The 53,898-nt window shown below is 38.2% G+C and carries 52 protein-coding genes (1 of these 52 running past the window's edge); 23 read left to right on the forward strand and 29 right to left on the reverse strand.

What is annotated here, in order from left to right; all coding sequences use genetic code 11:
* Nucleotides 1–61, forward strand: the end of a protein-coding gene (locus U859_RS0103750; RefSeq protein WP_025142094.1) for a DUF4251 domain-containing protein. It extends 470 nt beyond the left edge of the window; the window shows 61 of its 531 coding nt (coding positions 471–531); the start codon falls outside the window, past its left edge; its stop codon occupies nt 59–61.
* A gap of 112 nt (nt 62–173) precedes the next feature.
* Here the strand turns inward: U859_RS0103750 and U859_RS0103755 are convergent, their stop codons facing one another.
* The 14 genes from U859_RS0103755 to U859_RS0103825 all read right to left on the reverse strand — a co-directional run bounded on the left by U859_RS0103755 (nt 174) and on the right by U859_RS0103825 (nt 15,577).
* Nucleotides 174–1,256, reverse strand: a complete 1,083-nt coding sequence (locus tag U859_RS0103755; protein ID WP_025142095.1) for a glutaminyl-peptide cyclotransferase — start codon at nt 1,254–1,256, stop codon at nt 174–176.
* Entirely contained in the window at nt 1,234–1,599 is a 366-nt protein-coding gene (locus U859_RS0103760) for a YraN family protein (protein WP_025142096.1), read from the reverse strand. Before U859_RS0103760 ends, U859_RS0103755 begins: the two co-directional genes overlap by 23 nt.
* A gap of 92 nt (nt 1,600–1,691) precedes the next feature.
* Complete coding sequence (gene dnaG / locus U859_RS0103765; protein WP_025142097.1) at nt 1,692–3,674, reverse strand: DNA primase; 1,983 nt, start codon at nt 3,672–3,674, stop codon at nt 1,692–1,694.
* A 645-nt stretch (nt 3,675–4,319) separates the two neighbouring features.
* The gene (locus U859_RS0103770; RefSeq protein ID WP_025142098.1) at nt 4,320–4,619 is read right to left on the reverse strand and encodes a GIY-YIG nuclease family protein; all 300 of its coding nucleotides are present in this window, start codon (nt 4,617–4,619) and stop codon (nt 4,320–4,322) included.
* Between the two features lie 512 nt (nt 4,620–5,131).
* Nucleotides 5,132–5,791, reverse strand: a complete 660-nt coding sequence (locus tag U859_RS0103780) for an SGNH/GDSL hydrolase family protein (protein WP_025142099.1) — start codon at nt 5,789–5,791, stop codon at nt 5,132–5,134.
* Between the two features lie 17 nt (nt 5,792–5,808).
* Nucleotides 5,809–7,377, reverse strand: a complete 1,569-nt coding sequence (locus U859_RS0103785; RefSeq protein WP_025142100.1) for a serine hydrolase — start codon at nt 7,375–7,377, stop codon at nt 5,809–5,811.
* 59 nt (nt 7,378–7,436) lie between these two features.
* Nucleotides 7,437–8,378, reverse strand: coding sequence for a hypothetical protein (locus tag U859_RS0103790; RefSeq protein ID WP_025142101.1), 942 nt, complete (start codon nt 8,376–8,378; stop codon nt 7,437–7,439).
* A gap of 103 nt (nt 8,379–8,481) precedes the next feature.
* Nucleotides 8,482–9,666, reverse strand: coding sequence for a M20 family metallopeptidase (locus tag U859_RS0103795; RefSeq protein WP_025142102.1), 1,185 nt, complete (start codon nt 9,664–9,666; stop codon nt 8,482–8,484).
* Entirely contained in the window at nt 9,653–10,096 is a 444-nt protein-coding gene (locus U859_RS0103800) for an SPOR domain-containing protein (protein WP_025142103.1), read from the reverse strand. Before U859_RS0103800 ends, U859_RS0103795 begins: the two co-directional genes overlap by 14 nt.
* 131 nt (nt 10,097–10,227) lie before the next feature.
* Nucleotides 10,228–10,620 carry a type II toxin-antitoxin system VapC family toxin gene (locus U859_RS0103805; protein ID WP_025142104.1) on the reverse strand — a complete coding sequence of 131 codons (393 nt, stop codon included), beginning with the start codon at nt 10,618–10,620 and terminating at the stop codon, nt 10,228–10,230.
* Nucleotides 10,611–10,823 carry a hypothetical protein gene (locus tag U859_RS0103810; RefSeq protein ID WP_025142105.1) on the reverse strand — a complete coding sequence of 71 codons (213 nt, stop codon included), beginning with the start codon at nt 10,821–10,823 and terminating at the stop codon, nt 10,611–10,613. Before U859_RS0103810 ends, U859_RS0103805 begins: the two co-directional genes overlap by 10 nt.
* 227 nt (nt 10,824–11,050) lie before the next feature.
* On the reverse strand, nt 11,051–11,428 hold the full coding sequence (locus tag U859_RS0103815; protein ID WP_025142106.1) for a PEGA domain-containing protein: 378 nt from the start codon (nt 11,426–11,428) through the stop codon (nt 11,051–11,053).
* 280 nt (nt 11,429–11,708) lie between these two features.
* Complete coding sequence (locus tag U859_RS0103820) at nt 11,709–15,185, reverse strand: preprotein translocase subunit SecA (protein ID WP_025142107.1); 3,477 nt, start codon at nt 15,183–15,185, stop codon at nt 11,709–11,711.
* Between the two features lie 140 nt (nt 15,186–15,325).
* A complete protein-coding gene (locus U859_RS0103825) occupies nt 15,326–15,577 on the reverse strand; it encodes a hypothetical protein (protein WP_162799848.1) in 252 nt (83 codons plus the stop codon).
* A gap of 441 nt (nt 15,578–16,018) precedes the next feature.
* Here U859_RS0103825 and U859_RS0103830 point away from each other — a divergent pair, with 441 nt between their 5' ends.
* The 3 genes from U859_RS0103830 to U859_RS0103840 all read left to right on the forward strand — a co-directional run bounded on the left by U859_RS0103830 (nt 16,019) and on the right by U859_RS0103840 (nt 18,023).
* Nucleotides 16,019–16,750 carry an intradiol ring-cleavage dioxygenase gene (locus U859_RS0103830; protein WP_025142109.1) on the forward strand — a complete coding sequence of 244 codons (732 nt, stop codon included), beginning with the start codon at nt 16,019–16,021 and terminating at the stop codon, nt 16,748–16,750.
* A 70-nt stretch (nt 16,751–16,820) separates the two neighbouring features.
* Entirely contained in the window at nt 16,821–17,327 is a 507-nt protein-coding gene (locus U859_RS0103835; protein WP_025142110.1) for a hypothetical protein, read from the forward strand.
* A gap of 3 nt (nt 17,328–17,330) precedes the next feature.
* Nucleotides 17,331–18,023 (forward strand): hypothetical protein, encoded by a 693-nt coding sequence (locus U859_RS0103840; RefSeq protein ID WP_025142111.1) that lies wholly within the window; start codon nt 17,331–17,333, stop codon nt 18,021–18,023.
* A gap of 153 nt (nt 18,024–18,176) precedes the next feature.
* Here U859_RS0103840 and U859_RS0103845 read toward each other — a convergent pair whose 3' ends face one another.
* Together U859_RS0103845 and rsgA are read right to left on the reverse strand one after the other, a co-directional pair.
* Nucleotides 18,177–19,130 (reverse strand): Smr/MutS family protein, encoded by a 954-nt coding sequence (locus tag U859_RS0103845; protein ID WP_025142112.1) that lies wholly within the window; start codon nt 19,128–19,130, stop codon nt 18,177–18,179.
* Between the two features lie 96 nt (nt 19,131–19,226).
* Nucleotides 19,227–20,147 carry a ribosome small subunit-dependent GTPase A gene (gene rsgA / locus U859_RS0103850; RefSeq protein WP_025142113.1) on the reverse strand — a complete coding sequence of 307 codons (921 nt, stop codon included), beginning with the start codon at nt 20,145–20,147 and terminating at the stop codon, nt 19,227–19,229.
* Between the two features lie 185 nt (nt 20,148–20,332).
* On the opposite strand from rsgA, the gene fumC reads away from it, so the two are divergent.
* The 6 genes from fumC (at nt 20,333) to U859_RS0103890 (ending at nt 25,129) form a co-directional block, all read left to right on the forward strand.
* Nucleotides 20,333–21,730, forward strand: a complete 1,398-nt coding sequence (gene fumC / locus U859_RS0103860) for a class II fumarate hydratase (protein ID WP_025142114.1) — start codon at nt 20,333–20,335, stop codon at nt 21,728–21,730.
* 150 nt (nt 21,731–21,880) lie between these two features.
* Complete coding sequence (locus tag U859_RS0103870) at nt 21,881–22,231, forward strand: hypothetical protein (RefSeq protein WP_162799849.1); 351 nt, start codon at nt 21,881–21,883, stop codon at nt 22,229–22,231.
* Between the two features lie 7 nt (nt 22,232–22,238).
* The gene (locus tag U859_RS0103875) at nt 22,239–22,754 is read left to right on the forward strand and encodes a hypothetical protein (protein WP_025142116.1); all 516 of its coding nucleotides are present in this window, start codon (nt 22,239–22,241) and stop codon (nt 22,752–22,754) included.
* A gap of 1 nt (nt 22,755) precedes the next feature.
* Nucleotides 22,756–23,562, forward strand: a complete 807-nt coding sequence (locus tag U859_RS0103880) for a S1/P1 nuclease (protein ID WP_025142117.1) — start codon at nt 22,756–22,758, stop codon at nt 23,560–23,562.
* Nucleotides 23,563–23,888: 326 nt separating this feature from the next.
* A complete protein-coding gene (locus tag U859_RS0103885; protein ID WP_025142118.1) occupies nt 23,889–24,323 on the forward strand; it encodes a low molecular weight protein-tyrosine-phosphatase in 435 nt (144 codons plus the stop codon).
* Between the two features lie 38 nt (nt 24,324–24,361).
* A complete protein-coding gene (locus U859_RS0103890; protein WP_025142119.1) occupies nt 24,362–25,129 on the forward strand; it encodes a ThuA domain-containing protein in 768 nt (255 codons plus the stop codon).
* A 54-nt stretch (nt 25,130–25,183) separates the two neighbouring features.
* On the opposite strand, the gene U859_RS0103895 is transcribed toward U859_RS0103890, so the two are convergent.
* Complete coding sequence (locus tag U859_RS0103895) at nt 25,184–25,852, reverse strand: hypothetical protein (RefSeq protein WP_025142120.1); 669 nt, start codon at nt 25,850–25,852, stop codon at nt 25,184–25,186.
* Between the two features lie 158 nt (nt 25,853–26,010).
* Here U859_RS0103895 and U859_RS0103900 point away from each other — a divergent pair, with 158 nt between their 5' ends.
* Entirely contained in the window at nt 26,011–27,468 is a 1,458-nt protein-coding gene (locus tag U859_RS0103900; protein WP_240183005.1) for an alpha-L-fucosidase, read from the forward strand.
* A gap of 5 nt (nt 27,469–27,473) precedes the next feature.
* On the opposite strand, the gene U859_RS0103905 is transcribed toward U859_RS0103900, so the two are convergent.
* From U859_RS0103905 to U859_RS0103915, 3 genes are all read right to left on the reverse strand, one after another.
* Nucleotides 27,474–29,000 carry a rhomboid family intramembrane serine protease gene (locus tag U859_RS0103905; RefSeq protein WP_025142122.1) on the reverse strand — a complete coding sequence of 509 codons (1,527 nt, stop codon included), beginning with the start codon at nt 28,998–29,000 and terminating at the stop codon, nt 27,474–27,476.
* A gap of 6 nt (nt 29,001–29,006) precedes the next feature.
* Complete coding sequence (locus U859_RS0103910; RefSeq protein WP_025142123.1) at nt 29,007–29,756, reverse strand: class I SAM-dependent methyltransferase; 750 nt, start codon at nt 29,754–29,756, stop codon at nt 29,007–29,009.
* A 297-nt stretch (nt 29,757–30,053) separates the two neighbouring features.
* The gene (locus U859_RS0103915; RefSeq protein WP_025142124.1) at nt 30,054–33,251 is read right to left on the reverse strand and encodes a S41 family peptidase; all 3,198 of its coding nucleotides are present in this window, start codon (nt 33,249–33,251) and stop codon (nt 30,054–30,056) included.
* A 74-nt stretch (nt 33,252–33,325) separates the two neighbouring features.
* Between U859_RS0103915 and U859_RS0103920 the strand changes: the two genes are divergently transcribed.
* The 4 genes from U859_RS0103920 (at nt 33,326) to U859_RS0103935 (ending at nt 37,374) form a co-directional block, all read left to right on the forward strand.
* Nucleotides 33,326–34,606 carry a glycosyltransferase family 4 protein gene (locus U859_RS0103920; RefSeq protein WP_029985433.1) on the forward strand — a complete coding sequence of 427 codons (1,281 nt, stop codon included), beginning with the start codon at nt 33,326–33,328 and terminating at the stop codon, nt 34,604–34,606.
* 122 nt (nt 34,607–34,728) lie between these two features.
* Nucleotides 34,729–35,820 carry a YhcG family protein gene (locus U859_RS0103925; RefSeq protein WP_025142126.1) on the forward strand — a complete coding sequence of 364 codons (1,092 nt, stop codon included), beginning with the start codon at nt 34,729–34,731 and terminating at the stop codon, nt 35,818–35,820.
* 3 nt (nt 35,821–35,823) lie between these two features.
* Nucleotides 35,824–36,570, forward strand: a complete 747-nt coding sequence (locus U859_RS0103930; protein ID WP_025142127.1) for a glycosyltransferase family 2 protein — start codon at nt 35,824–35,826, stop codon at nt 36,568–36,570.
* Nucleotides 36,571–36,813: 243 nt separating this feature from the next.
* On the forward strand, nt 36,814–37,374 hold the full coding sequence (locus U859_RS0103935) for a type 1 glutamine amidotransferase domain-containing protein (RefSeq protein ID WP_025142128.1): 561 nt from the start codon (nt 36,814–36,816) through the stop codon (nt 37,372–37,374).
* A 183-nt stretch (nt 37,375–37,557) separates the two neighbouring features.
* Here the strand turns inward: U859_RS0103935 and U859_RS0103940 are convergent, their stop codons facing one another.
* The 7 genes from U859_RS0103940 to typA all read right to left on the reverse strand — a co-directional run bounded on the left by U859_RS0103940 (nt 37,558) and on the right by typA (nt 45,465).
* Entirely contained in the window at nt 37,558–38,601 is a 1,044-nt protein-coding gene (locus tag U859_RS0103940) for a hypothetical protein (protein WP_025142129.1), read from the reverse strand.
* Between the two features lie 192 nt (nt 38,602–38,793).
* A complete protein-coding gene (locus tag U859_RS0103945; RefSeq protein ID WP_025142130.1) occupies nt 38,794–39,987 on the reverse strand; it encodes a serine hydrolase domain-containing protein in 1,194 nt (397 codons plus the stop codon).
* Nucleotides 39,988–40,026: 39 nt separating this feature from the next.
* Entirely contained in the window at nt 40,027–40,941 is a 915-nt protein-coding gene (locus U859_RS0103950; protein WP_025142131.1) for a lysophospholipid acyltransferase family protein, read from the reverse strand.
* A 91-nt stretch (nt 40,942–41,032) separates the two neighbouring features.
* Complete coding sequence (locus U859_RS0103955; protein ID WP_025142132.1) at nt 41,033–41,959, reverse strand: lysophospholipid acyltransferase family protein; 927 nt, start codon at nt 41,957–41,959, stop codon at nt 41,033–41,035.
* Nucleotides 41,960–42,115: 156 nt separating this feature from the next.
* Nucleotides 42,116–42,694, reverse strand: a complete 579-nt coding sequence (locus U859_RS0103960) for an NAD(P)H-dependent oxidoreductase (RefSeq protein ID WP_025142133.1) — start codon at nt 42,692–42,694, stop codon at nt 42,116–42,118.
* A 62-nt stretch (nt 42,695–42,756) separates the two neighbouring features.
* Nucleotides 42,757–43,317, reverse strand: a complete 561-nt coding sequence (locus U859_RS0103965; RefSeq protein ID WP_025142134.1) for a Crp/Fnr family transcriptional regulator — start codon at nt 43,315–43,317, stop codon at nt 42,757–42,759.
* A gap of 342 nt (nt 43,318–43,659) precedes the next feature.
* On the reverse strand, nt 43,660–45,465 hold the full coding sequence (gene typA / locus U859_RS0103970) for a translational GTPase TypA (RefSeq protein WP_025142135.1): 1,806 nt from the start codon (nt 45,463–45,465) through the stop codon (nt 43,660–43,662).
* A 205-nt stretch (nt 45,466–45,670) separates the two neighbouring features.
* Here typA and U859_RS0103975 point away from each other — a divergent pair, with 205 nt between their 5' ends.
* Complete coding sequence (locus tag U859_RS0103975; protein WP_025142136.1) at nt 45,671–46,030, forward strand: DUF4180 domain-containing protein; 360 nt, start codon at nt 45,671–45,673, stop codon at nt 46,028–46,030.
* A gap of 108 nt (nt 46,031–46,138) precedes the next feature.
* Here U859_RS0103975 and U859_RS0103980 read toward each other — a convergent pair whose 3' ends face one another.
* Complete coding sequence (locus U859_RS0103980; protein ID WP_025142137.1) at nt 46,139–46,591, reverse strand: VOC family protein; 453 nt, start codon at nt 46,589–46,591, stop codon at nt 46,139–46,141.
* Nucleotides 46,592–46,731: 140 nt separating this feature from the next.
* On the opposite strand from U859_RS0103980, the gene U859_RS0103985 reads away from it, so the two are divergent.
* Nucleotides 46,732–47,409: a TIGR02117 family protein gene (locus U859_RS0103985; RefSeq protein WP_025142138.1), complete on the forward strand. Its 678-nt coding sequence runs from the start codon at nt 46,732–46,734 to the stop codon at nt 47,407–47,409.
* 119 nt (nt 47,410–47,528) lie between these two features.
* Here U859_RS0103985 and U859_RS0103990 read toward each other — a convergent pair whose 3' ends face one another.
* Nucleotides 47,529–48,341, reverse strand: coding sequence for an alpha/beta hydrolase (locus U859_RS0103990; protein ID WP_025142139.1), 813 nt, complete (start codon nt 48,339–48,341; stop codon nt 47,529–47,531).
* Between the two features lie 180 nt (nt 48,342–48,521).
* On the opposite strand from U859_RS0103990, the gene U859_RS0103995 reads away from it, so the two are divergent.
* The 6 genes from U859_RS0103995 (at nt 48,522) to U859_RS0104015 (ending at nt 53,659) form a co-directional block, all read left to right on the forward strand.
* The gene (locus tag U859_RS0103995) at nt 48,522–49,229 is read left to right on the forward strand and encodes an esterase family protein (protein ID WP_025142140.1); all 708 of its coding nucleotides are present in this window, start codon (nt 48,522–48,524) and stop codon (nt 49,227–49,229) included.
* A 104-nt stretch (nt 49,230–49,333) separates the two neighbouring features.
* Nucleotides 49,334–50,386: a RimK family alpha-L-glutamate ligase gene (locus U859_RS0104000; RefSeq protein WP_025142141.1), complete on the forward strand. Its 1,053-nt coding sequence runs from the start codon at nt 49,334–49,336 to the stop codon at nt 50,384–50,386.
* Nucleotides 50,387–50,415: 29 nt separating this feature from the next.
* The gene (locus tag U859_RS0104005) at nt 50,416–51,516 is read left to right on the forward strand and encodes a carboxylate-amine ligase (RefSeq protein ID WP_025142142.1); all 1,101 of its coding nucleotides are present in this window, start codon (nt 50,416–50,418) and stop codon (nt 51,514–51,516) included.
* Between the two features lie 7 nt (nt 51,517–51,523).
* On the forward strand, nt 51,524–52,378 hold the full coding sequence (locus tag U859_RS0104010; RefSeq protein WP_025142143.1) for a type 1 glutamine amidotransferase: 855 nt from the start codon (nt 51,524–51,526) through the stop codon (nt 52,376–52,378).
* 448 nt (nt 52,379–52,826) lie between these two features.
* On the forward strand, nt 52,827–52,889 hold the full coding sequence (locus U859_RS32615) for a hypothetical protein (protein WP_410477219.1): 63 nt from the start codon (nt 52,827–52,829) through the stop codon (nt 52,887–52,889).
* Nucleotides 52,874–53,659 carry a hypothetical protein gene (locus U859_RS0104015; RefSeq protein ID WP_410477218.1) on the forward strand — a complete coding sequence of 262 codons (786 nt, stop codon included), beginning with the start codon at nt 52,874–52,876 and terminating at the stop codon, nt 53,657–53,659. Before U859_RS32615 ends, U859_RS0104015 begins: the two co-directional genes overlap by 16 nt.
* Nucleotides 53,660–53,898: the final 239 nt, after the last annotated feature.

Genomic DNA, 53,898 nt, shown 5'->3' on the forward strand with positions numbered 1-53,898 from the left:
CGTAAATAAACAGCCGATAATTTTTAACGGTTATTTAAATGAACCGAAGAAAAAGGATTAGAATAGGAGAAATCGTCATTGCGAGAAGGCTTTTCAGCCGACGAAGCAATCTTTACACCAAGGAACGCAAGCATGAAAGATTGCTTCGTCGTTTCTCCTAGCAATGACGATCTTTATTTCTTAATTAGCTCAATCTGGAAAATATTTGGCCATTTTTTACCGGCTACAAAAAGCCTTTTGGTTGCTTTATCGTAAGCTATTCCGTTTAATACATTATTGGCTTTAGCATCTTCTGTTTTAAAATAATCAGCAGGTAATAAGCCCGACAAATCGATCTTACCTTCTACAGCTCCCGTTTCCGCATTAATAATCAGGATATTATTGGTAGTATATACGTTTGAATAGATTTTACCATCAATTACTTCAAGTTCGTTTAGGTTCTGAATGGCACCTTTATCATCAAACACATCAATAGATCCAATTTTCTGATAGGTATCTTTATTCAGGAAAAAGATGGTATTCGATCCATCCGTATTCAGTACCTTTTGCCCGTCAAAGGCCAGTCCCCAGCCTTCTCTGCCTGTTGTATACGAAAACTCTGATAGTTTTTTGAAGGTAGCTTTATCATATACAAAACCTACTTTTTCGCGGTAAGTTAACTGGATGATTTTGTTTCCGATAACGGTAATGCCTTCGCCAAAATATTGTTTATCAAGATCTGCCTTCTGCAAAATCTTACCACTTGCCGGATCTACCTTGCGTAAACTTGAGTGACCATAATCGCCTGCACTTTCGTAGAAAAAACCATCATGGTACTCTAAACCTTCCACATACGAAGCGGTATCGTGAGGCAAGGTTTTAATCACTTTATAGGTATATTCAGTTGGTGCCTGGGCTGCAAGAACATTAATATTAGAGGTTAAATCCTCTGATTTTCCTTCGCCAAATATTTTTGCTGTTAACAGGTGATTCCCCAATTTCAGTCCCTCAGTTTTGAGTTTAATGGCTGAGGTATCAGTTTTTGAAAATACTTTAACGGTATCAATCAAATAAATAACTGAATCTACTTTTTGCTCGTTCCCAAACTGTACTTTAACATCAAATTCTTTTCCTGATGGTACATTAAGACCAATCATAGGGGAAAGAAAACTACGATAGGTTGTAGTTGTACTATCTTTACAAGCGCTTACAAATGCAAGTGCGACTCCGATAAATATGAAATTTTTAATGGGGTTAATCTTCAGGCCAAAACGCATCTTCAATATGGTTTAAATTATAATTTTTATTTGTTGTAAATGTAATTGCAATAATATCAAAACGGATATCATTTTGATGATTCATGATGTCAATATAAGCATTAGCAGCTAATTCCATTTGTACTTCTTTGGCTTTATGCACAAAATCTTCTGGTTCGCCAAAGGCGACAGAACTCCTGGATTTAACTTCTACAAAAACCATGATGCCACTTTTATATACAATTAAATCAACCTCTGCCTTGCCGTGCGTCCAGTTTTCATCCAAAACTTCATAGCCCTGATCTTCGAGATATTTTTTGGCGATACTCTCGCCTTCTTTCCCTAAATCGTTATGAAGCGCCATATCTAATTATTGAATAATTGAGTTTTGAATGAGTGAACGGGTATTCAAATATATTATATTCGGTTAATCATTCCATCCTCCTCATTCAATTATTATTTAACGATAACAGAACCCAGGAACTTCGAAATCTCTCTTTCTACCCCTTTAATTACACCGTAACGCTGCATTAAAATCATCTGGTTATCCTCGTTCTTTTCTTCTTTAATCTCTTTTAACAAGTTCAGCAATATTTTTTCGACTTTACGTTTCTTCAGGTGAAAAATGCCGCCTAAAATTGTGGCTTTTAAATTCATCGATTCATCTTTAACGTAAATCAAGTGTTTGTTTAGCCAATTTTCACTTAAAGCATACTCTGAGGTGGAAAGCGTAATGGCCAGATCAGCAATTACTCTATCCTCGTGTTTAACAAAATGGTTCGACGTTGGTAAACGACCGTTATCGATTTCCGATTTATAATAATCGATAATCCGTTTACATAACGGATCATCAAATTCTACATCGGCAAGGTTTTGCATAATAAAGGGACCAATGTACATATCATCAATCTTGTCCCAGTTTACAAATTCATGTCCGTAAGCCAATAATAAACGAATGATCTCCTTCTCCTGAAACTCTTCTTCTTCTACCGGTTCGGGTTCGTAACCCCCAGGACCAGCGTTATCATCCCACAAATCATCGGGCGGTCCCAATGGCTCTGGCGCGCCGGAAGAATAAGGTTTAGGACTTGATGATGGATTTGTACGTTGGTGGTTATCAAAGTTTTTCTTAACCTTTGCCGAACGCATTTTATTCAGCTCACCCAATAAAATATGCTCATCAATTTCGAGCAAACTGCTACATTCCCGGATAAAAACAGAAGCTTTAATCTGATCGGGAATTTTAGCAATACTTTCTACAATATCGCGGATAATGCCTGCTCGTTTGATGGGATCGTTGCCAGCATCTTTAAGCAGTACATTGGCTTTGTATAAGATAAAATCTTTCCTGTTCTGCTCGAGGTAAGTTTTAAAGGCACCGGCACCAACGTGGTGCATATACGAATCAGGATCGTGACCATCTGGAAAGGAAACAATTTTTACGTTCAAACCTTCTTCCAGAATCATATCCAAACCACGGAGCGAAGCTTTGATACCGGCAGCATCACCATCAAATAAAATGGTAATGTTCTGGGTAAAACGTCCAATTAGTTTAATCTGCTCTACGGTTAATGAAGTTCCTGAAGAGGCAACTACGTTTTCTATGCCAGCCTGGTGCACCGAAAGTACATCGGCATAACCTTCGGCTAAATAACAGTTATCTAAATCACGTATGGCCTTTTTGGCATGAAATAAACCATAAAGCACGTTCGATTTATGATAAATTTCACTTTCCGGCGAGTTTACGTATTTAGGAACATTTTTATCGGTTTTTAGCGTTCTGCCACCAAAACCGATAATCCTGCCTGTAAAGTTATGGATCGGAAACATTACACGGCCACGGAAACGGTCGTAAATTTTGCCGTTATCATTTTTGATGGATAAGCCGGTAGCTTCTAAAAACTCTAATTTATGACCTCCGTTGGTAGCACTTTGAGTCAGGGCGTCCCAAACATCAGGTGAATAACCTACCTCAAACTTTTTCAGGATATCTTCCCTAAAGCCACGTTCTTTAAAATAACTTAGGCCAATGCCCCTGCCCTCGTCGGTATTCCAAAGCTGTTTTACAAAAAATGCGGATGCGTATTGCGAAACCACATAAAGGCTTTCTTTGGCGCTTTGTGCTTCGGCATCCTGCGGACTGAGTTCGGTTTCTTCAACCTCTATATTGTATTTATTGGCTAAAAACTTAAGCGCTTCCGGATATGAATATTTTTCATGATCCATAATAAAGCGTACCGAATCGCCCCCTTTGCCACAACCAAAGCATTTGTAAATACCTTTTGTTACGGATACATGGAAGGATGGTGTTTTTTCGCCGTGGAAAGGGCAATTACCAATTAAACTGGTTCCACGTTTTTTTAAGTGCACAAAATCTCCAACTACCTCCTCAATACGGGCGGTATCCATTATCTTATCTATTGTTTCGCGGTTTATCATACTTATTATTGTCCGTCATTGCGAGAAAGGCTTTTCAGCCGACGAAGCAATCTTTTTTGTTATTTTTATTTTTAACTGTTAATGTCGAGCAGGAAAGATTGCTTCACTCCATCACGCAATGCCTGGCTTCAGTTCGCAATGACGTCGCAAAGATCGTCATTGCGAGAAGGCTTTTTCAGCCGACGAAGCAATCTTTTTGCTATTTTATTTTAATTTGTTGCTACCTGTAGGAAAGATTGCTTCAGTTCGCAATAATGATTTGTAATTGTAATCAAACAAATCACTTTTAAGCAAAGATTTCTACACTTCCTTCCTTTGTCTCGACTTCTAAGAGTCGTCATTGCGAGAAGGAACGACGAAGCAATCTTTTTTGTTATTAATTTATCTTTTAACTATTGTTACCTGTAAGAAAGATTGCTTCACTCCATCGCGCAATCCCTTGCTTCAGTTCGCAATGACGCTGCAAAATCGTCATTGCGAGGAGGCTTTTTTAGCCGACGAAGCAATCTTTTTTGCTATTTTATTTTAATCTGTTGTTACCTGCAGGAAAAATTGCTTCACTCCATCGCGCAATCCCTTGCTTCAGTTCGCAATGACGATATTTTTAATCGCAATGACGAGATATTAAATTGACGTACCTGATATTTACAAATCTTTCACTATCTCCCATAAATCCTTCCATTCAGGATTCATGGATTGTATCAATTTTATCTTTTTTTTCCGGCTTCCGCCTTTAATTCTCTTTTCTTCTACAATTGCTTCCTCAATTGAATCATAAGAACAAAAATAAACAAGTTTATCTGTATTATATTTAGCCGAAAAAGATTTGGAATATTCTTTGTCTTTATGTTCTTTTACCCTAAACATGATATCCGAAGTAACTCCAGTATACAAAGTGGTGTGGGTAAAATTAGTAATGATGTAAACTGTTCCGCCGCGTTCCATTATTGTATTTAAATTTACCGCTAAACAGGAAAGATTGCTTCACTCCATCGCACATTCCCTTTCTTCAGTTCGCAATGACGCTGCAAAATCGTCATTGCGAGAAGGCTTTTTCAGCCGACGAAGCAATCTTTTTTGTTATTTTTATTTTTAAACTGTTAATGTCGAGCAGGAAAGATTGCTTCACTCCATCGCACATTCCTTTTCTTCAGTTCGCAATGACGTCGCAAAGATCGTCATTGCGAGGAGGCTTTTTCAGCTGACGAAGCAATCTTTTTTGCTATTATATACTTTTCAATCAGCTATCTCCTTTCAGGAAAGATTGCTTTACTCCATCGCACATTCCCCTTCTTCAGTTCGCAATGACGTCGCAAAGATCGTCATTGCGAGAAGGCTTTTTCAGCCGACGAAGCAATCTTTTTTGCTATTTTATTTTAATCTGTTGTTACCTGCAGGAAAAATTGCTTCACTCCATCACGCAATCCCCTTCTTCAGTTCGCAATGACGAATATAATCTATTTGACCAAAGGCAATAACTGATCGGCCACCAATTTATTACCGGTTTCGTTCAGGTGTACCCTATCAACGGTTAAAATGCCTTTTTCTTTGTCTTCCGGATTATTTTTCGCCTCATATTCAGCAAAAATCTTTCTTAAATCGCATACGGGAAGGTTATTTTTTGCAGCCAATGTTCTGATACCTTCTGCATATTTATTCAGATCGGCATCCAGCTCATTAGTACCATCTTTTTTCTCACCAACAACCGACGGCGTAACCAATACCACTTTGCTGCCAACACCTTGAATTTTATTGATCAAAGCCTGATAAAACTTTAAATATTTATCGTAATCTGTTCCGGTATGAGAAGATTGTTTATGCCAAACATCGTTAATGCCTACATAAATTACCACCAAATCGGGTTTTTTGTTCAAAACATCATCCTCTAAACGCAGGTATAGATCGTAAACCTTGTTACCGCCAATACCAGCACCGATTACATCGTATTTGGTAGAATCGAGTGATTTTTTGATCAGGGTTACGTAGCCGTTTTTAGAAACACCCTGCTGGGTAATCGAATCGCCGAAAAAGATAATCCGTTTTGGTTTAAATGTCATTGATGTTAATGCAATTAAGCAAAAGCTTAGTAAAATACTTGTTTTTAATAGGGTTTTCATCGCTTATAATGGTTAGGTTATTTTTTGTCAGTCTTTTTAAAATCCAGGTCCTGAAAATCGAAACTGAAATCGGTTAATGGAGAAATGGCTTCTATTTTAAAACCATCGGCCAGGGCATTGTTATCTAAACTGAAATTAACATAGGCATCAGCATCCAAACTTCTGTCGTACCATTTTACAATAAAGGTATTTCCTTTATAATAAGTCATATCGCCTCTCAGTTTTGGTGCATTTTTGGCTTGAAAATGCATTTTACCGTTTACTTCACTAATGGTTACTTCGCCAAACCACGAATCGCGGAAAGTACCATAGTAATTTTTAGCATCAGGTTTCGAAGTCGATAATTTTTGTTGAGCAGCAATATCGCTCCAAACTTTGGCGACCATCTCATCAGCCTGTTTTTCATTTCTTAACCTGTTATCGTTGTAGGTTTTAATCCTATCCTGACCTTTGATTCCTAAATAACCATCTTTGATCGAATTGGTAATGGCATTAAATGCTGCACCCGATTGCTGATTGGTTAACACAATGATACCGAGTTTCAGTTCAGGAAGAATGGTTACCTGCGTTACAATACCTGATAAACCACCGGTGTGTGTCGCCTGGAAATTACCATTAACATTACTCAAAAACCAGCCTAAACCATAACTGCTAAAAGCCGCGGGATTACCGCCTGCAATAATGGTTTGCGGGGTCCAGAGTTCTCTTGTCACTGCAGGGCTGAATAACTTTTTATCAAGGGCTTCTCCATATTTACCGCCATTGATCATGGCCATTACCCATTTGCTCATATCGGTAACGTTAGAGTAAATCCCTCCTGCTGCATTGGCGATTTCGCCAAAGCTTAAGCCTACAGGAAGCAGTTTACCTTCGTAAGGTGCGTGCCCATCAATTACATTCGATTTATCTTTTAAACGGTACCATGAAGCAGCCGTTTTTGTCATCCCCAATGGTTTAATAATCCTGCTCTCAATAAAATCTTCATAAGTAGTTCCTGAAACTCTTGCCACCACTTCTCCGGCAACAATGTACATCAGGTTATCATAATCATATTTGGTACGGAAAGAGGAAACCGGTTTTAAAAAGCGGAGGTTATGGATCAGCTGTTTTTTATCTACTGTTGACGAATCGGGCCAGATCATTAAATCGCCTGCGCCCAAGCCTAAACCACTGCGGTGAGTGAGCAGATCGCGGATGGTAAACTCGCTGGTTACATAGGCATCGTACATTTTAAACTCGGGGATTACATCGGTTACTTTGGTATCCCAGGTAATTTTCTTTTCATCAACCAGTATACCTAATGATGCTGCCGTGAAAGCCTTTGTATTTGAAGCCACACCAAAAAGGGTATTTTCATCAACCTTTTTATTGGTTTTGATGGAACTTACGCCGTAACCTTTTAAATGAATAACCTTACCATCTTTGATTACAGAAACGGCAATACCAGGAACATTGAAGGTGCTTAATGTTTTTTCCACCACGCTATCGATCTGTTTTGAAGAAAGTACCTGTGCATGCACATGGATACCCAAAAACAGCAATAAAGCGGTGGATATTTTGAATTTTAAAGAAGAAAAGAGTTGCATATTTATGGGTTTAAATAATCGTTTAAAGATAATAAATCTTTTAGGCGATAACCGAATCCTTATTTGCTCTTTTCGAGTTTGTAATCTTTATGTACAATTAAAAAACTTGCACGTTCTTCTTTTTTGAAAGGATAATCCCAGTTGCCCTGGTAGGTAATTTTAGTTGGTAATTTATCTTCGCCAAAATAGCCCATTTCGATATTCATCTGTACATCAAAATCGAAAAGCATATTGCTGTATTTCATATCTACATATCGACCGAGAATATTAAAATTACGTTTATCAAAAATGGTCACCAATTCTTTAATCATGATGCCATCTTTGGTCCAGCTGCTTAAATCGGGCTTAACTGAAACCTTGAAACGATATACGGGAATGGAATCCAAGTAAGTACCGCTGGTAAATCCATAATCGTAATACTGGCGCATATTGGCCGAAAATATTTCGGTTTTACTGCCAATAAATGGAACTTTTACAGGTCGGCCAGGATTGAATATTAATGTTTTTAACTTGTCTTTATAACTCTCGTTTGTTCCGCCTTTTCCATCAGCTTTAGGTGCATTGGGCACAAAATCGGTACTATAGGCATTCATAAAAATGTAATCGAACATTTCTACAGTGTACAACTGATATTTGCCGTTCTTTTTATAAATTTTACCGGTATCCTGTTTTACCAGGTATTCCATTTTATAAGGCCCGTTATTGTTGTGACGGATTTTACGGTATATTTTCCCATCAACTTTATTCTTTTTATCGTAACTGTAAATCCTGTTTTCGGCAATGAAAGTATAACGTTTCATATCCCTGAACGACTGATAAAAAGAAGTATCGTACATTACCTTTCTGATAAAGGTTTCTACATTCAACTTTTCAGCTTTGATATTTACTGTAGAATCGAGTGTGATGGTTTTAATTGTATCAGGATTGAAACGTTTGATTTCCTGGGCAAAACCTTTATAAAAGAGCGGGATTAATAGTAAAAACAGAAATATTTTTTTCATGGAAGATAGATAAGTAAAGTGTAAGATGGAAAATGAATAATGTAAGATACATGTGGAGAAAACTTAACCCATCATCCACCTTACATATTTACATTTTACCTCTCTAGTTCCCTAGTTGTTTTAAAGCGATGTAAGCCATCAATCCTGTTGAAATTTTCAAGGCATCTTCATCAACATCAAATCGTGGGGTATGTACGGAATATTGTGTGTCTTTAGCTGCATTTCCAGTACCTAAACGATAAAAACATGCATCTGTTATTTGCGAGTAGAAAGAAAAATCTTCAGCTGCCATCCAGATATCCAAATCGAGTACATTTTCTTTACCTAAAAAATCTTCAGCAAAAGCCCTTGCATTTGCAGTTAATTTTTCTTCATTGATCAAAAATGGATATCCCCTGTGAATATCGAAATCGCAGCTTCCACCCATGCTTTCAGCAATACCTTCAGCCATTTTTTTCATGCGTTTGTGTGCTTCATCTCTCCATTCTTCATCCAGAGTTCTGAAAGTACCTTCAATTTTTACTTCATTCGGAATAATGTTGGTTGCACCGTTGGCAATTACTTTACCAAAAGACAATACTGATGGAATACGTGGATCGGCATTGCGGCTCACTACCTGTTGCAAAGCTATAATGATATGTGAAGCGATTACAACCGGATCGATGTTTTGGTGTGGTTGTGCACCATGACCGCCTTTTCCGGTTACAGTAACATAAAGTTCGTCAGTCGAAGCCATGTAAATCCCTGAACGGAAACCCACTTTACCGGCATCAATTAATGGCATTACATGCTGACCAACAATATGATGTGGTTTTGGATTTTCGAGTACACCTTCTTTAATCATGATGCTTGCTCCACCTGGTAAAAGTTCTTCAGCAGGCTGAAAAATCAATTTAATGGTTCCTCCGAAATCATCTTTCATTTGATTTAGGATATAAGCTGTCCCCAAAAGTGAAGAAGTGTGCACATCATGTCCGCAGGCATGCATTACTCCATGATTTTTAGAACGGTAAGGTTTATCATTTGCTTCATGAATAGGTAAAGCATCCATATCGGCACGTAAGGCAATAACTTTATCAGAAGGCAGGTTTCCCTTAATCAACCCCACTACGCCTGTATTGGCACAATCGGTATATTCGATTCCCCATTTTTTTAATTTATCCTTGATGAACAATGAGGTTTCGAATTCTTTGAAAGATAATTCGGGATTGGCATGGATATGTTGACGATAGCCTACTACATCGTTAAAAATGTGAGCGGCCAGTTCCTGTACTTTATTTTTGATCATTGGTTGTTGTGGTATCTAAAGTTGGTGCATTTATTTTTTCCCTAAAAATAAACAGTGTAGGGAAAGATGATCTGAGTTCGTTAATGAGGCGTTGTGCCTCTAAGCGGCTCCTAAAATCGCCTACCCGAACATAATAATTAGGTTCTTTATAAGTGAGGTATGTGTTTAATTGAGGATAAAGTCCTTTAAAACGGGCCTGCTCATTAAAAACTTCCCGCCGGTCTGATCCATAAAAAATCTGCACGCGGTAACCATAGGCAGAAACTATTGGTTTGCCAGGCTTAACCTCGCCAGAAGTTTTATAAACTTCGAGCCGCTTGGCAATTAAACTATCGATTAAGGGATCTTTTATAACCGTTACTTCTCCTTTTTGCGCAAAAGCAGTTATGGTAAGAAATAAGCAAAATATAAAAGTTATTGTAGTTTTCATGAGCAAAATAATTGGCATTTGGCTAGCAGACCTACCTGCTCACTTCTTCTTAACAACAAGAATGCCGAAATCGTTGCAAAAATCGGCATTCTTTATGGGTTAAGCAAATCGTTATTATTTGGGAGAAAATTTTAAAGGGTATAGGGATTAGAAGCCTTTAGTTGCGGTATCTTTTCAAAGTCTTTAGCATTTCTTGTGATGAGTGTAAGTTCATTCACGATAGCTGTTGCAGCAATTATTGCATCCGGTAATTTTAGGTTATAATATTTGCGTACCTCTACAGTTTGATTCTTAATTTCCTGGCTTAGTTCATACACATAAGAATCTTTAATAAAGTCTCTTAATATGAGTAAATCGTTTTCAGTAGCAGTTTTCCAGCAAAGGAGTTCAATTTCCGTGATCGCAGAAATTGCAGGCTGGTTAGTTGATATAATATTGTCAATAAACTTTTCAGCTGTTGGTGTAAATTGCCTTTGAAGGAAATAGATTACAGTGTTGGTATCCCAAAGATAATTTATTCCCACTCGTTTCGTATATTATTTAATTGTTCATCAACTTCCGAAATCGACTGTTTTTGCATCGAGCCCTTATATTTTGAGATCAGATCGTTACCATAGATATCCTGAGTGTTAGAATCTCTTCTCAAGCGAATAACTTTAAGCAATTCTAAATCTTTTAAAAGATCTAATGCTCTATCATTTAAAATATCTACTGTTACAGTTCTCATACTCAAAAATACTAAAAATATAAATGATATCAATAAATGAACGCTGTAATCCTTTACCTCCCATTTCTGTCAACTCATAAAATTGATTAGGTAAATTAATTTATAGATTTCTCCACTACGGTCGAAATGACGACTTTTCTATCAAATATTATTAATTAAGGAAATCTAAAAAGCCAGATTACTTTCGAAACCTGGCTTTTTGAATTATTTCCATTAAGAGAATTAAATTAATTCGCTTTCTTTTGCTCTAAGGTAAACTCGTAAACTTTTGGGTCGTATTTCATCATTGCACCTGTTGCAATATCAACAATAAAACCAGGAATGAATAATAGATTTACCACAGATACAGCATTAAAGGTAGTTTGAGGCTGGAATGTTTTGGTTTCGTAACCATCAAGTTTTAATGTGATCGTTTGTCCGGTAAATCCTTTTTTTAAGGGAACAGCCATAGGTGTTACACCGGCTTTAACACCATCTACTTCGATAGCAGCGGCTGGAGGATTGGAATTGATTTGAACGGTTTGTTTTGTACCCGTAAAAATGGTGGCGCAGCTCGAGAGCAGCAATGTCGCTGAAACAGCGGCAATGTTAAAAATTCTTTTCATTTGTGTGTGTTTGTGTGTGTTCTTACTCTTATGGCTTTTCGGTTACGCCCCGTTTTTTATGGTTTCTGGACTCCATTTTTCATTTTTATTGATCATCAAGAAACTGCCTACCAGTTTCGAATTGATCTAGTTGGATATTAAACAGTATATACTGCCGGCACTATTGAGATTGTAAAATCTAAGTCAATAAATATAGGAGTTAATTTGAAAATTAAAAATTTAGTTATAAAAAAGCCCCGACATTTTTTTGTCGGGGCCTGGTATGCAATATATTTTCTAATTATAAATTAGCACCGTGGCAGTTTTTGTATTTTTTACCGCTACCACATGGGCAAGGTTCGTTTCTGCCAACTGTTGCTTCTTTACGGATCGGCTGTTGTGGAACGGCTTCACGGGTATCACCAAACTCAATGCCTGGTTCTTCTCTGCCAAACTCCTGTTTAGTAGTTTGCAACTTCGGCTGTTTTACCGGAGCTGGTGCTTCCCTCACCTGATCTGGTTCTTGCTGCACCGGGATACCACCTTTATATAAGAAACTTACTACTTCTTTATTTACCGCATTAAGCATGTTTTTAAATAAGTTAAAGGCCTCCATTTTATAAATTACCAATGGATCTTTCTGCTCATAAACTGCATTTTGTACCGATTGCTTCAAATCGTCCATTTCGCGTAAATGCTCTTTCCAGCTATCATCGATCAAAGCTAAAACAATGGTTTTTTCGAATGAACGAACCACTTCTTTTCCTTTATTATCAATTGCTTTCTTTAAATCAACGGCTACCTGGATACCACGGATACCATCGGTAAAAGGCACTACAATCTGCTCAATATGCTCTCCGCGCTCCTCGTAAACCTGGGTTAAAACAGGTAATGATTGCTGAATAATAGCTTCTGATTTACGTGCGTAAAATGCTTCAGCCTCTTCAAACAACCTTTCGGTTAACTGAGGGATGCTGGTTGAGGTGAATTCTTTTTCGGTAATGGCCGTATCTAAAGAGAAGTTTTTGATCACCTCTAGTTTAAAGCCATCGAAATTTCCTTCTTGTTTATATTCGCTTACAATATCTTCGGCAACATCGAAAACCATATTGTTCATATCCACATCTAAACGTTCTCCAAATAAAGCGTTTTTACGTTTAGCGTAAATTACCGTACGTTGTGAGTTCATCACATCATCATACTCCAATAAACGTTTACGGATACCAAAGTTGTTTTCTTCTACTTTTTTCTGTGCACGCTCGATTGATTTGGTAATCATAGAGTGTTGAATCACTTCACCATCTTCGATTCCCATACGTACCATGATACCAGAGATACGCTCTGAACCAAATAAACGCATTAAGTTATCTTCTAATGAAACGAAGAACTGAGACGAACCCGGATCGCCCTGACGACCTGCACGACCACGTAACTGCCTGTCAACACGACGGGACTCGTGACGCTCGGTACCTACAATGGCTAAACCACCAGCTTCTTTAACACCTGCACCCAATTTAATATCGGTACCACGACCAGCCATGTTGGTTGCAATGGTTACGGTTCCGGCCTGACCAGCTTCGGCAACGATATCGGCCTCTTTCTGGTGCATTTTAGCGTTCAATACGTTGTGTTTGATACCACGGAGTTTAAGCATACGGCTTAATAATTCCGAAATCTCTACAGAGGTGGTACCCACCAATACCGGACGACCAGCTTTTGGCTCCAATTGTCCTGTTTGAGGGTTAACCGCAGGGATTAAAGCACCTTTAGCATCTAATTTAGGTACGGCCCTGCCAATTTGATCGTATTTAACAACCGGCTTACCATCTTTTTGCTTAACCTTTCCTTCTTTATCCAATTCATATTCTGTTTCGTAATGAGAATATGGGAAAACAAGAAATTGTATTTCTGAAGCAACAGCATTATATTTCTCACGAACGGTACGGTAAACGTAATCCTGCTCATCATTTCTGGAGATATTTCTGTTGGTTGGAATTTCTACCACATCTAATTTATAGATCGACCAAAACTCGCCGGCTTCTGTTGTTGCAGTACCCGTCATACCACAAAGCTTGTGGTACATACGGAAGTAATTTTGCAGGGTTACTGTTGCATAAGTCTGCGTAGCATCCTCAACCTTTACATTTTCTTTTGCTTCAATTGCCTGGTGTAAACCATCAGAGTAACGGCGGCCATCCATAATACGACCGGTTTGCTCATCAACAATTTTGATTTTTCCCTCGTCGATGATGTACTCTACATCAATTTCGAATAAGGTATAAGCTTTTAACAATTGGTTTACCGAGTGGATACGTTCTGCCTTAACAGAATAATCGCGCATTAAAGCGTCTTTCTGAACAACTTTTTCTTCTAAAGGCAGGTCAGATTTTTCTAATTCGGCAACTTCAGTACCTACATCAGGCAATACAAAGAAATGTGGATCTTCGCCCGATTGGGTAATCAGTTCGATACCTTTTTCGGTTAACTCAACCTGGTTGTTTTTCTCATCGATATAGAAATACAATTCAGAATCTACCTTTGGCATATTCTTAGATTGATCTGCCATATAGTGGTTTTCGGTTTTTAATAACAAACCACGAACGCCACTTTCACTTAAAAATTTAATTAAAGCTTTATTTTTTGGCAAACCACGGTAAGCACGTAATAGTGCTAAACCACCTTCGCCTTCTTCAGTTCCGCTATTACCAGCATTGATTAATTTTTTAGCCTCGTTTAATGCCTGGGTTACATAAGCTTTTTGTGCATTAACCAAACGCTCAATACGTGGTTTTAATTCATAAAACTCATGCTCATCGCCGCGTGGAATCGGACCAGAAATAATTAAAGGGGTACGGGCATCATCAATCAAAACTGAATCGACCTCATCCACCATCGCAAAGTGCAGCTTGCGCTGTACCAGTTGGTCTGGCGTTTGCGACATATTGTCACGCAGGTAATCAAAACCAAACTCGTTATTGGTTCCGTAAGTAATATCTGCGGCATAAGCTTTTCTTCTTTCTTCAGAGTTTGGCTCATGTTTATCAATACAATCAACACTTAAGCCGTGGAACTCGAATAAAGGACCATTCCACTCACTATCACGACGGGCCAGGTAATCATTCACCGTTACAATGTGCACACCTTGTCCGGCCAATGCATTTAAATAAGCCGGTAAGGTACTCACCAGCGTTTTACCCTCACCAGTAGCCATCTCAGCAATTTTACCGCTGTGTAATACAATACCACCAATTAACTGTACATCATAATGTACCATGTTCCAGGCAACTTCCGTTCCGGCAGCATCCCATTTATTGGCCCACTGTGCTTTATCACCAATAATTTTTACGTTATTTCTGCGCGCTGCGTAATCTCTATCAAACTGGGTTGCAGTAACCTCTAAATAATCGTTTTCGCTTAAACGGCGTGAAGTTTCTTTAATTACAGCAAATGCCTCCGGAAGGATTTCCAAAAGTACTTTTTCTAATTCTGCATCACGGTCTTTACCTAAGGCATCAACCTGATCGTAAATGGCTGTTTTTTCGTGAAGATCTAAACTTTCACTTTCCGCGTCAGCTTTTAAAGCTGCAATTTTTCCATCAATCTCAGTTAAGAAAGCAGAAATCTTCTCCTTAAATTCTATAGTTTTACCACGTAACTCATCATTGCTTAACGCAGACAGCTTACTGTAGTGTTCGTTAATTTTAACAACCAATGGCTGAATAGCCTTTATATCTCTTTCTGATTTACTTCCGAAAACCTTCGCTAAAAATCCTAACATTATAATATTTTAAATCGTATTTATTATTAAAAAAATGGAGTATTACAACAACTAAGCCATTGTCTTTATTAAGTCAGTTTGGCAGTTGCTGGTATAAATGGGGCACAAAACCTTATAAAAGGTTTTTTAAGAAAAGAGAATTAAGGACTGTTGTTCTTAGGTTTTTTCCTGATTGTTAAATCAGAAATTACTTGATTGATACTTACATATTTTGCAACTTTTAATTGGGATTGAGTTCCAATTAAAGCCAGCCTGGTGTATGATAACAGATAAGGATTTCGGTCTTCATTAAGTTGGACCGAGGCTTTACCAGCGGCATTAACGCTGATATTGTGCTCATTACAATATTCATTTAATATCCTTAGCCCTTCAACACGTTCGGCTTTTGCCAAGTGTGTTAAGCTAAAAAATACAAGCGATATGGTAACCAGGTGTTTCATTAATAGCGGCAAAGCTAGTTTTAATCTTTTATAAAAAGAAATTACAGCTTAGCAAAAAGCATACCTCAATTTTTTCAGCCACTTATTCATTCTAAAATATATTATTGCCATCGTGTTTTATAATGTTGCACCTGCATTTTATATTATCGCTTGTTCATTCTATATTAGCGCATGTGCTTTTTATTTTATTGCATATGCTTTTTATGTTATCGCATTCGTATTTTATATTATTGCATCCGCAATATGCATTCTGCTTAACAGATTTCTTCACTATGGTAGAAATGACGATTTTTCGAAACCTTTAACGTTTCAAACTACACGTTTGTCGATACATTTGTTACAATTAATCCTTTTTCATGCAATTTTAATTCAACGAAACAAAACGCATTGACTATGGAAAGAAAAAATTTCATCAGAAGCTTAATGATCGGAGCCATCTCAACTCCGGTGATTATTGAGGCCTGCAAAAAAAGCAGCATCACCGATGGATCGGATACATCAGGATCGGGTACCGCCGGAACAACAACGAGCACTAACGGAACCTGTACGGTAGCCCCAACAGAAACCGAAGGACCTTTTCCAACAAAAGTACCGGCATCGTACGTACGCAGCGATATTACCGATGGACGTACAGGTTACAAATTAACTGCAAAAATCACCATCGGCAACCTAAACAACAGTTGTGCAGGTTTGGCTGGAGCGATAGTAGACATCTGGCATTGTGATGCAGAAGGCAATTATTCTGAATACGGAGGAAGTGGTATGCAGAGTACCAATTATCAATCGGTACACTTTTTACGCGGTCGCCAAACCACCGATGCGAACGGACTGGTAACATTTACCTCAATTTTCCCAGGATGGTACAGTGGCCGGGCTACGCATATCCATGTGCACGTTTACAATGCTGCAGGCACATCATTAATGGTAACGCAGATTGCTTTTCCTGAAGGTGCGGGAACATCTTTGGCCCTGGTAAACGGTTATACCAAAGGCATGACGGGCTATACCTATAATAATGCCGATAATGTTTTTAGTGATGATAAAACAGGGTTAGAAATTGCAACGGTAAGCGGAACATTGGCAGCTGGTTTCAACCTTACCTTTAAAGTGAATGTTAAAGCATAGTATATCCTTATAATTGTTTTATTTTTATGAAGGCGCTAGGATTTCTTAGCGTCTTTTTTAATTTTATGCCATGTCGAAAAAAGTGATTACGCTGTGCTATCGAAAAATAATTGATGCAAGCAATGCCAACCCCTGGGATAAGTTTGTACATGAAGATAGTTTTGCAGAGTTCAAAATGCAGGCTCAGTATTATAATCAGGAACAACAGTTTAGTACTTTTGCCGAAATGCTGGTAAATGTTCCCGAAGCTGATAAACTACATTTTCTGGTTAGTGCAGCCATTACGGGATATTTAAGACAGTTAAATGGAATTATACCAGATATACTGGATAACTTAGGCAGGCGTTTTTTGACTTTTGAAAATTTTAAGTTCGAAATCATTAATTCTGATATTAATGATCATGAGAAACATAAAGTGGCGATCAATTTCTTTTCAAAACCGTTGATTTGGCACGATACGATTGACAATATGTTATTGGTATCGCAGTTTAAAGAAACAGATGAAGATGAAATTTTCACCAATCTTTTTCAGTTACAGCAATTTGTAAGTATTCACTCCATAAAAGACATTGATTAAGAGATGGAACTCATTCCTGGAAAAATATTTTTGGCCGATCAACGCGGATTAACTGAAACGTCGGTATTAAGAAGATACAGCACCTTTAATTTTGAGAAGTATTACAACGAACATAAAGAACCTTTTGGCGACTTATTCTTATGTAATGATGAATCGATTGCAGGTGGAAAAATCATCTTTTTTCTTTGTAAGGAAGATTCGCTCCAGATATTGATGCCCATTACCGGCGGGATAAATATTGTTGCCAACGGGAAAGAATTTGCTTTAGAAACCGGACAGGTACAGGTGTTGAATATGGGTAAGGGCGAAGTACTGGAAATCAGCAATCCTTACCAGAATGACATCATCAATTACATTCAGTTTGGGATTAAAACGGATATGTTTTTAATGCGGGCAAGCGAAATGCTTTTTAATTTCGATTTTGAAAAAAACCAAAACCAATTACTTGAAATCATTTCTAACCCTAAATTGCCTTTTAAGTTAAGTGCAGGTATTTTTGCCGGCAGAGAAGAAGTGGTTTATAAAATGCAAAACCCAAACCACCTGTTTTATACTTTTATTGTAGATGGCGCTTTCGAAATTGAAGGCCGCTTAATGCATGCAAGAGATGGTTTAGTGCTTTGGGATATCGAACAAATGGAGCTGGAAGCACTAAGTAATAACGCGATTGTAGTGGTGCTGGAGTTTGGGTTTTAGGTTTTTGCTGTCGCTTTGAATGTGAAGTCAGATGTTGCCATCTGACTTAGCGAATATCTAAAAGATTTGATTCAGTGCAAGATGGTAACATCTTACACCACGGAAAATAAGATAAATTATCTGATTATCCTTCAACAGGCTCAGGATGACATTTTATTTGAAAACCACTTCTGTAGCACCATAGCCAAATTTTTCTTTCCGCGCATCCATATAAGTTTTTACATGCGGATTTTTACTGATCAGTTTATGGATTTTATCCCTTAAAGTACCATTTCCCGAACCGTGAATGAAGACAATTTTATCGAAATGATGCACCACCGCAGCATCCATTGCCGTTTGAAAATGATTGATCTGGATCTGCAACATTTCATCCGCCTCTAAAAAATGATGATCATCTCTCAGTTTTTCGATGTGCAGATCGATTTCTTTTTGCGGTGCCTCAACTGTCCGTTTCTCTTCAGCAGATTTGAAAAAACTCTCTTTTAATTTTTGTGGGTCGATACTTACCGGAACAAGGTCGTCCAGGCGGATAAACCATCCTTTATTTCTTAATTGTGGTAATTCTTTTTGTTCCGTACTAAAATCTTTTGCCCTGAATTTCTTACGGATCACCAATGGATCAATCGGTTTAACATCAGCTTTACTGAAGACCAAAACCTGAAAGTTAAATTCCGGCCAAAGATCTAAATCACCCAATGAAGCAGAATAAACCAAAGTTGAAGCGTAAGCTTCGATTACGCCATGAAAAGCACCTGCATATTTTTCTTTCCGTTCTGTTGTTAGGCTTACCAATAAAACATTGGGCGATTGGTTTTGCAAATGAAAATGCACCACATTACCCGCTTTATCATCGGTAGCAACGGCAACGTAAATGCCATTTTCAATTTTACTAACGCTGGGGATATTTACCTGGATGGGTTTTGGCGCATCCAATTCTTCGGCAACCACACCATGACCGTGTACAGAAGTTAAATTACTTACCGCTACAGGAATTTCGAAACCATCCTCATCAGTAACGCCTAAAGTTTGCGCATCGATAATTTTGGTTACATAACCTTCACGTTTTTCATCAACAAAACGCACAAAATCTCCCAGTTTAAACTTCATCTCTTATTTTTTAAGCAAAGGTTTTTAATCTAATTCTTTGGATCAAGAAGTATTCTATCACACATTATATCTTCCGACTTCCGACTTCTGACTCCATTAATGACGCGTATCGTTACCATGATAAATACTCAGGTAACTTTCGTATCTCGAAACCGCAATTTCACCTTCGTTTACGGCTTCAATAACAGCACAGCCCGGTTCGTTAACATGCCTGCAATTGTTAAAACGGCAATCGTGCGAGGTTTTAAAGATTTCCCTGAAAAAATGACCTAGTTCTTCCTTTTCTATATCGATAACCCCAAGCTCTCTAATGCCTGGAGAATCTACAATAAAACCTCCCTGTGGCAGTTCGAACATTTCTGCAAAAGTGGTGGTATGTTGTCCTTTATCGCTCCAGTCTGACACCTCCCCTGTTCTTAAATCGCGATCAGGCATTAAAGCATTGATCAAACTCGATTTTCCCACACCCGAATGTCCGGAAATCAGGGTAATCTTATCCGTAATCAATTCCTGAATAACCGGAATATTAATGCCTTTTAAAGCCGAAACTTCGTAACAGGCATAACCGATATTTTCGTAGATATCTTTAAATTCCTGCAGAATCTCTAAGCCTTCTTTACTAAACAGATCGAGTTTATTAAACACCAATACAGCAGGTACATCGTAAGCCTCGGCAGTAACCAAAAAGCGATCGATAAAACCTAGAGAAGTACGTGGCGAGGCCAGGGTAACCACTAACATCGCCATATCTAAATTGGCTGCTAATATCTGCGCCTGTTTGCTCAGGTTGATTGATTTGCGGATGATGTAGTTTTTACGCGGTAGCATTTCGTTGATCAAACCCTGATTGCTATCCTTTTCCAGATCAAATTTTACCCTGTCGCCAACCGCAATCGGGTTGGTGGTTTTAAGTCCTTTAATCCTGAATTTTCCTACAATCCGGCAATCATAGCGTTCGCCGTTATCGGCCAAAACACTATACCAGCTCCCTGTAGATTTAATAACTAATCCCTGCATATTTGCGGTAAAGGTATGAATATGATTTCATTGGTAGAAGCGGCCTTGCCGGATAAAAGTTTACGCACAGGCAAAAGAACAAGCACTTTTAACTATATTCTTTGTTATCTACCAAATATCTTACATAAATACAACGCTTTAAAAGGCAAAAAACCTAAATTTGCGACAACAAAAATCAAAATATAATGAGTTTCAGAATAGAACACGATACCATGGGCGAGGTGCAGGTACCTGCCGACAAATACTGGGGTGCACAAACCGAACGCTCACGCAATAACTTCAAAATCGGTCCGGAAGGTTCGATGCCAAAAGAAATTATCCACGCTTTTGGATACCTGAAAAAAGCAGCAGCATTGGCCAATACCGAATTGGGGGTATTATCAGCAGAAAAAGCAGATTTAATTGCTAAAGCCTGTGATGAAATTATTGCTGGTCAATTGGATGATCAATTTCCATTGGTAATCTGGCAAACTGGTTCGGGCACTCAAAGTAACATGAATGGAAACGAGGTTATTGCCAACCGTGCCCATGTAATTAATGGTGGTGCACTGGCTGATGATAAAAAAGTACTTCACCCTAATGATGATGTAAATAAATCACAATCATCAAACGATACTTTTCCAACTGCAATGCATATTGCAGCTTATAAACTTACAGTAGAAAATACCATTCCAGGCTTAGAAAAATTAAGGGATACCCTGGCTAAAAAAGTGGAAGAATTCAGTTCGATTGTTAAAACCGGACGTACACATTTTATGGATGCTACCCCACTTACTTTAGGGCAGGAATTTTCTGGTTATGTACAACAGATCGACAACAGCATCAGGGCCATTAAAAATGCTTTGGTTATGGTTGCAGAACTGGCTTTGGGCGGTACCGCTGTTGGTACGGGTTTAAATACACCAAAAGGATACGATGTTTTAGTGGCTAAAAAAATTGCTGATTTAACGGGATTACCTTTTGTTACAGCTCCAAATAAATTCGAAGCTTTAGCCGCACATGATGCAATGGTAGAACTTTCTGGCGCATTAAAACGTACAGCAGTGGCTTTAATGAAAGTAGCCAACGATGTAAGGATGTTAAGTTCTGGCCCACGTTGTGGTATTGGCGAAATCGTAATTCCTGATAACGAACCAGGATCATCTATTATGCCGGGTAAAGTTAACCCTACACAACCAGAGGCATTAACCATGGTATGTGCCCAGGTAATTGGTAACGATGTGGCGGTTTCAGTTGGTGGCATGAGCGGTCATTTCGAGCTTAACGTATTTAAACCAGTAATTGCAGCTAATGTATTGCAATCGGCCCGTTTAATCGGCGATGCCTGCGTTTCTTTTACGGATAAATGTGCTGAAGGAATTACCGCTAACTTGCCTGAAATAGAGAAACACCTGCAAAATTCTTTGATGTTGGTTACCGCTTTAAATCCACATGTGGGTTATGAAAATGCAGCCAAAATTGCAAAGAAAGCACATAAAGAAAATAAAACGTTAAAAGCAGCAGCTGTAGAGTTGGGATTATTAACCAATGAGCAGTTTGATGAGTGGGTACGCCCAGAAGATATGGTTGGCAGCTTGAAATAAGTTACAAGGATTGTCATTCCCAATTCACCCGATAGCTATCGGGTGAATTGGGAATCTTAAGCTTATTGTATTAAGATTCCCGCCTGTGCGGGAATGACGTTACTTTTAAAATTATAATTAAATCAGTAAGGTTAATTAAAAATAAGCAATATGAATTCAATACTTTCTACCCTCTTGAGCCTGGTTTCTATCATTTCGCCATGCATTGTATTCGGAACCTGTTGCTTTTTTTTAGCAAAAAAATCTTCAGTTGAAGCCATTTTAATGACTATTGGCTCCGGGATTGGCTTATTGGTAACCTTATTTTACAGTGTTTTAATGCCTGTATTAATATCAAGTCAGCATTTGGCTTATACAGAAGTTTCACAATATTACAGCATTATAGGCATTATCAGCTTTATAGCCAGTATGTGTTTCGCGGCAGGTTTTTTCATACTGGTTTACAATACCGTTAAGAAGAAAAATATCATCCACGATCAGTTCCCTAAAAGCAACGATTAATAATACAATGAACAAACTGCATCCTGGTTTAAGGGTTTCCTACATCATCCTTTTTACATTATCCATTTTACATATCGCTTGTAGCCCAAGGCCAAATATCCAGGGCAAAGGCGAAAACTTTTTGCAGGGGGTATGGAATGAAGATTCGGTTGCTTTCAGTAATAAATTAAGTAATTATACGCAGCACCATTTTAAATTCACCTGCGATTCGGTTTACATTGATATGGTTACCCATAGCAAAGTTAATTTATATGAGGATTCATGTTATAACAATGGCGTATGGAAAGAATATGCCAAAGGGGTTTATGTAGTAAAAGGTGATACCTTATTTGTTGGCGCTACTTTTACGCATGCCAATTACAAACAAAAAATATCGGGTTGTTATCGCATTGGCAGATATGAAAAGAATTTCCTGATCAAAAAACATTCAGCAGATACCTTATCTTTAGAGAGCTTAAGCGATCAACGCGAAATCAAATTAATCCTCAAACAAAAAATCACCTGCGTACAAAAAGAATTATAAAATGATTTTAACATCAATTAAAAAGAAATTAACCACGGTTTTGGCCATCGGTTTATTAGCGTATCTCCCTATTCAGGCAAATGCCTGGGGTACCATTGGTCACCGCGTAGTTGGCGAAATTGCCGATAGTTATTTAAAAGCAAAAACACGCAAAGCCATTCAGGACATTTTAGGTTACGAAACTTTGGCCATGAGCGCCAACTGGGGCGATTTTATCAAATCAGACTCTACCTACAATTACATGTACAACTGGCATTTTGTTAATCTTCCGGCAGGATTGAATAAAGATGGTGTTTACAACTTTCTGGAGACTGAAAAATCGCCGAGTCTTTATACCAAAATTCCAGACCTTATTGCCGTTTTAAAGAAAACAAACAGTACACCTGCAGAGAAGAAACTGGCTCTACGTATGTTGGTGCACCTGGCTGGCGATTTATGTCAACCGATGCATGTTGCACGTAAAGAAGATTTAGGTGGCAACCGTGTTTCGGTATTATGGTTTAACGAAAAATCAAACATCCACAGGGTTTGGGACGAGCAATTGATCGAATACCAACAGTTGAGCTATACCGAATATGCAAAAGCAATTAACCATGCTTCGGCGGTACAGCTTTACAACTGGCAGAACACCAGCCTGAAAGATTGCATTTATGAATCGTACACCATTTGCAACAAAATTTACGATAACACCAAACCAGATTCTAAATTAAGCTACCGTTACAATTTCGAATGGGTTGATACCCTTAACGATCAATTATTAAAAGGTGGTGTGCGCCTCGCAAAAATGTTGAACGATATTTACGGATAAATTATCCGATCATTATTTAATGCCCCAATGCTAAACCGCTTGGGGAATTTTTTTTAACATGTTATTCTGGAAATTTGTCACGTTGAGCCTGTCGAAACGCCTCGCACAGTGTTAATGAAGGTCCTTCGACAAGCTCAGGATGACAATTCTTAATTTATGATATACTCATAACGGTCGCGATGTAGGACTCACAATTAAAAATTAAATCATTACAATTAAATATTAATCGATTTTTAGGTTAACATAAAAAGGAGACAAACCACTACAACAGCCGCAGTGGCAGGAATTATTTATACATTTGTTTCTGTATATAAACCCAAATAACATTGAAAATTTTAATGGTTTGCCTCGGTAACATCTGCCGTTCGCCACTTGCCGAAGGCATTATGCGTCACCTGGTAAATAAACAAAACTTAAACTGGGAAATTGCTTCGGCAGGAACGGGTAACTGGCATATCGGCAAAGCCCCCGACCATAGAAGTATTGCTGCGGCCAAAGCATTGGGTTACGATATCAGTAAACAACGTGCACAACAGTTTAGCCACTCCATGTTTGCCAAATATGACCTAATTTTGGTTATGGACCGTAATAATTTAAACGATGTACAAAGCCTGGCCAAAACAGTTGAAGATCGGAAAAAGGTTAAACTTTTTCTTAATAACGACGAAGTTACAGACCCTTATTGGGATAACGCGCTGTTTAGCCCTGTTTGCAAACAGGTTGAAGAAAGATGTATGGAAATTATCAAACAACTTTCTTAAATTTAAGGTTCATTATCACCACTAACCAAGTCAAAAAAATGAAAAAGTACATCTCCCTATGTTTATTAATTGCATCCGTTTTTTTATTTCAAAGTTATACCACAGCGAAAAAATCGGCTAAGGTTTTAGTTTTTTCCAAAACAAAGGGTTTCAGGCATAATTCTATCGAAACCGGAAAAGAAGTAATCCAGAAATTAGGAACCGAGCATCATTTTGAAGTAGACACCACCGAAAATGCTGATCTTTTTACAGAAGATAACCTTAAAAAATATGCTGCTGTTATTTTTTTAAATACAACAGGTGATGTACTCGATAATAAACAACAGGTTGCCTTCGAAAGGTATATCCAGGCAGGAGGCGGTTATGTGGGCATCCACGCGGCAACTGATACCGAATACGATTGGCCTTGGTATGGCAAATTAGCTGGTGCTTATTTCATCAGTCACCCGGCTGTGCAGGAAGCTAAATTTATCATTAAAGACAAAAAACATCCTTCAACAAAATTCTTTACCGATTCGGTTTGGATGAGAAAAGACGAACTATATAACTTTAAGGATATCAACCCTGATATTAAAGTGCTGATCAGCTTAGACGAAAAATCTTACACTGGTGGCAAAAATGGTGATTTCCATCCTTTTGCCTGGTACCACAATTTTGACGGCGGCAGGGCTTTTTATACCTGTATGGGCCATACCAAAGAAGGTTGGGCTGAAGATAAATTCCAGAACCATTTATGGGGAGGCATTGAGTACGCGATAGGCGGGCAGAAAAAACTGGACTACAGTAAAGCACATTCAAAGTTCTAAAAACAGGGTTGAGCTTGTTGAATTTCCAATCAGCAAGCTCAATATTAATTACTGTTATACTTTCTTGTAATTAACCAAATAAATATAATTCAGCATACAGAAAGAAGCTACTGCCCCGAAAGTATGCCATAAAAAATGCGTGCCAATACTCAATATGTCCCACTTATCTGCGATACGGAAAGTTAAGGCAAATATGAAAGCAATTAAGGCAAATCCCACCCATTTGCCATTTTTCCACTCCGTTTTAATTAAGTAACCAAACACCGGAAACAAAACCAGTGCGGCCATGAAGGCGTAATTAATATTAATAAAGATCTGGAAATAGCCATTGCTAAAAAGGCGTCGCACAAAAAACTGGAAAAAAGCATAAACCGCTACAATTAAAACGGCAAAATACCACTTGGTTAATTTGGAAAGAAAGTACACGCCGGCAGAAAGACATAAAAGCATAATTGGCATCCAGTCCATCATAATAAAAATAGGCCAACGCCTCAACCCGTGATAAGTGGTCCCTCCAATCCCACCAATATAAAGCAGCACCAGTGCAATACTTAAAAAGGTATGCTGTTTAAAATTACCCCATAACCTAATTGTCCAATACACCGCTATAGCCAGGAAAAAGCAACTTGTTATCGTATTAAAAGGCTCTGGAAACAACTGACTCAGGTTGGTTTCGGTGTAGATTGTACCACCGTCTGGAGGGTTCTGGGTAAAAGCGCTCATGATTAAATAACGTAAGTAAAAATCAAATGTTTCATGCATTTATGTAACGATCAAGATGTAAAAATAATTTTGCGTTTACATTTTCAAGAGGTTAATTATTGGTTAACTCTTTTCCTTCAACTGGTATTTTTTTGTACTTTAGGTATACCTAAGCTATAATGATGATGAAGCCCATATTGATTATTTTTCTATTCTTAACGACAACAATTTATGCTCAAACACCACCTCAACCTTATGGTGCACTGCCATCAAAAAGGCAGTTGGCCTGGCACGATGTTGAAGTTTACGGTTTGATCCATTTTACGCCAACCACTTTTGAAAATAAAGAATGGGGCTTTGGTGATGCTGATCCGAAAACATTTAATCCGACAGATTTCAACGCCGATCAGATTATTAAGGCGGCTAAGGCAGGAGGATTAAAAGGGATCATTTTAGTTGCGAAACACCATGATGGTTTCGCCTTATGGCCAACTAAAACAACAGATTATAACATCAGTAAAAGTCCATTTAGAGCAGGCAAAGGTAATTTGGTTAAAGAGGTGGAGCAGGCCGTACGTAAAAACGGCTTAAAATTCGGGGTGTACTGCTCGCCATGGGACAGGAACAATGCGCTTTATGGTACCGATAAATACCTGGCCATTTACCAGGCCCAGTTAAAAGAACTTTACAGCAATTTTGGGGAACTTTTTATGAGCTGGCACGATGGTGCAAATGGTGGTGATGGCTATTATGGTGGTGCTAAAGAAAAACGTTCGATAGACAATACCACATATTACGATTGGAAAAATACCTGGGCCATTACCCGGACCATGCAGCCAATGGCCAATATTTTTAGCGATATTGGTTTGGATATCCGCTGGGTGGGTAATGAAGATGGCCACGCGGCAGAAACCTCATGGGCTACTTTTACACCAATGGCTCCTGATGGAAAAAACGAAGCCGTTCCCGGACAGGCAAATTACCCACAAAGCCCTGAAGGAATTAGAAACGGTAAATTCTGGATGCCCGCAGAATGTGATGTTCCTTTAAGAAAAGGTTGGTTTTATCATGCCAGCGAAAAACCAAAAACGCCGGAAACACTGTTCGATCTGTATTTAAAAAGTGTGGGGCGTGGCGCAGGTTTAGATCTGGGTTTAGCACCCGATACCCGTGGACAGCTGCATGAAGATGATGTAGCCGCTTTAAAAACCTTTGGGGATATGGTTAAACATACTTTCGAAAACAACCTGGCTAAAAATGCACAAATTAAAGCAAGCAACAGCCGTGGCAAAAAATATGATGCCGCTACCCTGCTTGATCATAACAGAGAAACTTACTGGGCCACTACAGATGATGTGCATCAGGCAAGTCTTGAAGTGGATTTAAAAACACCTAAAACATTCGACATCATCAGCCTGCAGGAATACATTCCTTTGGGCCAGAGGATAGAAGCTTATACCATCGAGGTATTTGAAAATAATAGCTGGAGAAAAGTTTATGATGGTACTAGCATAGGGGCAAAACACCTGATTAAACTGGATAGTCCTGTTACCACCGATAAAGTAAAAATAAACATGACTAAATCTCCGGTTTGTATTACACTAAGCGAAATCGGACTGTACAAAAAAGCCGGATAAGCAACTTAATCCGGTTTGTAAAGAATTTCGAAAACCTGTGCCAATGCAGTAGAAGTCTGTTTGCTATAGCGATAAGTGCTATCGGCCTTAATATCCCTATACATTAGCATTACGGCACGATGGGATACTTTACTCAGTTTAATCTTTTCATCACGTTCTAAAGCATCTTCAGGTCTCAAAGTCAGGGCCTGCATTTGCTTAATGACCACCAGGTTTCTTTCCGTTGGTATGATACCGTCTTCTTTGATAGAAGCAAGTTTAACATCTTTAGGCAAAGAGATTTTCAAATTCATAATGCCGTTGAGTGAGCCCATATTACCGTTAAAAGTATCCCTCAATTTGCGATATTCCTCGGTTCCGTATTTCGGACTAAAATGAAGCACGCCACTAAAAAACATTAAAAATAAAAGTACTGATACCGCATATCTTGCCCAGGTTTTAACTTCGAAAGTTTTATCCCATTTATAGTTAAGCAAATAGGTAAAAATAAAGCCCGAAACAAAGCCACCAATGTGTGCCGAATTATCTACTCTTTTTCCAAATGCACCATTGATGAGCATCAGTAAAGAAACAATCAATGTACTTACCAACAACGCTTTGGTAGCCTTCGGTTCGAAAGTTTTGGTAATCAATAAAGCTATGAAAGCGCCATATAAACCCATTATAGCGCCAGAAGCGCCCATCATCACGCCTTCCTGGTGAAAAATCAAACTCACCAAGCCGCCACAAATACCGCTCATTAAATAAATAAAAAGGTATTTCTTCCAGCCAAGTTTATTTTCGATCATCAAACCCAGGTAAACCAGGGCATACATATTAAAAAACAGATGCGATTTAGATCCGTGAATAAACTGATAGGTAATTAAACGCCAGTATTCGCCACCCAACACCAGATTACGCTGGTTAACGCCAAAATTTAACGCTATCCTTTTAAGTTCTTCTATAAAATCGGGATCATAACTGCTTCCATTTCTTACAAATTGATACCTTAGGTACACTATTGAGAAAAGAACAAGCGCTATATAATAAAAGATATTTACGAGTACCAGAATCGGTGTTACTGTATAACCTTTTTGAGGAAAAAATAAGAACAGTACATTTTTGATCTTATTTTTTGTTGCTAGAGGCGCCTTCTCAAAATAAAGGTCATCCTGTGTTGCTATAAACTGGTGGAATTTGGACAAACTTTCTTCCCAAACATCTTTCAGGTGAAACTCTACATATTCAAATTCATGAAAAAATTTTTCGAGGTTTAAGTCATTCTTGCCATAATCATTAAAAAGCATCTGGATACCCACACATTCGCTTTTTACTACAGCAAAATTGCCATGGATGCGGATCGAAATTTCTTCGCTGTACGATTGGAAGGATATTGGCGTATAAGCAATTAAGCCGGTTTCGGAAATATGGCTTAAACTCCAGCCCAGATTTTCGATCGCCTGTTTGGCAATAATTAAATATTGATCAGCCGGAAATTCGGCCAAAGGAATAAATTTTTCAATTTTAGGCGAGTAACCCCAACTGATTGACATAGCGTTTTAGATTTTCTTCGCTACTAAGATAATATATGGTGATAGATTTTTGCTCTCGAATGGGATAATCTTTGTAAATATTTTTCCGGTCAGCCAAACTGCTTTTTTAAACAAACGAACGCTTACTGATTTTTGGCTTTCATTTTCCAGCCATACACTAAAACGGCCAAAGTAACCCGATTTTACTTCTTTAAGGCCAGCCTGCTCACAGATTGATTTCAACAGCGCCGGATCCATACTATCGATATTGTGTTTATCGTAGTTTTCCTTATCAAAATTCTTCTGGAACCAACCGTTAACAGCTTTAAAATTTGGTAAGGTGATAAATAAAGTACCGCCCGGTTTTACAAAGGCAATGTGGCGGTTAATAATGTCGGCAGTATCGTTAAAATGTTCGATTAAACCGCAGCTTAATACTAAATCATATTGTTGCTCTGGCGCATAATTAAACAGGTCAGTTTCGATAATATGGATATCCTTTTCGGTTAACCCGTTTTTCTCCAAAAGTTCATTTACTACAGGCGGGTGAACAAAATAATCTAAAAGGGTAACATCAAGTTTGAAATATTTTTTCAGGAACACGGCATAATAACCCGGAAAACCGCCCAGCTCGATGGCCGTTTTAACATGGTCTTTCTGAATAACATCCGCCAGCTGGCTATGAAATAAATAGTTCGAAGGTAACTGAACTGCAAGTCCTTTTTTACTTTCCCAATAATTTACCCAAAAAGCCCTGTCGGTTAATAAATTTGCCATGTTTTAAATAATTCCAGGCCCAAAGAAACGGAAAGTATATTAAAGTTGAAAGGTTTCGATTGCTGGATCGTTAAATTGTTTTATTGCTAATTTAAACGAGTATCAAAAACAACGATCTTTTCTCATTGCTTGATTGTTAAATTGCTAGATTGTTCGGCAACTAGCTCGAAAACGAAAATTGTTATATGATCGGTAATCAACAATATAACAATCCGGATCATAAAACAATTATTTCGCGCCAAGAACGGTTACAATATAACAATCCAGCAATAAAACAATCTTTCTATACGATTAACCTTATTTCAGATCTTTCAAAATCTCTGCTACTGCTTTTTCAAGCTGAGGATCTTTATCTGCAAGGCGGTCTTCAAAAGTATTTTTCACAAAAATATCGGGTTTTACACCTTCTTTTTCGATGTTTTTACCATCCATGGTGTAACAGCCCCAAGATGGTAAACGGTACGAGGAACCATCAACCAAACCTTTAGCAGAAGTAAAAATAATCCAGCGGTAGGTTTCCGTACCAATGATTTTTCCCAGTTTAAGTTGTTTAAAGCCTGCTGCCGTCATTTCGGCATCGCTCAAAGATTGTTCGTTAATGAGGAGCACAATCGGCTTAACTGCCGGACCAAAATTACTTTGGGGTGCCATTTTACCGCCACGGTATTTCCATTGCAAATAAGGCCGTTGTGAAAGGAATTTCAATACATCATCATGTACGTTTCCACCGGTATTGTAACGGAGGTCTAGGATAATGGCTTCTTTATTCTCTTCTTGTGCAACCATATCCAGTAAAAAGCTTTCCAGTTCGCCGGTACTCATATTTTTCATGTAAGAGTAAGCAATCCTGTTATTACTCCATTTATCTACATTTTGATGGTTTTTGGTAATCCACTCATCGTAAAGGTTTCCTCTTAAAGTACCCGAACTTTCCGGATGTACATTTACATAAACATCTTTTCCATTGCGTTTAAAGGTGAGTGTCATCTCTCTATCTAATGAAGGCTTGCTGAAATAATAATCGCGGTCTATTTTTTCATCAACTTTAACGCCGTTCACTTCCGTTAAAATATCACCCGTCAAAATGTTTGTTCCGGTGCGGGCGGCATTACTTTTAGCTGCAATGCGTTCTACTTTTAAAGGGTTTTCGTTATCGAAGATGATCCCCGTTTCATTGGTAATGTAGTTTAAATTTTTACGTTCCTCTGCCCCTGCGCTGTTAAAGCCCATGTGCGAAGAATTCAGTTCGCCAAGCATATCGTTCAATAAAATCCTTAAATCACTCCTGTTGTTCACATAAGGCAGATAGGCCGCATAACGCGTTCTCATTTTATCCCAATCTACACCATGGAATTTTTCATCGTAAAAATTCTCATCCAAACCCACCCAGGTTTCGTAAAACATCTGGTTAAATTCGGCATTCAGGTTTCTTGTAAATTTGTAACCGTGATCTACACGGTCAAGTCGATTTCCCTCTAAAGTATATTTGTTGATTACCCCTCGCGATAAAACGAAGAATTTATCACCTGATGAGATAATCGAATAATCGCCGCCATCGGCAACTTTTTCTGTTTTATTGGCTTCAAAAGGTTCGATTGTTGTACGATAAAGCCCTGGCGCACCACCTTCGTGATTAGATGAATAAAACACGTAAGTTTTATCGCCTTTGGCAAAAGCATCAGTCCCATACTGACCGCCGAAAGAAGGACCAACCAATTCTATCCGGTCTAAAATATCCTGTGTATTAATGGTAATTACATCTGCTGGTTTTGGAGTAGGTTTAACATCGGCTTTCTTTTTAGCCGTATCCGCTTTTGCCTTTTTATCATTTTTAGGAGCAGTAACTGCAGGTTTAACATCAGTTGGTGCAGGTTTACTCTCTTTAAATAAATCATCAAACTTATCAGAACGGTAAGGCTCGTCGTAATTGTTCAATGCCATGCGGTAAATGTGCGCATTCTGCATGCCGGTTGGGTAAGAAGGCTTGGTACGCGCACTGGTGAAGAAAATGTATTTGCCATCCGGCGACCATGCCGGTCCGGTTTCAGTAACACCTGTATTGGTTAAATTAATGGTTTTATTGCCTTTAATGTTATGCACCATAATATCCTGTTCAAAATTCCGGTATACCGTAAAAAGTACATATTCATCATTTGGCGAAAAACTTGGCGCTGCACTTTGTAATGCCCAAAACTCGTCTGTTACCAAAGTTTTAGCATCAAAAGTTTTTAGGTCCATCAGTTTAAGTTCATTTCTACCACTTAAATACACCGCCATGGTTTTCGTTTTGTTTAAGGTGATATCGCGTACGTTCGCTTTATCTTTTGTAAGCTGCTTTACCGATCCTTTTCCATCACCGGTAATGGTAAACCAGTTCTGATAACCGTTAGCCGTTTGGCTGAATAAAATCGTTTTATTATCGGCCAGCCATTTACATTCCAGAGCACGTTCGCCGCTATTGGTAATTTTACGGATAAACTTTCCATCGGCATCACTCACGAACACTTCACCACGCGAAATAAAAGCCATCTTTTTTCCATCTGTTGAAACATCAAATGCCGAAATATTGCCACGCACATCGTACTCTTGTTCTTTGCTCAACACCTGGTTGCGTGAAGTACTGATATTGACTTTCTCTGTTTTTTTAGAAGCTACATCATAGGTATATAACTGATAATCTTTTTCGAAAACCACGGTTGTTCCATTAGCCGAAACAAAAGGCCGTTTGATGGAAGTATCGAAATTGGTTAAACCTGTTTTCTTCCCATTGATAAAAGTGTATAAATTATATTCGTCATTGCCCTCATCCGATACGAAAAAAACGTTTCCTTTTTGATCAACACTGGTCCAGAAATCTTTTCCGATATAATCGGTATAACGCTTATAACTTTTGGTTTTTGGATTGTACGACTGGATATCCGGATTATAAGCCCCTTTATAATGCTTCCGGTTTGTAAATCGGTAACTTTCCCAGGTATCATTAAAAAAAAGCTCACCTGTTGGCGACTCGGCAATATGGTGCGTGGTATTGAAATAATTATCGAATAAACGAACAGCAGTTCCCCCATTTACACTCACTTTATAACTCGAAAAAGAATTATAGCGACCAGAGGTAAAATAAATTGTTTTCGAATCCCAGCTCCAGTTATCCACTTCATCCGAAGCATCATTAAAAGTTAATTGCTTAATATCTCCACCGGTTAATGGCATAATATATACATCATAATTACCAAACTGATTAGAAGAAAAGGCCATCCATTTCCCATCGGGAGATATTTTTGGGTTAATTTCTTCGCCCTGCATGGCTGTAACCCTTGATGCTACACCACCCTTAACCGGAACTTTCCATATATCGCCATCATAGCTGAATACTATAGTTTGTGCATCAGGCGTTAAAGCAGGGTATGCTGCAAAGTAGGTTTGGCCTTGGGCAAAGGAATGGATAGGCAACAAAAACGCGAGTGTCGCAAGCGATTTTAACAGGGATTTGATCATGATTTATTTTGTTTGGCTTTTGATGCCTCAAAATACGCAACAGATTTTATATTCGTAAACAATAAAATGTATTTTTGATTGATTTGAAAGTAGTACACCTAAATACCTACGATGGAAATGGCGGAGCAGGACGAGCCTGTTTGCGTTTAAGTGATGCCCTAAAGGCAAGTGGAATCGATTCGAAAGTATTGGTTTACTATAAATTTGGCCAAAACCCAAAGATTGATACCTTTAGCAAATCGCCCCTGCAGAAAGCAAAAGCCGTTTACAACATCTTATCAGAAAGGTATTATGCAAAATGGCTGAGCAAATCAGTAAAAACACCATTCAGTTTGCAATGGTTCGGCCGTTCGGTGATTAACCACCCTGATGTTAAAAATGCCGATATTATCCATTTACATTGGGTAAACCATGGCTTTCTTAATCCAAAATTTCTAGCACAGCTCGATGAACTGGAAAAACCAATTGTTTGGACTTTTCATGATAGCAATGCTTTTACCGGCGGATGTCATGTACGCTATGGCTGCGAAAACTTTCATCAACAGTGTGGAAACTGCCCGATTTTAAAAATCAGTGGCAAAAACGATATCTCGCATAAAACCTGGTTACGCAAGCAAAAAGCTTATACCGAATTAAACTTTCATATTGTGGCGCCAAGTAAATGGATGGCCGCATCGGTAAAGTTTAGCAGTTTATTGGGTACCAGAAAAACTACAGTAATTCCAAACACCATTGAAACAAAAATTTTCAAACCTTATGTTAAATCAGAGGCCAAGAAAATCCTGAAGATCAATCCTGATAAATTTGTGTTGATGAGTGGTTTTATGCCTTCAAAAAACGATAAACATAAAGGAACACCTTATTTGATCGAAGCTTTGGAAATCCTTTCGAGAAGAAGTGGAATTCAAAAAGAAAATATTGAACTGGTTATTTTTGGGAACAAGGAAAATGCCGAAATGCCCGAATTTCCATTCAAAACCACATTTTTGGGCACTATTAATAAAGACGAGCACTTAGCAAAATGTTATTCTGCTGCCGATGTTTTTATTACACCTTCCCTTGAAGATAATTTACCCAATACGGTAATGGAAAGTTTATCATGCGCTACACCTGTTGTGGCTTTTACTACAGGAGGCATTCCGGATATGGTAAAACACATGCAGAATGGTTACCTGGCCGAGTATCAAAATGCTGAAGATCTGGCAAATGGTATCGAATGGTTATACCACCGCCCAAATAAAGAGGAAATCCAAAAAGCGGCCAGATTAAGTATTTTAACCGATTTCTCGGAAGAAGTAATTGCTGCTGAGCATATCCATCTTTATGAAACATTGATTGATTTACAGCCGAAATAACTCAATGTCTTAATAAAATTTCGCAGTTCTATTTATAATTCGGTTGGCAAAATCTCATTTTCTTTTCTACAAATAAAAATTTGGTCAATCTTTATTAAATTTATACCGACTGAGACTCTTAAATGGAAAGCATCGCAAATTATTCTGAAAGTATTAAAGCATTAAAATCGGCTATTTTATCGAGCCGGTATAAAGCTGCTGCTTTAGTGAATAAAGAACTTTTGCTGCTCTATTTTACAGTGGGCAAATTCATTTCGGAAAAGGTAGAAAAAGAGAAATGGGGCGCCAAAGTGATAGATAATCTTTCTAATGATTTACAGTTAGAGTTACCAGGCTTAAGAGGATTTTCAGGCACAAATATTAAACGGATGAGGTTCTTTTTCGAATCGTGGAGAGAACAACTCGTAATTAGTCCGTTACTGACGGACCAATTGCAAATAATTGATATTGAGCACATTGAATTTAGACCGTCAGTGACGGACCAATTGGAAAAGACATTTTTCAACATCAGTTTTACCCACCACATTGAAATTATACAGAATTCACAATCGGTTGAAGAAAAGATATATTATATCCAAAAGGCAGCTATCGATTTTTGGAGTGTTGGTACCTTAAAGCACCAACTCAAAAACAAATTATTCAGTAACTCAGGCAGTTTACCGAATAACTTTTTAAAAACAATTTCTAACGAAGAATTAAGGAATAAAGCACTCCAATCATTCAAAGATGAATACCTGTTGGATTTCATTAATTTAGAAGAGCCTGATGAAGAGGACGAACGCGTTTTAGAAAGTAGCATAGTGCAGAACATCAAAAAGTTCTTAATGTCGTTAGGCACCGATTTTGCCTTTATTAGCAACCAGTACAGATTGATTGTTGAAGATGAAGAATATTTCTTAGACCTTTTGTTTTTTAACCGTCGTTTACAATGTTTGGTTGTTTTCGAACTAAAAACCGGAAAATTCAAACCTGAGTATTTAGGAAAAATGAATTTCTATTTATCTGCTCTTGATGAATATATTAAACAGCCACACGAACAACCATCAATCGGCATCATACTTTGCAAAGAAAAGAAGAACAAAATTGTAGAATTTTCATTCCGCGATTTTAACAAAGCAATGGGTGTTTCTACCTACAAAACCAGTGCAACATTACCTAAAGCATTTAAAGGTTTAATCCCAGATGCCGAAACCTTTAAAAAATTAATGGATTAACCAATGCCCAAATTAACAATCATCACCATTGTATATAATAACGTTCGAGATATCGAACGTACCATTCAATCTATCCTTAAACAGACTTATAAAAAAATCGAATATATCGTAATAGACGGCGCATCAACTGACGGCACTCTGCAGGTTATTGAGCGTTACAAAGATCAGATTACTAAAATCATATCTGAACCTGATAAAGGCATTTACGATGCCATGAATAAAGGTTTGGCATTGGCTACCGGCGATTATGTCTTGTTTATGAACTCTGGTGATGAAATTTATGACGAACATACGGTAGAAGATGTTTTTGCCACTGCACCGGGTGCCGATATTTATTACGGGGAAACGGAAATGTACAATGACAACTGGGAGAGCCTGGGCCGCAGAAGGCACGAAGCTCCTGAAGAATTTGACTGGACCAGCTTTAAATACGGTATGAATATCAGTCATCAGGCCATTTATATCCGCCGCAGCATTATTACACCTTATGATTTAACCTATAAATATAGCTCAGATATCGACTGGATTATAAAAGCAGCAAAAAAAGCTTCAAATATTGTTAATGTTCACCGTTACGTAGCCAAATACCTGGTTGGGGGAATGAGCAAGAAAAAACACCGTGAAAGTTTAAAAGAACGGTTTAAAATCTTCACCAAATATTATGGTTTAATCCCCAATATTTTTAACCATATTGTTATAGCAGGTAATTTAGCCTTGTATTTTGTTAAACACCGCAGAACAAATGATTAGGTATTTTAGCCCAATCTATTAATATCGAAGTATCGTCATTTCGAGCGCAGCCGAGAAATCTATGTAAATTAATTTAGTTCAAAGATCTCTCCATTTCGTTGCACTTCAGTCGAGATGACGCCCCCTATCGGAATCTGTTAACTGGTTTGGACCATATTAAGATGCCACCCTAATCTCAAATTTCTGAAACAATAATTTTTCCCAACTGTCTTTAATACATCACCTATTAAAAATTTAAAGATTATGGGACAATTAAGTAACCGCACTATTGCTGTACTTTCAGAAAGCGGATTTGAAGAAGTAGAATTAACCGAACCAGTTAAAAGGTTAAAAGAAGAAGGAGCAACCGTTCACATTATCTCCTCAAAAAGTGGAAAAATAAAAGCCTGGGATCCAGACCACTGGTCGATAGAAGTGGATGTAGATAAAACCATTGCAGAAGCAAATGCTGATGATTATAATGGCCTACTTTTACCAGGTGGCGTAATCAATCCCGATCAGTTACGTATTAACGAAGATGCCCTGGCTTTTGTAAAAACATTTTTTGCTGATGGAAAACCGGTTGCCGCCATTTGCCATGGCCCACAAACTTTGATTAATGCAGATGTAGTTCAAGGTAGAAAATTAACCTCAGTAAAAAATATTTCACAAGATTTAATTAATGCCGGCGCGATATGGTCAGACGAAGAAGTAGTGGTTGATCAGGGTTTAGTGACGAGCCGTACACCAAAAGATTTACCTGCTTTTAACGATAAAATTGTAGAGGAATTTGCCGAAGGTGTTCATGAAGGGCAACACGCCTAAAAACTTTGGACGCTCTTTCTAGATTCACTCAAAAAACGGTTGGCAATTTGTCAGCCGTTTTTATTTTGTGTCTTTCCTGCGTGCCGTCAGATGTTACCATCTGACGGATAAATTTCTTTTGGTTATTTTTAGTGTCAGATGGTAACATCTGACACCACAATTAATGGCAACATCCAACACCACTTACAACTTTACCTGCCTAATGATATTTTTTATATTCAGTTCAATGATATCCGTCATGGTTTTACAGCGCAAATAATTCTTATCCTTAAAATAATCGCTCATGCCCTGTTTTAGCAAAGCAATGTTTTCCGGTGTGGTGAGTTCTTCTTTGTTCGAAACATCGCGTAGATCAGTTAATCGGTGCCGCTCACTCCTTACCCGGTGCACAATAGATGAGCGTTCTTCCTGTTGGTACTGCAGTACGGTTTTCTCGGTCAATTGCTCCATACTCATTTTTACATAAGGTAAATTCTCCTTAAAAAACTGGGGCAAATAAACTTTTAAATTCCCTTCGTAAAACTGCTGGTCAAAATCTATTGCCCTGATGCGGAATTGGATGTCATCAAAATCAGGGGTAATCTGTACCACGAAGTTATAAGCACGCATATCACCCAAAAGCATAATTAAGCAGCGTTCGTTAAACTTAACAAACTCTTTTGCAATACGGGTAGGATTAAATTCTGGCGTATACAATTGTCCTTTGGTAAAAACATCACCTGGAATCCCCGCAATATGTTCTTCTACCAAAGTATCACCATCAACCAGGTAATTTACCTGATTTGGCGAAAGGATTTCTTCCATTTCCAGGCCATAAATACGCGAAGCATCAGCTTTTTTAATATAGAAATAATCGTACACATCATTTAAACGGTTTACGATACGGATGCGGAAGGGATGTGTGTTTCCAAAAGTGCAATATTCAATTTTATCGATGTATTTATGCTCTACAATCCGTAGGTTACCCGATGCTTTTAAGTTGGCATAAATTTCTTTTAAGCCATCATGCAGGGTTTCAATTAAATCCTGCGCATAAATCGGTCCTTCCCAAAGCGAATCTTTACCAAACTTATCCATTAAAGGAAAAGCTTCGTTAAACTGCATCAGGTCGTTATAACCGATGGGCAATTTGGCTTCGCGCTGATAAGTGCGCAAATATTTCTGCAAAGCGGGTGTTACCGGAAAAATCGGCTTCTTTTTTGAAATTTTTACATCGTTATTTTCCATGCAGAGGCAATGTACTATTTTCTACAAAATATGTTTAAATTTTTACCACAAAGAATATCTGTTGTCAACCATAGGGCAAACAAAGAATAGGGCAGCGTAAGCATTTTGACCACAGATAAAAAGGATAAACACAGATATACCATCCGCGTTTATCTGTGTACATCAGTGGTTAAAAAAACATGCCTCCGGTGGCTACTTACCCTTAGGATAACTAAACGGCAAGCCACTTAAATACCTGCTGATTTTCCGGTAAGGATAATTACCTGCCCCATGATCGGCGAACTGTACAATAATGGTATTAGTTTTTGGATCAATATACAGTCTTTGCCCCAGCATGCCTTCAGCTGCATAATCTCCCTTATCCCCTTCCTGCGGAATCCACCAAAGATAATGGTGTGCTGATTTTTGCCAGCCTTTTGCTGATGCAGGTTTTTCTGCACCAATATTTATCGATTGATTTACCCAATTTTCCGGAACAATCTGCTTCGCATTGTACCTGCCTTTATTTAAATATAAACGACCGATTTTAGCAAAATCAATAGCCGTAACCTGAAACCGACTTGCGGTATTTGTAAGGCCGTCAATCTGATCTAATCCCCAGGTGGCATTATATTGCGTTCCGATCTTCTTCCACACATTGCCTTCAAAATATTTTGCCACTGATTTACCCGTTGCCTTTTTTAAAACCCAACCCAATAAAATCGGATCGATACTTTTATATACCCAAACCGTACCTGGCTTATTTACCAGTTTTACTTTCATCAACTGCGCTTTCATATCATCAGTATAATAATATTTGGCTTCGTCAGAGAAAAACGCCTTTACAATTCCGCCCAATGCATCCTGAAATTCCAAACCGGATTTCATATCCAAAAGGTTTTTTAGAGTAATTTGTTCAAAAGCAGGGTTCGATTTTAATTCTGGAATATACTTTGTTACTTTATCATTTAAGCTTTTAATACTTTGATCTGCTAATGCCTGACCGATCATAATGGAAATCATGCTTTTGGCTCCTGAAAATATGGTGCTTAAGGTACTATCACTATAACCCTTATTATACCTTTCGTACAAAACACTATCATTCCTGATTACGATAAAAACATTAATCTTTCCATTTTTTAAATACGTTTTTAAAGGAATAGACTGATTATCTCCATCCAATACATGAAGCGTATCCAGATCGCTCCGTTGTTTTGCTGGTCTTACAAAATGGAAGGCCGAATCACTTTTATGAGCAACTTCCTGCGGAAAGGTTTTATACGTTTCAGCGTTGGGTGTCCTATATCTTAATACCTTTAATAAATAAGGCTTCCAAAGGAATAGGGCAAATAGCAATAAAAAAAAGGAATAAATTAGAATTAAAAGTATCTTTTTAAAGGTTTTCATCAGCGGGTACTATTCCAACAAATATAAAATATTTAAAACTTAAGCCTGCTTTACCATTTCATTTGCTGTCGAAAAATGTGCTTTCCTGGGTTTATATTTCCATCTTTTATGGCTCCATAACCAATATTCCGGTTGTTCTCTGATCATCTGCTCCAAAAAGCGGGTATGCAGTTCTGTAATTTCAAATTCTGCAGTTTCTGAGGGCTTTAAACACAATGGCACACAATCTACTTCGTAAAAGCCGCGTTTCAATACGTTTACTTTAAAATAAAATATCGGTTGACCAGTACGTTTCGCAATTTTCTCTATCCCCAATTGCACCGAACTTGGCTGGTGCATAAAAGTAGTCCAGTAATGTGATTCATCTTTTGAAGGTGCCTGATCATTACCAAAACTAAAGATACTCGGTTTTCCTTTACTGGCCTGCAAAGCACGCATGGTCTGACGCATGGCAATAAGTTTATTACCGAACCTACTTCGTACTTTTTTAAACCAGTTATCGAATATCGGGTTGGTTAAAGGTTTATAAATGGGGTAATGATCTGCTGAAAAATTGAGGCCGATGCCCAATGTACCCCACTCCCAGTTACCGTAATGTGCCGAACAGACCAAAACACTTTCGCCACGATTTAAATAAGCCTGAACCAGAGCCTTATTTTTAAAAATAAAACGCCTTTTTACTTCCTCTTTTGAGATATTGTTCATTTTTACAACCTCAAATACCAGCGAAGCCAGGTAATGGTAAAAACGTTTTTCAATAAGAACAATTTCTTTTAATGGTTTATCAGGAAGGGCATTTAACAGATTTTCCCTCACCACTTTCCTTCGATAGCCGAAAACAAAATAAAGCAGTAGATAAGCTCCATCGGCCAGAATGTATAAAACAGGTAGTGGAAACAGAGATAATACGCCTAAAAAAAATATTCCCAAATGGGAAATCCCCTTTTTAATCATACCAGAATTAGTTGAAATGCTAAATTAAAAAGCACATCAAAAAATTATGCCACAAAAATGTTAGATTTTAATTTAAGAATAGAAAAACCGCTTAAGCCAGCGCACCCATTATATTTTGATCTTCTGCGGTAACTTTCGAAGCTTTTTGCACGGGTTTATATTTCCACCTGCGGTGGCTCCACAACCAATAAGCCGGGGCTTCCTTAATCATATCTTCCAAAAAGTGGGTATGCATTTCTGTGATTTCAAATTCAGCAGTTTCTGCCGGATTTAAACAGATCGGCACACAATCTACCTCGTAATAACCTCTTTTTAAATGATTTATTTTCAGGTAAAAAACAGGACGGTTGGTTTTTCTGGCAATTTTTTCTACCCCCAGCTGGATTGAAGATTCTTGATTTAAAAACATTGTCCAGTAGTTAGATTCATCCTTTGAAGGCGCCTGATCACTTCCAAAAGTAAACATGGTTGGTTTATTTTTACTTGCCTGTATAGCCCTTAAGGTTTGGCGCATAGATACCATATGGTTGCCAAATTTGCTTCTCATGGTTAAGAACCAATTATCGAAGGATTCGCTGCTTAAAGGTTTATAAATGGGATAATGTTCGCCAGAGAAGTTTAAACCTATGGCCATACAAACCCATTCGTAATTGCCGTAATGAGATGAACAGAAAATTACGCTTTCGTCATTTTTAAGATAAGCCTCTACCAGATCGGCATTTTTAAATACAACCCTTTTATTGAGCTCTCTTTTAGAAATGCTTTTCATTTTGATGACTTCGACAAAAAGTGACGCCAAAAATTTATAAAACCGTTTTTCTATCGCGTAGATTTCCGCTGTGTTTTTTTCAGGGAAAGCATTAACCAGGTTTTCTTTAACCACTTTTCTGCGGTAGCCAAAAACATAAAATATCAAAACATAAAAAGCATCAGCCACTCTGTATAAAATGAATAGCGGCAAAAGAGAGAGCATATTTAATAAAAATATACCCATTCTGGATAACCCTTTATTAATCATGGCGGAACGATTAGTTTGTTTGTAAGTCGCAAATTTACAGGCGAAGACAACATTAATTGCCATATAATTGTTAATTTTTTATTCCCATAAGTTTTATGAAAAACTGCTGACAAAAAAGCAACATCCTGATTAATAATCAGACTGAGGAATAAGCACTTACCTCAAACTCTTACCAAGTTTAAATACCTCATTAAGCCACTTTACTCTTTGTGTTTTTGTAGATTTCTTAATGATTCCCACATAAGTAATTTTAACCGGATTTATCCCACAAAACTGGAGTACACTTTTCTTTAATTGGTTAACACTTGGCCGCCCGAAAAACAGGCGATAATACCACGAAGGCTGATCTAAAGTAGTAATGATTCGCGCTGTTTTACCTTTAAACAATTTATCCCACCATACGCTGTTTTCGCGGTATTGAAAGGCAATGCCAGGAAGAAATAAGCGATCAATAAATCCTTTCATCAATGCAGGCATGCCGCCCCACCAAACCGGATGAACCCACACCAAATGATCAGCAGCTTTTATTTTTTCTAAACTGGCTATAAGATCAGGTTCCAGCTCCATGCGTTGCCGGTAGCCGAAGGCAAGGTTGGGATTAAAAGTTAAATCGGCGATATGGATTACCGAAACATTTGCACCAGCTTCTTTTGCGCCTTTATAATAAGCTTCTGCCAAAGCAAAATTGATGCTGTTTTTATTTGGATGACCATTTATGATTAGAATATTCTTCATGTTGTTTTATTAACAACACAAAATTAACGCAGGTCTTTTGCTCAACAGGCAGACAAATGTCCTTAAATAATCTCCTTCCGCAGCCTGCTTAAATGCCTTGGGGTAATGGCAAGAAAAGAAGCCAGGTATTTTACCGGAATCTGTTTAATGTAATCGGGATAACTTTTGAAGAGCTCAAGGTAACGGGCTTTAGCAGCATCTTTCTGGTACATGAACACCCGTTTTTCTAAATGAAGGTATTGCTGCTCGGCTATTATTTTTAATAACTTCAACCCATTTATACTCGATTCAGCTAAATCATCTATCACTTCTTTTTTTATAATCAATAAATCTACATCACTCATCGCCTGGATATTCTCTACCGTTGGGTTTCCGGTAATCAGAGAGGAATAAGCCGTCATAAACTGGTTCGGAAAAGTAAGGCAATAGGTATATTCTTCTGCACTGGCCGAAGTATAATAAGAACGCAGAATACCCGATTTAATGAAAGCAACTTCTTTACAGACCTTACCCTCGGTAATGAAGAATTCTCCTCTTTTTAATACCCTTGTTGTAGCATTTGCAGTAAAAACATCAATTTCTGCCGGCGAAAGAATATTAAAGGACTGAAGGTAAGTTTGCATGATTAAAATTTTGCAGGGGCAAGATAAGCAAAACTTAAGGAACCTATTACCACAGCCTTAACGAACCTAAACCTTATTGCAGCGGTATCCCCCGATTCTTCATCGGGGATTTAGCGGAAAGAAGGAACTAACAATAAAAAATGCACTGAAATTGCTTTCCCATCACTTTATCACGACCTAAAATCACAACTAACCTTTACTTTAAGAATTGACAACTTTCATAACCTGTTTACAATTAGAGCTGTCCACTCGAATAAAACCATTTTAAACACAAAAAAGCCCCGATTTACATCGGGGCTTTAGTGATAGGTATTTTAAGTCCCCTTTAGGGGATATAGGGGTCTAAGCGAACTGCTTTCCTTTAACTTTACGTTCTTGTTCTGTTAAGAAGATTTTACGTAAACGCATACTTGCAGGTGTAACCTCGATATACTCATCAGCCTGGATATATTCCATTGCTTCTTCTAAAGAGAATTTAATTGCAGGTGCGATACGGGTGTTATCATCAGTACCAGAAGCACGCATGTTGGTTAAAGCTTTACCTTTTACCACGTTTACTACTAAATCATTATCACGGATGTGTTCACCCATAATCTGACCTTCATAAACATCAGTTCCCGGATCGATGAAGAAACGACCTCTATCTTGTAACTTATCGATTGAATAAGCTGTAGTTTGTCCTTTTTCCATTGAAACCAATACACCATTTAAACGACCAGGAATTGTACCTTTCCAAGGCTCGTAAGCTTTGAAACGGTGTGCCATAATCGCTTCACCTGCTGTAGCAGTTAAAACGTTGTTACGTAAACCAATGATACCACGTGCCGGGATTTCGAATTCTAAGTGTTGTAAATCGCCTTTTGGCTCCATAATTAACAACTCGCCTTTACGTTGAGTTACCAATTCGATTACTTTACCAGAAACTTCTGCCGGAACATCAACGATTAAAGTTTCAACCGGCTCATGTTTTTTACCATCAATTTCTTTAATGATTACCTGAGGCTGACCAACCTGAATCTCATAACCTTCACGACGCATCGTTTCGATTAATACAGATAAATGGAGAATACCACGACCATAAACCAACCAGGCATCTGGAGAAGCTGTTTCAACAACCTTTAAAGCTAAGTTTTTCTCAGTTTCTTTGATTAAACGCTCTTTAATACGTTGAGACGTTACTAATTTACCTTCTTTACCAAAAAACGGAGAGTTGTTGATGGTGAACAACATGTTCATTGTTGGCTCATCAATGCTGATAACAGGTAATTGTTCTGGTGCTTCAAAATCAGCGATAGTATCACCAATATCAAAACCATCAATACCTACAACAGCACAAATATCACCTGAACTTACTTCTGTAGTACGGATTTTTCCTAAACCTTCGAAAGTATAAAGTTCTTTTACTCTTGTTTTAACGATTTTACCATCGCGTTTGATTAAAGTAACCGGCTGGTTTTCTTTAATTGTACCACGGTGAACACGACCGATTGCAATACGACCTACGAAAGATGAATAATCTAACGAAGTGATCTGCATTTGTAATGTACCATCGTTAATTGGCGCTGGCGGGATGTTAGCAACAACAGCATCCAATAAAGCAAAAATATCTGTAGTTGGTTTTTGCCAGTCTGTACTCATCCATCCTTGTTTAGATGAACCGTAAATTACCGGGAAATCCAATTGCTCTTCAGTTGCTTCAAGGTTAAAGAACAATTCGAAAATCTGCTCGTAAACCTCTTCCGGGCGACAGTTTTCTTTATCCACTTTGTTTACCACCACAATCGGTTTTAAACCCAGGGCTAAAGCTTTTTGCGTTACGAAACGTGTTTGAGGCATTGCACCTTCAAAAGCATCGCAAAGTAAAAGTACACCATCTGCCATTTTCAAAACACGCTCTACCTCACCGCCGAAATCCGCGTGACCAGGAGTGTCAATAATGTTAATTTTTACGTCTTTGTACTGAACTGATACGTTTTTAGATACAATCGTGATACCACGCTCGCGCTCTAAATCGTTATTATCCAATATCAAATCTCCTGTTTGTTCGTTGTCACGAAAAATAGAACAAGAGTGTAAAATCTTATCAACCAACGTGGTTTTACCGTGGTCAACGTGTGCTATAATAGCTATATTTCTAATCTTTTGCATAAAATGCGCCTCAAATTTGGCGCAAAGATAGTGTTTAGAAATGGATTTTCTACTATATAACTCACTATTTAATGCTATGATAATGTTGCAATTATCTCATTTTTAAATAGAAATCAATAACAGATTTGAGCAAAATATTTAAAAGGAAACAAAATCATTAAATTAGCCATGATAGAATATAAGGCATCCCCCTACTCAATTACCAATGAAAATCCAGACCCATACCATAAATAATACTAACATCGCCGAAATTATTTCGGAAGAAGTGATCATTAACAATATTGAAGATGGCCTGGATTTATTGGGGAATTTGTATTACCAGGATTTTGGAAAAATTATTATCCACAAACAAAATATCACGCCCGATTTCTTCGACCTGAAAAACGGAATAGCCGGAGAAATTCTTCAAAAATTCTCAAATTACCGGGTTAGTCTTGCTATCATTGGTGATTTTGGTGCATTCGAGAGCAAAAGTGTTAAAGATTTTATTTACGAAAGTAATAAGGGTAAACATGTAAATTTCCTATCATCGACAGCCGAAGCTTTGCAAAAATTTGCCGGTTAAGCCATTCGCCCACTTTGTCACATTGAGCTTGTCGAAATGCTTTAAGCAGTGTTATGATAGATCCTTCGACAAGCTCAGGATGACAATTCTATATTAAAGTTATAAATCTTAAATATTTTTGTTTAACCAATCCTGATATGAAATCACCCCTAACTCAGGCTTAGCTTCACCTTCCAAAATGGCAATGAATTCGAGTGCATGCCCATCCGGATCGTTAAAATAAATGGCCAAGGCAGGCATCCAGGCAAAAACCATGGGCTCCCGATCGCCGCTTTTAAGAAAATTATAAGGCCGGAGATGATTAGATTCTAGAAACTGAACAGATTTATTCAGCACGTCATCCATATCACAACGGAAGGCAAAATGCCTGATATCGATTTCTTCTTTTGGCTTTTCCCAGATTCCCAACATGGCTTCCTGTGGTTTTCCGACCCAGAAAAAAGCAATTCTCCGTTCTTCTTCATAATGACACTGCGTTAAGCCCAAAACGTTGCTATAAAAATCGATCGATCTTTCTAAATCTTCTACGTAGATATGTGTTTCAAATAATCCCTTTATCATACGGTGAAAGTAGGAATAAGTAACTGTCGCAAAAAATCATGTTTTTCGATACCTGCATCAATAAAATCGATAGACAAAATTTTCTGCAAATTTGGGTTACCAAAATGCCGCTAATGTATTAATTGTAACAAGCAGATTGAATGAATAAAAGGATTTTAAAATATACAGGCAGATTTTTAGTAGTTTTTATCGCATTGATTGGAATTTACTTCCTCACTGCCTTTTGCTGTTCACGAATAACAATTAACGCTAACCCTGCAAACCCTAAAGAAATTGCCATTTATATTATGACGAATGGCGTACACACAGACATAATTGTACCTGCGGTTACCGGACAAATAAACTGGACCAAAGAAATCAGTTATCAGAACACTTTAGAAGCTGATAGCACGTATCAGTACCTGGCCATAGGCTGGGGCGATAAAAAATTCTACCTCGAAACACCTGCATTTTCAGATTTAAAACTTAGTAACGGTTTAAGTGCAATCTCAGGGCTGAGTACATCAGCCATGCATACCACTTATTACAAAAACATTAGGGAAGATGCGAGCTGTAAAAAAATAATGATCAGTAAAGCGCAATACCAGTTATTGATCGATTATATTTTAAAGAGCTTTACTAAAGATGAAACCGGAAGGCTTGTTAATGTTAAATCAAACATTCACTACGATATTGGTGATGCTTTTTATAAAGCCAATGGCAGCTATAGCATTTTTAAAACCTGTAACACCTGGGCCAATGGCGCTTTAAAAAGTTGCGGACAACCAAGTTGTTTATGGACGATATTTGATACCGGTATTTTTTTGAAGTATAAATAGCCATGCGATCGATCGTCATTCCCAACCCGATAGCTATCGGGTCGATTGGGAATCTTAAAGCGCTTGTATTACGATTCCCGCATGCGCGGGAATGATGACCATACAAATCGATTCTATCACTAAACCTCAAATGCCCAATCTAAAAAGGCAGGCATTACACTTTCCCAGGTAGGCACATCATGTTTACCCCCAACTCTTTCATAATAAAAAACATTTTCGGGTCTTTTATAACCTTTCTTAAGGAGGATTTTTACAATATCGATCGTATCATCAATCGAATCGATGATCATATTTTTATTCCGATCGGCCTTTTCATCTTCCGTTCCGGTCATCAACCAGAATTTCATATCAGTTTTGGTAGCTGTATTTTCGATTTTTGCATGCATAATGCGGTCGGCATCGGTATAGCCGTCGGTTAAATCTTTCTTTCTCCACCAAAATGCGCCAGAGAAAACACCGATTGCATCAAAAGCAGCTGGATTGTTCCACGCAATATCGAAAGCAGATAAACCGCCTAAAGAGAACCCTGCAAAACCAACCTTACCGGTAATTGGCATCGCAATTTTCTTTTTAACAAAAGGCAGCAATTCTTTAATCACAAAATCACTATAAAGCTGGGCTTTTGCACCACGACCTTTAAAATCGGGTACACCTGCAACACCATATTCCATTAGGCGGTCTTCTGATGCCTTAATGGCCACAACAATTAACCTGTGGTTTCTTTTGCCATGATGTGCATCTTCCAAAATCCGCCTGAAGTCCATTTTCGCAACATCTTGTCCGTCATTTAAGAATAAAAGTTCTATTTTCTCATTCCCTAAAATACCTTCAGGCGTATAAATATCTATTTCTACCTCGTGCTTTAAATAAGCCGATGGTATTTTAAAGTTGCTGATATTAACTTTTACCGATAAAATTGTTGTGTACATCATAATCAAATCCCCTATCACATGGCAACCGCCTCAGAATTTCGGGGCAAAGGTACAAATCTTGCTAAACTATTAATTACCAAAGGTTAATTTTTACAATTCGCTTTGATTTGCATTAAATTAGGACTTAAACTATTCTTTTTACAGATTTAAATTTATACCTTAAGTCATTCAATTTTTATTATGGTTAAAGAAGAACATAAGAAATGGTACAGCCCGAATTTAGGTGGCGAAATCGACATGCTCATCTTTGGTCACGGTGGTATCCCTATTCTACTGTTCCCAACAAGCATGGGGCGATATTTTGAAAATAAGGATTTCAATTTAATAGACTCTGTTGAGGGGTTTATTAATGAAGGAAAAATTAAGATCTATTGTCCTGATGGCGTTGACAAATTGAGCTGGTACAACAAAAGTATTCATCCCGCAGATCGTGTTAAGAACCACATCTGGTACGACAAGTATCTGCTTGAAGAAGTTGCCCCTTTAGCACGGCATGAAACCGGACACAGCAAAATTATTACTGCTGGTTGTAGTTTTGGCGGCTATCATGCAGCAAATTTCGCTTTCCGGCACCCGTGGCTGGTGAGTCATATGTTTAGCATGAGTGGTGCTTTTGATATTTCAGGCCAGCTGGATGGCTTTTACAATGACGATGTTTATTTCAATAACCCTGTAGATTATCTTTTAACCAACAGTAATCCCGAACTGCATTACATGAAAATTGTATTGGGTACAACCGACCGCGACATGTGCAGACCGGATAATGAACGTTTATCAGCTATTTTAAACAAAAAAGGCATCGACCACTGGCTTGATATCAGACAAAATGCAGACCACGACTGGCCGATCTGGAGAGAGATGTTTCCGAATTATATTGCACAGCTATAGATTTTAGTCCTAAGTCCCGAGGCCTAAATCCAGAATCGATTAGACTATAATAATCAAACAATTAACCGATTAACCAGTTAAACAATTAAACTAAAATAGTACCAATGAAAAAAATAGGGATTTTATTCGGACAGGAGCGTTCTTTTCCTGAAGCCGTAATCGAAAGAATCAATCAAAAAGCGGAAAAAGGCATTACTGCTGAAGCTGTTAAAATCGACAAAATATTTCAGAATGTACCCCTAGGCTATTCGGTCATAATCGATCGCATTTCACAGGATGTGCCATTCTACCGCGCATCTTTAAAAAATGCTGCCATTACGGGTACTGCTGTAATCAATAATCCATTCTGGTGGAGTGCTGATGAGAAATTTTTCAATAATGCACTGGCCGAACAAATTGGTGTGCCCGTACCTAAAACGGCATTAATTCCTTCTAGGGAGCATCCTACAGGAACCACGGGCGAATCTTTTTCTAACTTAGCAATGCCATTAGATTGGGATGCAATTTTCGAATACACAGGTTTCCCGGCTTACATGAAACCTTACGATGGTGGCGGTTGGAGAGATGTTTACAAATTACATAACAAAGAAGATTTTTTCGACAAACATAGCGGTACACAACAATTGGTGATGCTTTTGCAGGAAGAAATCATTTTTGAAGAATATTTCAGGTGTTACTGCATTGGCGGTAAACATGTACGCATTATGCAATACGACCCGCGCAACCCACATCATTTACGTTATGCAACAGAGGGAAAATCGCCTGATCCTAAACTACTTAAAACCGTTGAGGAATACACCTTAAAGTTATGCCAATATTTAGGCTACGACTTTAACACGGTAGAATTCGCTGTGCGTGATGGGGTGCCAATTGCAATCGATTTCTGTAATCCTGCACCAGATGCTGATATCAATAGCGTTGGTCAGGAAAATTTTGATTGGGTAGTAGAAACCACAGCAAATTATGCCATAGAAAGGGCAAAAGCACAAAAAGACGGTCAGGATAATTTAACCTGGGGCGAATACATTAAAGCATCTGTTGGCGGGAAACCCTTAATTGCAAAAGCAGCTCCAAAAGTTGCTAAAACTGCAACAGCTAAAAAAGTGACCACAGCAAAAGCGCCTGCAGAGCCTAAAAAAGCTGCAGCAAAAAAATAATTGGGATTTAAATTTTAACCGATATCAGGATGAACGAGTTTACGCTGGGCATAGAAGAAGAGTACATGGTAATTGATCCCGTTACCAGAGAGCTTACTTCGCATGACCAAAAAATTGTAGAGGCTGCACAAAAAATACACAAAGACCAGGTAAAGGCAGAAATGCACCAGGCCGTGGTTGAAGTAGGAACCGGCATTTGCAAAACCACCACCGAAGCGCGTAAAGAGATTTCGCAGTTGCGCTACACCGTATCGCAACTTGCCGGAGAACAAGGTTTGAGAATCGGTGCCGCCGGTACGCATCCCTTTTCGCACTGGGAAAAACAATTAATTACAGAACATCCCCGTTACAACGAAATTGTTAACGAACTGCAGGAGGCCGCCCGCTCTAACCTTATTTTTGGCCTGCATGTACACGTCGGCTTTCAATCGCGTGAGCTGGCCATTCATATTGCCAATCAGGTGAGGTATTTTCTGCCGCACGTTTTTGCCTTATCAACTAATTCCCCTTTCTGGGAATCGCGAAATACAGGATACAAATCTTTCAGGACTAAAATATTTGATAAATTTCCACGAACAGGTATCCCAGATATTTTTAACAGCATAGAAGATTACGACAATTATGTAAAACTACTCATCAAAACCAATTGCATGGATAATGCAAAGAAGATTTGGTGGGATATCCGAGTACATCCATTTTTCGATACGGTTGAGTTTAGAATATGTGATTGCCCGATGCTAATTGATGAAACCATGGCTTTTACGGCATTATTTCAGGCATTATGTGCTAAACTCTATAAATTGCGCTTGCAGAATATGGAGTTTATCAGTTACTCCAGGGCTTTAATCAACGAAAATAAATGGCGTGCAGCCCGCTACGGAATTGATGGTAACCTGATCGATTTCGGAAAAGAAATGGAAGTAAACTGCCGCAACCTCGTTTTAGAACTGTTAGATTTTGTTGATGATGTGGTAGATGAATTGGGCTGCCGGGAGGATATCAGTTATGTGCATAAAATTCTGGAACATGGCACAGGTGCCGACAGGCAGTTGGCAGTTTACCAACAAACTGGTAGCTTTGAGGCGGTAGTAGATTACATTACTACTCAAACACTTATAGGCACAAAGTAATTTTACAATGGATAAAAGTAGCTTAAAGGTGGCCGTTATCGACTTGAATAACGGCGCACCTAATCAGGGTATGCGGGGGATTCAGGAAATTTTATCCCGTTTTAGAAACGAAAACAATATCGACCTCACTTTTGATATTTTTGACTTAAGACAAAAAGGAGAAATACCTGGCATTGATTATGATGCGTATATTTCTAGTGGTGGACCAGGAAGCCCGATTGAAAGCAAAGGAGAAAAATGGGAAAACGATTTTTTTAATCTTCTGGACCAGATTGAAGCTTTTAACTGTAAAAATGAGGAAAGAAAAAAATATGCTTTTTTGATCTGCCATTCTTTTCAACTAGCATGCAGAAAATACGAATTGGGCAATGTAACCGAAAGACGATCAAACGCTTTTGGCATTTTTCCCATTACTTTAACTGATGAAGGAGAAAATGATGAGATTTTTAACGGCATCACCAATCCGTTCTTTTCTGTTGATAGCCGCGATTGGCAGGTGATTGAACCTGATTTTGCTGCTTTTGAGAAAAAAGGTGCAAAACTTTTGGCCATCGAGAAAGAGCGTAAGCATATTAACCTGGAGCGCTGCATGATGTCGATCCGTTTTTCTGATGAAATTATTGGCACACAATTTCACCCGGAGGCCGATCCGGTAGGCATGAAAATGTATTTGCTTCAGGAAGAAAAGAAAAAAGCAATTGTTGATATGCATGGCGAACAAAAATACCTCGATATGTTAAATAGTTTAGACGATCCGGCAAGGATTGTATTAACGCAAAGCGTGATTTTACCTAATTTCTTGCAGAAAGCAATTGGAAATTTGCAAAAACAGTCGTCATTGCGAACTGAAGAAGTAGATTGAGCGAATGAGTGAAGCAATCTTTTTACAACATAAAAGATTGCTTCGTTTCGATGAAAAATCGAAAACTCGCAATGACGAAAACTATAAAAACCTATGATACCTGCACAACGCCAAAAATATAACCAACAATTTACAGAAGAGAAGTATAAAAATTTCATTGGTAAATTGGAAAATGGTTATCCTGAAATTCCTTTCAGGGTTGCAGAAACTCCTATTTTTATACCAAAAGCATTAAAGGAAAAGTTGATTGCGGCGGGAGAGGAAATTATAAAACTGATTAAACAGCCCAATTTTAAGGCGCTTACCCAGAAGGCAATTCCGACAGATTGGAATGTACCCTATGAAAACGAGCAACCGCATTTTTTAACCTTCGATTTTGGAATTTGTAAAAACAATACTGGTGAACTTACTCCCATGCTAATTGAAATGCAGGGATTTCCTTCGTTATATGGTTTTCAGCACCATCTGGCTAAAACCTTTCAAACCAGTTTTGAAATGGATCCTTCGGTGAATTATTTTTTAAACGGTTTTAACGAAGAAAAATACATCGAGTTACTCAAAGAAGTTATCATTGGCAAACACCGGCCAGAAGAAGTTGCACTGATGGATGTTGATGCGCCAAATCAAAAAACCGCCATCGATTTTTTTGTAACCCAAAAATTATTAGGCATTAAGATTTTGGCTCTCGAAGACATTAAAAAAGCAGGTAAACAACTGTTTTATGAAGAAGACGGCCAGCAGATCCAGTTAAAAAGAATTTATAACCGTTTAATTTTTGACGAAGTTGCAGATAACACCGAAATTTTCAAAAATAGTTTCGATCCACGCGAAGAATTGGATGTTGAATGGGTTACGCACCCCAATTGGTTTTACCGCATCAGCAAGTACACCATGCCATTTTTAAAAAGTGAATTTGTACCCGAAACACGCTTTTTGAATGAGGTAAAAATGATTCCTGGCGATTTAGAAAACTATGTATTAAAGCCCTTGTTTTCTTTTGCCGGCATGGGCGTTATTATTGATGTAACCGAAACAGACATCATCAATATAAAGGATCCTGAAAACTGGATTTTGCAGCGGAAAGTAAATTATGAACCCGCTGTTCAGGCGCCAGATGGTGGAGTAAAGGCCGAAATCAGGATGATGTATTTATGGCCTGATGGTGGCGAACCTCAGCTTTGTATTAACCTGGCAAGGTTAAGCAGAGGCAAAATGATTGGTGTTCGTTATAACGCCGATTTCGATTGGGTTGGGGGTACGATCGGTTTTATGGAGGAATAATACTTGTTTTCTTAACCACAGAGTACACAAAGAAAAAAGCACCGAGGTATACAGAGAATGATCTTCCGTGCTTTCTGTGAATCCGTGGCAAAACAAAAAAACTACACCTAAAATCTTCAATAACCATTCGGCCACGGAGACACGGATGCCACGAAAAACAATGCCTAAGTAATATCCCTCCGTGTTTTCTATGAATCCGTGGCAAAACAAAAAACTACACCTAAAATCTTCAATAACCA

Source organism: Pedobacter jeongneungensis, from assembly GCF_000633455.1.
Taxonomy (GTDB): domain Bacteria; phylum Bacteroidota; class Bacteroidia; order Sphingobacteriales; family Sphingobacteriaceae; genus Pedobacter; species Pedobacter jeongneungensis_A.

What these genes read in the sequence shown, in the direction of transcription:
- U859_RS0103755 (WP_025142095.1), bottom strand. Translation starts at nt 1,256, where the DNA reads ATGCGTTTTGGCCTGAAGATTAACCCCATTAAAAATTTCATATTTATC.
- U859_RS0103760 (WP_025142096.1), bottom strand. Translation starts at nt 1,599, where the DNA reads ATGGCGCTTCATAACGATTTAGGGAAAGAAGGCGAGAGTATCGCCAAA.
- dnaG (WP_025142097.1), bottom strand. Translation starts at nt 3,674, where the DNA reads ATGATAAACCGCGAAACAATAGATAAGATAATGGATACCGCCCGTATT.
- U859_RS0103770 (WP_025142098.1), bottom strand. Translation starts at nt 4,619, where the DNA reads ATGGAACGCGGCGGAACAGTTTACATCATTACTAATTTTACCCACACC.
- U859_RS0103780 (WP_025142099.1), bottom strand. Translation starts at nt 5,791, where the DNA reads ATGAAAACCCTATTAAAAACAAGTATTTTACTAAGCTTTTGCTTAATT.
- U859_RS0103785 (WP_025142100.1), bottom strand. Translation starts at nt 7,377, where the DNA reads ATGCAACTCTTTTCTTCTTTAAAATTCAAAATATCCACCGCTTTATTG.
- U859_RS0103790 (WP_025142101.1), bottom strand. Translation starts at nt 8,378, where the DNA reads ATGAAAAAAATATTTCTGTTTTTACTATTAATCCCGCTCTTTTATAAA.
- U859_RS0103795 (WP_025142102.1), bottom strand. Translation starts at nt 9,666, where the DNA reads ATGATCAAAAATAAAGTACAGGAACTGGCCGCTCACATTTTTAACGAT.
- U859_RS0103800 (WP_025142103.1), bottom strand. Translation starts at nt 10,096, where the DNA reads ATGAAAACTACAATAACTTTTATATTTTGCTTATTTCTTACCATAACT.
- U859_RS0103810 (WP_025142105.1), bottom strand. Translation starts at nt 10,823, where the DNA reads ATGAGAACTGTAACAGTAGATATTTTAAATGATAGAGCATTAGATCTT.
- U859_RS0103815 (WP_025142106.1), bottom strand. Translation starts at nt 11,428, where the DNA reads ATGAAAAGAATTTTTAACATTGCCGCTGTTTCAGCGACATTGCTGCTC.
- U859_RS0103820 (WP_025142107.1), bottom strand. Translation starts at nt 15,185, where the DNA reads ATGTTAGGATTTTTAGCGAAGGTTTTCGGAAGTAAATCAGAAAGAGAT.
- U859_RS0103830 (WP_025142109.1), top strand. Translation starts at nt 16,019, where the DNA reads ATGGAAAGAAAAAATTTCATCAGAAGCTTAATGATCGGAGCCATCTCA.
- U859_RS0103835 (WP_025142110.1), top strand. Translation starts at nt 16,821, where the DNA reads ATGTCGAAAAAAGTGATTACGCTGTGCTATCGAAAAATAATTGATGCA.
- U859_RS0103840 (WP_025142111.1), top strand. Translation starts at nt 17,331, where the DNA reads ATGGAACTCATTCCTGGAAAAATATTTTTGGCCGATCAACGCGGATTA.
- U859_RS0103845 (WP_025142112.1), bottom strand. Translation starts at nt 19,130, where the DNA reads ATGAAGTTTAAACTGGGAGATTTTGTGCGTTTTGTTGATGAAAAACGT.
- rsgA (WP_025142113.1), bottom strand. Translation starts at nt 20,147, where the DNA reads ATGCAGGGATTAGTTATTAAATCTACAGGGAGCTGGTATAGTGTTTTG.
- fumC (WP_025142114.1), top strand. Translation starts at nt 20,333, where the DNA reads ATGAGTTTCAGAATAGAACACGATACCATGGGCGAGGTGCAGGTACCT.
- U859_RS0103870 (WP_162799849.1), top strand. Translation starts at nt 21,881, where the DNA reads ATGAATTCAATACTTTCTACCCTCTTGAGCCTGGTTTCTATCATTTCG.
- U859_RS0103875 (WP_025142116.1), top strand. Translation starts at nt 22,239, where the DNA reads ATGAACAAACTGCATCCTGGTTTAAGGGTTTCCTACATCATCCTTTTT.
- U859_RS0103880 (WP_025142117.1), top strand. Translation starts at nt 22,756, where the DNA reads ATGATTTTAACATCAATTAAAAAGAAATTAACCACGGTTTTGGCCATC.
- U859_RS0103890 (WP_025142119.1), top strand. Translation starts at nt 24,362, where the DNA reads ATGAAAAAGTACATCTCCCTATGTTTATTAATTGCATCCGTTTTTTTA.
- U859_RS0103895 (WP_025142120.1), bottom strand. Translation starts at nt 25,852, where the DNA reads ATGAGCGCTTTTACCCAGAACCCTCCAGACGGTGGTACAATCTACACC.
- U859_RS0103900 (WP_240183005.1), top strand. Translation starts at nt 26,011, where the DNA reads ATGATGATGAAGCCCATATTGATTATTTTTCTATTCTTAACGACAACA.
- U859_RS0103905 (WP_025142122.1), bottom strand. Translation starts at nt 29,000, where the DNA reads ATGTCAATCAGTTGGGGTTACTCGCCTAAAATTGAAAAATTTATTCCT.
- U859_RS0103910 (WP_025142123.1), bottom strand. Translation starts at nt 29,756, where the DNA reads ATGGCAAATTTATTAACCGACAGGGCTTTTTGGGTAAATTATTGGGAA.
- U859_RS0103915 (WP_025142124.1), bottom strand. Translation starts at nt 33,251, where the DNA reads ATGATCAAATCCCTGTTAAAATCGCTTGCGACACTCGCGTTTTTGTTG.
- U859_RS0103925 (WP_025142126.1), top strand. Translation starts at nt 34,729, where the DNA reads ATGGAAAGCATCGCAAATTATTCTGAAAGTATTAAAGCATTAAAATCG.
- U859_RS0103930 (WP_025142127.1), top strand. Translation starts at nt 35,824, where the DNA reads ATGCCCAAATTAACAATCATCACCATTGTATATAATAACGTTCGAGAT.
- U859_RS0103935 (WP_025142128.1), top strand. Translation starts at nt 36,814, where the DNA reads ATGGGACAATTAAGTAACCGCACTATTGCTGTACTTTCAGAAAGCGGA.
- U859_RS0103940 (WP_025142129.1), bottom strand. Translation starts at nt 38,601, where the DNA reads ATGGAAAATAACGATGTAAAAATTTCAAAAAAGAAGCCGATTTTTCCG.
- U859_RS0103945 (WP_025142130.1), bottom strand. Translation starts at nt 39,987, where the DNA reads ATGAAAACCTTTAAAAAGATACTTTTAATTCTAATTTATTCCTTTTTT.
- U859_RS0103950 (WP_025142131.1), bottom strand. Translation starts at nt 40,941, where the DNA reads ATGATTAAAAAGGGGATTTCCCATTTGGGAATATTTTTTTTAGGCGTA.
- U859_RS0103955 (WP_025142132.1), bottom strand. Translation starts at nt 41,959, where the DNA reads ATGATTAATAAAGGGTTATCCAGAATGGGTATATTTTTATTAAATATG.
- U859_RS0103960 (WP_025142133.1), bottom strand. Translation starts at nt 42,694, where the DNA reads ATGAAGAATATTCTAATCATAAATGGTCATCCAAATAAAAACAGCATC.
- U859_RS0103965 (WP_025142134.1), bottom strand. Translation starts at nt 43,317, where the DNA reads ATGCAAACTTACCTTCAGTCCTTTAATATTCTTTCGCCGGCAGAAATT.
- typA (WP_025142135.1), bottom strand. Translation starts at nt 45,465, where the DNA reads ATGCAAAAGATTAGAAATATAGCTATTATAGCACACGTTGACCACGGT.
- U859_RS0103975 (WP_025142136.1), top strand. Translation starts at nt 45,671, where the DNA reads ATGAAAATCCAGACCCATACCATAAATAATACTAACATCGCCGAAATT.
- U859_RS0103980 (WP_025142137.1), bottom strand. Translation starts at nt 46,591, where the DNA reads ATGATAAAGGGATTATTTGAAACACATATCTACGTAGAAGATTTAGAA.
- U859_RS0103985 (WP_025142138.1), top strand. Translation starts at nt 46,732, where the DNA reads ATGAATAAAAGGATTTTAAAATATACAGGCAGATTTTTAGTAGTTTTT.
- U859_RS0103990 (WP_025142139.1), bottom strand. Translation starts at nt 48,341, where the DNA reads ATGATGTACACAACAATTTTATCGGTAAAAGTTAATATCAGCAACTTT.
- U859_RS0103995 (WP_025142140.1), top strand. Translation starts at nt 48,522, where the DNA reads ATGGTTAAAGAAGAACATAAGAAATGGTACAGCCCGAATTTAGGTGGC.
- U859_RS0104000 (WP_025142141.1), top strand. Translation starts at nt 49,334, where the DNA reads ATGAAAAAAATAGGGATTTTATTCGGACAGGAGCGTTCTTTTCCTGAA.
- U859_RS0104005 (WP_025142142.1), top strand. Translation starts at nt 50,416, where the DNA reads ATGAACGAGTTTACGCTGGGCATAGAAGAAGAGTACATGGTAATTGAT.
- U859_RS0104010 (WP_025142143.1), top strand. Translation starts at nt 51,524, where the DNA reads ATGGATAAAAGTAGCTTAAAGGTGGCCGTTATCGACTTGAATAACGGC.
- U859_RS0104015 (WP_410477218.1), top strand. Translation starts at nt 52,874, where the DNA reads ATGGATCCTTCGGTGAATTATTTTTTAAACGGTTTTAACGAAGAAAAA.